Raw genomic sequence first — 57671 nt, 5'->3', positions numbered from 1 at the left:
ACCTCTTTCTGCTGAAGCTCAAAAAGAGATCGAAGCGAAAGCGGCAAAAGTATTGAACAAAAAAATCGTTCTTACTTATCAACAAGATCCGAAGCTTTTGGGCGGCGCTGTCGCACAAATTGGCGGCTGGACATTCGATGACAGCATCGAAACTCATCTTAAAAAATTAAATGAAGAATTAAACAGGAGAGCCAACTAAAAATGGAAACGACAATCCGTGCTGACGAAATCAGTCGCGTTCTCAAAGAGCAAATCAATCAATACAATAAAAAGATTGAAGTAAGTGAAACAGGTAGCGTTCTTTCAGTAGGTGACGGCGTAGCCCGTATCTATGGTCTTGAAAACGCAATGGCTGGTGAACTTGTTGAGTTCCCAGGTGAAGTATACGGAATGGTTTTGAACCTTGAAGAAGGTCACGTTGGTACCGTTCTATTCGGTGAAGATCGCCAAATCAAAGAAGGCGACACTGTTAAAAGAACTAAAAAAATCGTTTCTGTACCAGTAGGTGAAGCACTTCTTGGTCGTGTTGTAGACGCTCTTGGTAACCCAATTGATGGTCGCGGCCCAATCAATACTCCTCACTCTCGTATCGTTGAAACTAAAGCTCCTGGTATCGTTTACCGTCATCCAGTTGAAGAGCCTCTTCAAACTGGTATCAAAGCTATCGACGCCTTGGTACCAATCGGTCGTGGTCAACGTGAGTTGATCATCGGTGACCGTCAAACTGGTAAAACGACTATCGCGGTTGACACTATCATCAACCAAAAAGGTCAAAACGTTCAGTGCTTCTACGTAGCTATCGGTCAAAAACAATCGACTGTTGCTCTAGTAGTTGAAAAATTGCGTGCAGCTGGTGCTCTTGAGTACACAACTGTTATCGCTGCCAATGCATCTGACCCAGCACCACTTCAATACCTTGCTGCTTACTCTGGTACAGCAATGGCTGAATACTTCCGTGATACTGGCAGACATGCTTTGATCGTTTACGATGACTTGACGAAACAAGCTCAAGCTTACCGTCAATTGTCTCTTCTTCTTCGTCGTCCTCCAGGACGTGAAGCGTACCCAGGCGACGTGTTCTATTGCCATAGCCGTCTTCTTGAGCGTGCTTCTAAATTGTCTGCAGATAAAGGCGGCGGTTCATTGACTGCATTGCCAATCATCGAGACACAAGCGGGTGACATCTCTGCTTACATCCCAACAAACGTTATCTCTATCACTGACGGCCAGATCTTCCTTGAATCAGACTTGTTCTATAAAGGTATCCGTCCAGCGATCTCTGTAGGTAAATCAGTATCGCGCGTTGGTGGTGCGGCTCAAATCAAAGCGATGAAACAAGTTGCGGGTTCTATGAAACTTGAACTTGCTCAGTTCCGTGCGATGGAAGCATTCGCGGCGTTCGCTTCTGACTTGGATAAAGCGACTCAACAACAGTTGGCTCGTGGTCGTCGTCTTGTGGAAGTTTTGAAACAACCACAATACCAACCAGTAAAAGTTGAAGAACAAATCGTTATGATCTTCGCAGCTTCAAACGCGTTCATCGATATCTACCCAGAGACAGATGCAAAACGCTACGAAGTTGAGATGATTGAGTTCTTGAAAAACAAGCACTCTGACATCATCAAAACGATTTCTGAGAAGAAAGCGATCAGCGACGATACTAAAAAAGCGTTGTTGTCAGCTCTTGAAGAGTTCAAAGCTATCTTCCAACCTTCTAACAAATAGTTTGGTGCTTAAATGGCAAGCTTGAAGGATATCCGGGCTCGAATTGAGTCCACTAAAAACACCCAGCAGATCACGAAAGCTATGAAGCTCGTGTCTGCTGCGAAGTTGAGAAAGGCGCAGAATAACATCGTTAATATGCGTCCTTATGCTCTGACTTTGCGTAAGGTGATTGCGGATATCGCTGTGACTAACAAAGTTTCGCATCCGTTGATGGAGAAGAAAGAACAAGTAAAGAACGTTTTGCTTGTGGTTATTACTTCTGATCGCGGTCTTTGCGGCGCTTTCAACAGCAATATCAACAAATTTACTGAGAACTACTATAACGAGAACAAGAACTCTGTTGAAAAAATTGATTTCTTGTTCATCGGTCGTCGTGGTCACGATTACTTCCAAAGAAGAGGCATCAAGCCGGTTGATTACATCACGAAGCTTGATAAAGACATCTCTTACGAGTTGGCTTCTAAAGTGGCGAATCGCGTGATGACTGATTATCTTGAGGGCGCTTACGACGAAGTTCGTATCGTTCACAATGAATTCAAATCTGCAATTTCTCAAGTTGTAGTGTGCGAAACTATTTTGCCTATCGATATGGGTAAAACAACTTTCAACACTGAAGCTGAAACTGCGGGTGGATTTGCAGTAGATATGATTTTCGAACCAGCTCCTGAGCAAATCATCAAAGAATTGCTAGAGAAGCATTTCGATCTTCAAGTTTACAGATGTATGTCGGAGTCTGTTGCCGGTGAACATGGTGCTCGTATGAGCGCGATGGAAAACGCGACAAACAACGCAAAAGAGATGATCAACAAGCTCACTCTTACATACAACAAATTGAGACAAGAAAAAATTACTACAGAATTGACTGAAATCGTATCGGGCGCGGAAGCGCTTAAATAGGGAGCTGAATAATGGCATTCGGTAAAGTAAAACAGGTATTGGGTCCCGTAGTGGACGTTGAATTCGAAGGCGGTGAATTGCCAGCGATCAACTCTGCACTTCGCGTAACAAATAAATTTATCTCTGAAGCAGAATACAATCTAGTTCTTGAAGTTGCTCAGCACTTGGGTGACGGCGTTGTAAGAACTATCTCTATGGACCAAACTGAAGGTTTAGTTCGTGGCGAAAAAGTTAAAGTATTGGGCACTCAAATCACAGCTCCAGTTGGCCGTGAATCTTTGGGTCGTATCATCAACGTAGTTGGTGAACCAATCGACGAACAAGGTCCAGTAAACGCAAAAGAACACTGGGGTATCCACAGAACTGCTCCTAAATTCGAAGACCAAGCAACTGCTGCAGCAATGTTGATGACTGGTATCAAAGTCGTAGACTTGCTGGCTCCATACGCTAAGGGTGGTAAAATCGGTTTGTTCGGTGGTGCCGGTGTAGGTAAGACAGTTCTTATCCAAGAACTTATCCGTAACATCGCTACTGAGCACGGTGGTTTCTCTGTATTCGCGGGCGTTGGTGAACGTACTCGTGAAGGTAATGACTTGTGGCAAGAGATGAAACAATCTGGCGTATTGGCTAAGACTTCTCTAGTTTTCGGTCAAATGAATGAACCACCTGGAGCACGTGCACGCGTTGCTTTGACTGGTTTGACAGTTGCTGAATACTTCCGTGACGTTGAAAACCAAGACGTTCTTTTCTTCGTTGATAACATCTTCCGCTTTACTCAAGCGGGTGCCGAAGTTTCTGCGTTGTTGGGTCGTATCCCTTCAGCGGTAGGTTACCAACCAACATTGGCGACTGAGATGGGTGCTCTTCAAGAGCGTATCACATCAACTAAAAAAGGTTCGATCACGTCAGTTCAAGCGGTATACGTACCAGCCGATGACTACACGGATCCAGCTCCAGCTACTACATTTACTCACTTGGATGCGACTACAAATCTTGACCGTGATATCGCAGCTATGGCCATCTTCCCAGCGGTTCACCCATTGACGTCTACTTCACGTCTTTTGGATCCAACTGTTATCGGTGAAGAGCACTACAAATGCGCTCGTGACGTTCAAGCATTGTTGCAACGTTACCGTGAACTTCAAGATATCATCGCTATCTTGGGTATGGACGAATTGTCTGAAGCGGATAAATTGGTTGTATCACGTTCTCGTAAGATCCAACGTTTCTTGTCTCAGCCGTTCTTCGTTGCTGAGCAGTTCACTGGTCTTTCTGGTAAATACGTTGATATCAAAGACACTGTTAAAGGTTTCCGTGAGATCCTTGACGGTAAACACGATGCTCTTCCTGAACAAGCGTTCTACCTTGTTGGTACTATCGAAGACGTTATCGAAAAAGCTAAGAAGTTGCAGGCGTAGTTCTTACGAACTACGTTTTCATGAAGCGGCTTAACGGCCGCTTTGGAAAAGGTGATTTATGTTTAAACTGACTATCGTGACTCCAGAGCGTCGTCTTCTTATCGACCAAGAGGTTGAAGAAGTGACTGTTCCTGGTTTTAAAGGGGAACTTAATATTCTTCCTGGTCACGCGCCTCTTATCACTACACTAGGTATTGGTGTGATGAAATGGAGACTTAAAGGTCAAGAAAAGCAAAACCAAGCTGTTATCAGCTGGGGATATTGCCAAGTAAGTCCTGAAGGCGTGAATGTTCTAGCTAATATTGCTGATCTGCCGGAAGAAATCGATCTTGTTGCGACGAAAGAGTACCTAGACAAATCTGAGAAACACGTTCTTAACGAAGTGATCACAGATGCTGACTGGACTGAGTTCCAAAAAGAATGGACTCGTGCAAGAGCGAAAATCGAAGTTGCTGAGAGCCTTCCAAAAAAATAATTTTGGAACCAATCAAATGATTTCTAAGAAAAGCTCAAGTTTAACGACTTGGGCTTTTTTATTTTCTGAAGTCGCTTAAAACCCGCTCTGGCAGCGGTTTTCCCGATGTTTTGTTTAGGTCCAGCGCAGCGCTCGTTTTGATTTTTCCCGACGGGAATTAGGCAAATATGCGATACTGCTTTTAATGAGTCGCGAATTTCGCAAAGACATCCGAGGCCGAGGCGCTAGCAGTAATATTCCCAATCGATTCGATTCTCTCAAGTACGAAGCCGAGCCACAGGATTTCGATAATTATTTAGAAGAAGAAAAGCCGCGCCTTCAAACGCAAATTTTGAAGGACACGTCTCGTTCTGTTTTAACGAAGAACGATTCGCCGGATATTGGTTTTACGTACTCGGTGAATCCATATCGTGGGTGCGAGCATGGTTGCATTTATTGTTATGCGCGTCCCACGCATGAGTATCTTGGATTTTCCGCAGGTCTTGATTTTGAATCAAAAATTTTCGTGAAAGAAGAAGCGCCGAAGTTGCTTGAAGAAGCATTGATGAAAAAGTCATGGCAGCCGGAAACTATTGTCATGAGTGGCATCACGGATTGCTATCAGCCACTTGAGCGCAAGATGGAACTGACACGTGGCTGTTTGCAGGTGCTTGCGAAATTTAAAAATCCTGGTGCGATTATTACTAAAAACTTTCTTGTTACGCGTGATCTTGATGTTTTGAAAGAGATGGCGGCTTACAATGGCATTCGCGTATTCATCTCTATAACAAGTTTGGATGACGACCTCATTCAGGTATTAGAGCCGCGCACTTCGCGTCCCGCAGCTCGTTTAAAAGCGATTGAGATGCTAGCCAATGCGGGTGTGCCAGTGGGTGTGAATGTTGCGCCGGTGATTTTGGGTTTAACGGATCATGAAATGCCTGCGATTTTGAAGGCGGCTCGTGACGCCGGTGCGTATTCAGCTGGTTACACTCCGTTGCGATTGCCGTTGGCGGTGGCGCCATTATTTGAAGAATGGTTGGAAGTGCATCGTCCGCTGCGTAAAGATAAAGTCGTGAACGCGGTTAAAGATATTCGTGGCGGCAAGATGAACGACGCTAATTTTGGTTCGCGCATGCGTGGACAAGGGCCGCGTGCGGATCAGTTGGCACAGGTCTTTGATGTCTACACTCGTAAATATGGATTAAATGAAAAGAAATTCACTCTTAGCGCTGAGCATTTTCAGCGACCGGGTGACCAATTGAGTTTTAAGATCGACGAATAGATGGCAAAGAAAACCGCAACCAGAAAAGTTCACCTTGATATTCGTCAGTTTGCGCTGCCATGTCCGCGCGTGGGTTCGATCGAAGCAAATTCTGGTTATGGTCAGTTACCGCAATTGGGTGTCGAGATTCATCAAAACATTCAACGTAAACGCATTCGTGAAGTTCCGGGTTACACAGCGGAAAAGCCGTTGAAGATGGAATTCACACGTGAGCAATACATCTTTGTGGTTTCAGGTCGCGCCGATGGTGTGGTCGAAGGCCATTCTTGTCAGATCGAAGAAATCAAATCAGCATTCGATATTGAATCATTAGAACGCAAGCTTGCGACAGATGAAAATCATCCTTACGTGTGGCAGCTGCGCACTTACGGTTACATTTATTATAAACAAACCGGGGAAATTCCGGATTTGAAAATGCTTTTGGTGTCGTCGCGCAACTTCAAGATGTCAGAGATGTATTTTGATCTTGATATCGAAGAGTACGAAGCATGGATGGCGTTACGTTTAGCGGAACTTGTTGAAGAAACAAAGATGCGCGAAAAGCTCTTCAAAAAACGCGTTGAGATCTCTGGCGACCTACAATTTCCATTTTCATCGCCGCGCCCTGGGCAGACAGAACTCATCGCTGCTATTGAAGAAGGTTTTACTTCTGAAAAGCGGATGTTAATTCAAGCGCCGACGGGATTAGGAAAAACAATTGGCGTGCTTTATCCTTCGTTGAAAGAGTCTTTGGCGCGTGGACAGAAGGTGATTTATGTCACGCCTAAGAATTCCCAACATCAAGTGGCGGAAGAAGCGGTTGAACGCTTGCAGGAATTGGGTGCGAATGTTCGTCCTTTAACAATTACCGCAAAAAGTAAGATGTGTTTTAAGAATGAACCTTTGTGTAATCCGCAGTACTGCGAATTTGCGAAGGATTATTATAAGAAGGTTGCGGAAAATGACCTTGTTAATAAGGTTTCTAAACTTCGCTCTTTAAGTCAGAAAAAATTACGGGAGCTGGGTGAGGAATATCAAGTTTGTCCCTTCGAACTTTCTGTTGAAGCTATCGAGCGTGCCGATGTTGTGATTGCCGACTATAACTATGTGTTTTCTACGCGAAGCCTAGTGGGTCGGTTGAGTGAGCCTTTATTGGAACCTTCGGAAAAAGCCAATCTTGTGATTGATGAAGCCCATAACTTGCCTTCACGTGCGCAGGATTATTTTTCACCGTCCTTATCGACGCGTGAATTGCGTAATTTAGAAGATTCGTTGAAAAAGGTGGCACCACAGTTTTACAAGCGTGCGCTTGAGTTTTGCAAAGAAGCACAAACCTTGATTGAAGAATATCGTGGTGAATCGCGTATTGTGGAAATTGATTTTGATCCGATCTTTGATTTAGAAAAGCGTCTGCGTGATTTTTTATCTGAATATCTTGAAGCGGATGTTGAGATACAAAATCAAGATGGCATTTTGCGTTTGGTAAACACTTGGTCAGACTTTGCCTTAGCGCTTGAGCTGCGTGGGGAAGAGTTCTTTCAAACCTATCAGCGCGGTCGCATGTTCGGTGAAGAGAACGAAACACTGAAGGTGACTTGTTGTGATGCTTCAGCACACTTGCATGAAGTCTATAAGTCTTTTAAGAATGTCGTGGCTTTTTCTGCGACACTGAAGCCTTTCGAGTTTTCTTCGAAGTTGCTGGGTTTGCCAGAGGAAGAAACGCAGTGTTTAGAGTTTGTATCGCCGTTTCCGCGTGAGCATCGCAAAATCATTTTAATTCCGCAGATCTCTACAAAATATCGTGAACGTGCTTCTAGTGCGCCGAAGATTGCGCAGGCTATGGAAAAGATCATGGCGGTGAAGCCGGGTAACTATATTGCCCTCTTTCCTAGTTTTGAATTTATGAAGGATGTAGAAAAGCATCTACGTGAAAGTTTCTATCAGCGCTTAGTGCAACAACGGGATATGAAAGCGCAGCGAGTGGAAGACTTTTTATCGTTCATGAAGAACAACGATCTACCAACGTTGTTGTTAGCGGTGCAGGGCGGAGTTTTCTCTGAGGGTGTGGATTTCCCTGGGGATATGTTGATTGGCGCATTTGTTATTGGGCCGGCTTTGCCGACTTTCGATTTCGAACGTGAGAAAATTCGCGAATACTTTGAAAAGAAGAACGAAAAAAATGTGGCCTTCAATTACACGTATGTTTATCCAGCAATGGCAAAAACGATTCAGTCAGCAGGGCGTGTGATTCGCTCTGAAAATGATAAGGGTCTGATTGTTTTGATGGATTCTCGCTTCCTGGAAAGCACTTATTCAGAGACGATGCCGCAGGGTTGGTTTGAAACGTCTCCGCAAGAATTAGTCTCGCAAAAAATTATTTCTGATGTTACTGATTTCTGGAAAAGCATCGAGGCCATGAAGCCCGCTAAGGAGGAAGTAATCAATGAAGCTTAATGAACTTCCTTTATTCTTTCTTGATCTTCAGACAACGGGCGCTAAGCCTGAAAGTGGCGCGCATATCTTAGAGATGGCGTGGTCGACTTTGGACAGCGAGATTGAAAGTTCAATCGTGGCTTTGCCTGAAGGCGAAAAAGTTCCTTACCGCATTCAGATGATCACTGGGATCTTCACTGAAGATCTTGATACGGCTCTTTCCGCCGAACATTTATTTGGGAACATCGAAGAAAAATATAAAGACCATCACTGTGTGATTCACTTTGCGCAATTTGAAAAACCATTTTTGGCTGATGCTTATGAAAAGCTTCAACGAGAAATGCCTTTTCCGATTTTGTGTACTCACGAAATTGCGAAACGCTTGCTACCGAATCTTCCGACCCGTGGAATTAAAGGCTTGGCTGGATATTTTGGATTACCGTCTGGTGATTTAAAACGTTCCGCACATCAAGTGGAGGCGACGCGTGTGATTTGGAAAGGGCTTGTCGGTGCCCTGGCTGAAAAGGGCATTCATACTTTTGATGATCTATCGGTGTGGATGCAGGATACTCCGAAAGCGAAGCGCACAAAGTACGAATATCCTTTACCCAAAGAAAAGCGTTTAGAATTACCTGATCAACCAGGCGTGTATCGTATGGTTAGTAAATGGAATGAAATTCTGTACGTCGGCAAAGCGACTTCTCTGAAGTCTCGCGTGAATAGTTATTTCCGTGGACAGAAAAATCGTGATCCGCGCAAACTTGAAATGCTCACGCAAGTTTATGATTTGCAAGTTACAGTGTGCGGTAGCCCTCTTGAGGCGGCATTGTTAGAGACGGACGAAATCAAACGTCTTGATCCGCGCTACAACATCAGTTTAAAAGTTGGCGCGCGTGGAATTGTGTTTTTCAATCGCGATTTCAGCAATCTGAGTTTTGAACAAGACGAAGAATTCTGCGTGGGACCATTTTCAAGCGCGATGGTGTTCGATTCGGTTCGTAATCTTGCGGATTGTTTGGCATCAGCAGAATTCCACGACAACATCTTCTTTGAACCGATTGATGCAGACTTAGTGAAAGAAGGCTTTGCCTTATTCTGCGAACGTCATGGCTTGGAGCCATACACATTTACGTCGGTTCGTTCAATCCTGGCTTTAGGCATCTGGTGGGATCGCCAAGAAAAGTTTGTTGAAGAAGAATTGGAAGAAGAGATTGAATCCGAAGAGACTTCTTCGGATAAATTGGTACTGTTGGCGGAATTTGAAGACGCGAACTCTTCGAGTGAAGAAGAGGAAGAGGACATCATTCTTACGGCAGAAGATATTGCTGATAAGTTTGAACGTCACTTTGTTCGCGCGGGACGAGCTTATTTGAGAGCGAAAGAACTAACTAAAATTCTAAATTCCAATATCGATTTCAAAATTGATGAAGAAGATCCACAGACGCACTACCAACTTAAAATTCGCAAAGGTTTTGTGACCCACGAAGCAACTGCGGAACGAGTGAAGAAAGTTCAGTTGTGGAAAGGATTGGATATCGACACCTATGATCGCATGAGCGTCTTACTTTCGGAGTTGATGAAAATTCAGTCTCACGATGGTGTCGTTACGATTCAACCTCTTTAATAAGTGGCCAGCACTGATCTTGATGGCGGTATTTAATTTGTAAAATCAAATAGATATTTTTGTATCGATTAAAACGTAGCGATATTGTTGTTGTTCGAACGAACCACTTGAGCGGAATGATTATTAAGAATCTCGTTCAAGTGTTCAGCGACCTTTTTTCCAGAGTCCTTGTGATTAAAATACAATTGAATAACTTTGCGATATGGTCTTTCGCGCGGAATGAGTCCTGGTGATGATAGATTTACCACGATCATTTTGCCTTTTATATCCTTAGGCAAAGAGCGTAGAAGCTTCGCCGTTTTAGCACCCGTGATGGCCATGACCATAACTGGGCAGCGGCCTTCTGACCATTGCATGATCTCTGTTGAATCGGAATCGTTGGCTATGCGATAGCTTAAGACTTTTAAAGCTGTTGCCGACTTAAAACTTTGCAGAAAATCTTGTGATGGCGACATCACACACGCACGTTGAACCGAAGCGGGTAGGCGAGGTTTCGCTTTGGCTGCGGACTTTGTTGGTAACACCTTGGGAATAAGACTTGTCTTAATATTCGAACTTAGGATTTCTTCATCAAGCTCTGCATATTTTTTTGAACTTAAACTTCCGGCATTTACCACTAGAGGCTGCGAAGGATCTTTTTTATAAACATTCGCAAAAGCTTTCACTGTCAGAATGCGGTGAAGTTTTGCATTCAGCTCTGCTTCGGAAACTTCTCCGGTATGTACAGACTGACGAACAAGGCGAATTGCTTTTTCTTGATCAGCGAAAGACCAAGTTAACATCACGATATCGGCACCAGCTTTAATCGCTTTTAATGCCGCGATTTCGGGGCGAAGCAATTGCTTTGAACCTTTCATCTGCAAATCATCAGTGACCACAAGGCCTTTGTATTTCAAATCTTCGCGCAACAGCTCTGTGGATATCTTCGGGGAAAAGCTTGCAGGTTCTTTGGATTTATCTAATGCGGGATAAATAGAATGGGAAAGCATCACTGCGATGTTCGAACCCAATGAAGAATATCCTTCGAAGGGGACAAGATCTTTTTTCTTTAATTCAGAAATGCTAGCGGTATTGCGCACGATTGTAGAGTGCGGATCGGCGCGCAGATTACCCGTGCCGGGAAAGTGTTTTGCTGTCGGGATCACACGTGAACGCATGAGGCCTTTTGAGTAAGCGACACCGATGTCTTTAACTAGCGTCGGATCTGAACCGAAAGATCTTACTCCAATAAAGCTTAATGAAAATGGATCAGCAACATCTAGCACCGGCGCAAGATTCATGTTGAAACCCACTTCGCGTAAGAATAAGCCAGTTTGATAACCCATCTCTTCCGCAAGAAGTGGCGACTGAGTTTGTCCAATAGCAAGAGCATTGGGTTGCGCCGGCTGAATTGGTAAACGCGAAACGGCTCCGCCTTCTTGATCGATTGCAATCAGTGGTGGAAGCTTCGTGCTTTTGTAAACCGCTTGATAGAGTTCAGCATTCAACGCTTTAATTTGCGCTAGGTTTTGAACGTTGCGTTTGAATAAAAGGAATGAACCAGGTTTGTATTTCGTGATGAAATCGGAAAGTTCGGGCTCCATCTTCGTTTGTGGAAAACCGACGATGAAGAGCTGGCCGACTTTTTCTTCCAAGGTCATTTTTTGGATTTTACCGTCGATGATTTGATCGAGCGATTTAGCTTGGGCTAGAACAAGGGCGGGAAAAATACAAATCAGTGTACTAATGCTAAAAATCCGAGAAATTTCCCTGATATACTTGTTCATATAAAATTTAGATTATCATCGGGCGTAAAGCAAAACAGGCAAGATTTGAGCAACTAAAATGAAATTGCACCAAAGTCTGAACATTCTCTTCACATTGCTTATCACATTCGTATGTGGATCTTTCTCTATCGCCGCAACAAATGAAGACCAGTCTCTTGTCGAGGTCAGAATTGCACAAGATGTTCTGGCTCCTTATCGTGAACGCCGCGGGACTCATGGATTCATGTTTGGCGTAGACTACGAGGGTTTGGTTTTAAAAAACTTTTTTTCAGCGATTGATGGAGCGACTTATTCAGATTCATATGGCTCTGATGCCATTCCATTTATTCATCTGAGCTTGGACTATAAATATAATTTCTCTTTAGGTTCATTCGCGTTGGGTGCTGATTTCGGAAGTGGCTCGATTAAAGGAAATGCGGATCACTCGTTAGATGTTACGAAATACGGTGCGGGCTTAAAATTTATTGCTGATGCGATTTTGCCAGAGCCTTATGTGGCGCCCTACATCGGTATCAACGCTTGGCAAATGGCCACAAAAGATTCCAACGGCACAGATTCAAAAAGCGAGACAACAGGCATCGGCTATAACTACACGGTTGGTTTGTTATTGCAGCTTGATTGGATCGACTACGAAACCGCAAAACAAGCGACGTTCAATTACGGTTTACAAAACACATACATCGACGTCTACGCCACTCAATACGCAAAGACCGGTGACGAAGCCGACGTAAATACCGAAACCGATTTCTTATTCGGCGCCGGCATCAAATTCGAATTCTAATCCACCGCAAATCCGTGAAACGGAATAACGCACCATGGGCCCAAAAAAGTGCCAGGCACTTTTGCGGAAAGAATGGCAGGCACCCCTAGATGAGTCTTAGGAGTTGTTCTAGTTCTTCGTAGACTGCTGACCAGCTTATTGTGCTGAGTTTGATGTTCAGGCGGTTGTCTGGAGTTAGAGAGTATTTTTTGGATTCTCTGACTGCGAGTTGGATCACCACTTCTGGTTTTAGTTTTGTTTTTTCTGTGAAGATCAATGACACGGATTTGACTCCGGCGCTGACGTCACGCACGCCAAGCTCTTTACATTGACGACGGATCAGCATCAGACCCATCAAGTTCACTGTTTGATCTGGGATTGGACCGAACTGATCGCGCAGTTCTTCTTCAATCCGATCTAGATCGTCTTGCGAGCTGATCTCTGCCAAGGCTTTGTAGTAACCTAAACGAATACGAATATCTTTGATGTAAGCATCCGGAATCAAAGCAGGGATTTTCAAATTGATTTCTGGATCAAGCTCCATGTCTTCAACAGATTCACCTTTTGCTTCGGCCAAAGCTTCATTCAAAAGATCCATGTACAGTTCATAACCGACAGTGTTGACGTGACCGGATTGCTCTTCACCTAAAATATTTCCAGAGCCACGCAATTCTAAATCGTACTGCGCGATTTTAATACCGCTGCCCAGTGCTGTGTTTTCTTGAATGATCTTCAAACGTTCTTGTTGTTCTTTATCCAACTTACGATCACGCGGCATCATCAAGTAACAATACGCACGCGTCTTACTGCGACCCACACGGCCGCGCAATTGATAGAGCTGTGATAAACCAAACATGTGCGCTGAATCGATGAACATCGTATTTGCGCGTGGCACGTCCATGCCCGATTCAACGATCGCCGTACAAATTAGAACGTCAATTTCATGATGAAAGAAGGCAAGCATCGCTTTTTCAAGTTCGTGTTCTTCCATTTGTCCATGGGCTACACGAATACGTGCTTCAGGAACGATTTGTCTGATTTCATCTGCTAAGCCGTAAATAGATTCGATACGGTTATGAATGAAATAAACCTGACCGCCGCGCGAAATTTCTGCACTGATGGCCTTGCGAATTGTTTCTTGATCAAATTTCGTCACGAACGTACGAGTCGGCAAACGATCGACGGGTGCGGTATTGATTAAACTTAAATCGCGAATCCCAACCAATGCCATATTTAATGTGCGTGGAATCGGTGTCGCTGACAATGTCAGCGTGTCGACACTGGTGCGGATCTTTTTAATTTTCTCTTTATGAGTGACGCCGAATTTTTGTTCTTCGTCGATAATCAAAAGACCTAAGTCTTTATAGGCAATTGATGAACCCAAAAGCTTATGAGTGCCCACCACAAGATCGACTTTTCCATCTTTCAAATCTTGAATAGTCTTTTTAGTTTCTGCCGGCGTAACGAAACGATTCAAAACTCGAATATCAACGGGCCATCCTTCAAAACGTTTTTTAAATGTTTCAAAGTGCTGGAATGTTAATACGGTCGTCGGCGCAAGCACGGCCACTTGTTTACGTGCTTGAATCGCAAAGAACGCCGCACGCATTGCCACTTCGGTTTTACCAAAGCCCACGTCACCACACACCAAACGATCCATCGGTTTGGTCGAAGTTAAATCGCGAGAGATATCACCGATGGCGCGTAACTGATCGTCGGTTTCCTCATAAGGAAAACCATTTTCAAATAAAGCGATTTCTTCTTCTTTGAAATGGAATGGCGGGCGATGCATTTCTGCGCGTTTTGCGTAAAGGGCCAACAAGTCGGCAGCGATATCACGAACGTGTGATTTAACTTTGGCTTTCGTTTTTTCCCAAGCCGTGCCACCCAGTTTATCTAAAACTGAAGTTGCACCTGCGCCCGAGAATTTCTGCAACTGACCGACACGATAGACGGGCAGATATAATTTATCTTTATCTTTGTAGCCGACCTGAATGTATTCAGAGTCAACTCCGCCGATGTTCATGATCTTAAGGCCTTCGTAAACACCGATACCGTGTTTCACGTGCACAACCAGATCGCCAGGTTTTAAATCACCGAATGCAAGACGCTTCGCTTGTTTTTGGAAATCCTGTGCACCCGAAGATTCACGCGAGCGAGTCTTCTTGCCATAGAAATCTTCATCACGAAGGAAAATAACCATTTCTTCGTCAAGGCGAAGACTGTCAGCAAGATAGCGTGGAATAATATGGACGAGGTGTTTGTCGCCATCTTGCTCTTGCAACCACGAATCCCATTTGTATTCGTCATCGCGAGTGCGCACAGCTTTCAGTTCAAGTTTTTCGAAAATCAAGGCAAGACGATCAATGTGCGACTGATTTTTAGTCCCAACAAAGATGCGATAACCTTCGTCGCGCCAACGATGAAGCTTATTAGTAGCGGCACGCAACCACTCTTCAGAGCCAACTGCATTAGATCTACTTAAATTCGTGAAGTCTGTGGTTAAAGCCGTTTTGTATTCTACATTCGCGTCGGCAGATTCTTCGCCCTCGAGATATTCTAAAGACGAGAAATACAATTGGCGCGAACCTTGAGGATAGTCAATTTTATCAAAGCCCACATATAACTCGTCCATGAGCGGACGAATGACATGGGCTTCGCTGGTTGCGAAGTCTGCTTTAAGATCAGCCATGAATTCATCAGCACAACGTGCGATTTCAATCGGATCTAAGAAAAACACATTTAAAGCAGACGGGAAGTGCGCAAGTGGTGAAACCAACTCGCCATAAAAATACGGAATAAGAAATTCAATTCCAGGAAAAGCATTTTTTAAAACTAAAGAGCGTAGTGTTTCTTCAGCTTCGGCTTTTTCAACAGGACGCGAATCAATATTTGCGCGCACTCGCTGCAAAAGTTTTTCGTGAACTTCATCGCGGAATAAAACTTCGCGCGCAGGACATAAAGTGAAGGACTGAATTTCGTCGGCACTTCTTTGATCTTCAACACTGAAGTGGCGAATCGTTTCGACCTGATCGCCGAACAAATCCAAACGCACTGGCATTTTTTCGGTTGGTGGAAAGATATCAACGATACCACCACGCAAAGCATATTGGCCTTTGTCTTCAACCATCGGTGCCGAGACGTAACCCAGCGAGTTCAAATAACCCGCGATATCTTCCGGAAGCTCATCGCCCGACTTCAAAACGCGAGTAAATTCTTTCAAAATTTTCGGCGGCAAAGTTTTTTGCATCAACGCGTCAGAAGAAGATATGAAGATTTCTCCGGCTTTCGCGTTCTGCGCTTTCGCCAAAAAATTTAAACGATCCGAAACACTTTGCGAGTTTGGATAAAGTCCGGAGTAAGCCGAAACGTCGAAAGCAGACAGAATTGTGCTCTGACGAAGTGGGTCAAAGAACTCAATGAGCTGCTGAAGTTCAAGTGCTTCTTCGTGACTGCCGACTACAACTAAGTGCGGCAAGCTGTTGATTTTTTTAGAGTAAGTCTGAGACAAAAAGAAAGCGAGCGCGAGCGGTGACGAGGCTCCCGTGACTTGAATTTTTCCGCGTGATGTTTCGAAGGCTCTTTCGAGAATCGACTCGAGCCTTGTATGAGTCATTTCTGCTTTCATTTTGTGGGCTTATCTTGCCATGCTTATCGCCTTGTTTCTATTCTAATTTCTTGGTTTTCACAGACGACACATATATAACTAATTGAAATCCAAATAATAACGACAACTTTGGAGGGTTACGTGCCACTCGGTGGAGTCATTTTCATCGTCATTTTTATTGCGCTTTTTGGAAGCTTTCTTGTCTGGTTATCGATCAAAACCGGTGGAAAAGTACACTATCATCCGATCAAGTATGAACCGTATGAGTGCGGTATTCCAGCGCTCGACAAAAAGGATACGAAAGTTTCAGTTAAGTTCTATCTAACTGCGATCCTTTTCATCCTCTTCGATATCGAGATCATTTTCATGTATCCATGGGCAACTTCATTCCGTGAGTTCATCGCTTCCGGTCAAGGTGCTGTGGTATTTGGATCAATGATCTTCTTCTTGGCCGTATTCATCTTCGGCTTGTTCTGGGAAGTAAAATCAAAAGCATTGGAATGGGATTAATCAATGAACATGGGTAGAGACGCATTCGAAATTATTGTTAACGGGCTGAAGCTCGTTATTATCTTTTTGATGATCGTACAACTCGTGCCAATCCTTGTATGGGTTGAGCGTCGTGGTTCTGCTTTCATCCAAAATCGTTTGGGACCGAATCGTGTTGGACCTTTGGGTTTAATGCAGTTGTTGGCCGATGCGGTGAAATTCTTGACGAAGGAAGCTTTCGTTCCAGATACAGCAAAACCATTGTTGTACTACGCAGCTCCGATCTTCGCTTTGATTCCTGGTGCCGTGGCATTCGCAGCGATTCCAATGTCGACTCCGTTCACAGTTGGAACGTTTGAATTGTTCGGTCAAACTTGGGGTCCTTACACTTTCCTAGTTCAAGGTTACGACATCGGTATCGGTATCGTGTTCATCTTGGGTGTTTCTTCACTTGCTGCTTACACATTGTTGATGGCGGGTTGGGGTTCAGGAAATAAGTACTCTTTGATGGGTGCCCTTCGTGCTTCGGCGCAAACGATTTCTTACGAATTGGCTTTGGGCCTTTCAATCGTTGGCGTGATCATGATGTACGGAACTTTCAATTTGTCTGAAATGATCGGCATGCAACAAGGTGGCTTGCACTTTAACTTCATGGGTTATTCAGTGGCGGCGAACTGGCTTCCAAACTGGGGTATCTTCTTCCAGCCTCTTGGAGCATTGTTGTTCTTCACTTCAACATTCGCGGAATCAAACCGTTTGCCATTCGACTTGGCAGAGGGTGAAGCAGAGCTAGTTGCCGGTTTCCATACTGAGTACGGCGGCTTCAAATTCAACATGTTCTTCATCGGTGAGTACGGTCACATGATGGTGTCTGCGGGCTTGATGATCATCTTCTTCTTCGGTGGTTACAGCATCCCTTACATCTCTCCTGAACAAGTTCACCAATGGGCAATGACGGTAACGTCGACTCCGAACTGGGCAAGTGCATTGACTGCTTTGATCCACTTCTTGGTGTTCAACGTGAAGTTCTTTGCGTTCTTGTGGATTTTCATTTGGGTACGTTGGACTCTTCCTCGCTTCCGTTACGATCAGTTGATGGATTTGGGTTGGAAGACGATGTTGCCATGGGCTTTGGGTAACACGATCGTAACAGCTTTCGTGATTTACATCGCGTCATTGTAAGGAGACGAACGTGACAGCAGATTCTTTTCTATTTTGGTTTTTAGCAGTCGTAACTCTGGTTTCAGGCCTGAGTGTGATCTTGTTGAGCAATCCGATTTATTCGGCTTTGTGCTTGGCGATGACGATGGTTGGTATCTCGGCTTTGTTCGTAACGTTGAACGCTTACTTTATTGCGGGTGTTCAGTTGATCGTTTACGCCGGCGCCGTGATGGTTCTATTCACGATGGTTATCATGTTGTTCGACTTGAAACATGACGTTCAGGCTTTCACTCGCGGCAAATTAAGCGGCGTTTTGAAAATCGGTTCTGTTGGTTTACTAGCAGGTTTGATCGTTGGTGCGATCGCAATGTCTGTTGGTTTGTTGACTGAAAAAACAACTGACAATCCAGTGATGGTTGGAACAGGCATGGAGACGACAAAAGCTCTAGGTCAAATCCTCTTCACAAAATATCTTTTCGGTTTTGAAGCTCTTGGCGTTTTACTTCTAGTAATCGCAGTGGGCGCGGTAGCTCTTTCTCGCAGTAAAGGCGGAACTCATGAACACTAATTTCATCAACGAAATCGGCCTTACACACTACTTGGTTTTGGCAGCGATTCTTTTCGTGATCGGCATGGCGGGCGTACTTGTTCGTCGTAACGTGATCGTTCTATTGATGTCGATTGAGCTTATGTTGAACTCTGTGAACCTTACATTCGTGGCTTTCAGTAAATATCTTGGCCATCTTGAAGGTCACATCATGGTGTTCTTTGTAATGACAATCGCTGCAGCAGAAGCGGCTGTGGGTCTTGCCCTTGCAGTTTCTATCTTTAAACGTTTCAACGAAGTGAATATTCGCTTCTTCGAACATTTGAAAGGGTAAGGATCAATGAATCATTCAATCTTGATGGCCATTGTTATTCTGAGCCCGCTTGTTGGTTTCCTAATCAACGGCGCTAGATACAAAAAACACTCCGGCAATGTTGCTGGTACAATCGCGACTTTGGCTGTTGCGATCTCTTTCATCTCTTCAATCCTTTTGGTTGTAGATCTTATCGGAATGCCTGAAGACGCTCGTCGTATAGCGGTGAGCTTCTTTGAGTGGATGGCGGTTGATAAATTTAAAATCAACGCCGGTTTCGTAGTCGATCAAATCAGCGCGATCATGATTCTTATCATCACGGGCGTTGGTACTTTGATCCACTTGTTCTCGATCGGATACATGCACCATGATAAAGGTGTTGCGAAATACTTCGCGTACTTGAATCTGTTCATCTTCAACATGTTGTTGCTAGTTCTTGGTGATAGCTTGCTTGTGATGTTCGTAGGTTGGGAAGGCGTTGGTCTTTGCTCTTACTTGCTAATCGGTTTCTGGTTCACGGATTCAGAAAAAGCCGCAGCAGGCATGAAAGCATTCATCACGAATCGTGTTGGTGACGCCGCTTTCTTGCTTGGTATGTTCATCCTATTCATGACATTCGGCACTTTGAACTTCCACGAGTTGAACGCTTTGGCGCCAACGACTGCAGAAGCTTCTTGGTTGGGTGCTGTGACTTTGGGAACAATGTTCTTGTTCATCGGTGCCACTGGTAAATCTGCACAGATTCCATTGTACGTTTGGCTTCCAGATGCGATGGCCGGTCCAACTCCAGTATCAGCGTTGATCCATGCGGCGACGATGGTTACTGCGGGTGTGTACATGATCGTTCGTTTGAATCCGTTGTTCATCATGGCTCCTAATACAATGATGGTTATCGCGATCATCGGTGCAGCAACTGCGGTTCTTGCAGCGACTATCGGTATGACTCAATGGGATATCAAAAAAGTTTTGGCTTACTCGACGGTATCACAACTTGGTTACATGTTCCTTGCTTGCGGTGTGGGTGCATTTGGCGCAGCGATGTTCCACTTGATGACTCACGCATTCTTCAAAGCCTTGATGTTCTTGGGTTCTGGTTCTGTGATCCATGCGATGCACGAAGAACAAGATATTCGTAAGATGGGTGCTTTGAAAAAATATATGCCGATCACGCACATCACTTTCTTTTTGGGTTGGTTGGCGATCATCGGTATGCCGCCATTCGCAGGCTTCTTCTCTAAGGACGAAATCTTGGCGATGGCTTTCCACTCACCATTGGGTTCTCCATGGTTGTGGGCAGCGGGTGCATTGGGCGCGACTTTGACAGCGTTCTATATGACTCGTTTGATGGCTCTTACTTTCTGGGGTAAATCACGCGTTCCTTCAGATGTTCATCCTCATGAATCTCCAGCATTGATGACGATCCCGTTGATCGTGCTTGCGATCTTGTCGGTGATTGGCGGTTGGATTGGTATTCCTCACGTGATCGGTGAACACCTTGGTGAAATCCCGAACGTTTGGGAACACTGGTTGCACCCGTTGATTAAAGAAGTTCCGAACATGCACCACATGGAAGCTTCAACTGAATGGGCTTTGATGGGTACTTCAGTTGGTTTGGCTTTGATCTCTGCTTTTGTTGCTTACACTTTCTATGTGAAGAAACCAGAAGCTCCGAAGAAATTCGCAGAAAGCATCAAGCCTGTTTACAACTTGGTTTATAACAAATATTTCGTGGACGAAGCTTACTTCGGCGGAATCATTAATCCTTTAGTAAACGGCAGTAAGAATCTTTGGTACTACGTTGATGTTAACTTCATCGACAAGTGCACTTACTGGGCGGGTGATTTGGTGAAGGGAATGGGTTCTTTGGCTCGCTCTCTTCAAACTGGAAATTTACAGCAATATGCGATGTACATCGGTATCGGTGTAGTTGTCGTACTTTCCTTTGTGATCATGAGGTAACGGTATGATCCTGAGTTCAATTGTTTTTCTACCTCTTTTGTTCGCACTGATCGTAGCTGTGTGGCCGAATGCTAAAACGCTTCGCCACCTGGCTCTTGGTTTGTCAGTGATTGAATTCCTTCTTTCGCTAGTTGTTTTGCAGCAGTTCGATTCAAGTTCTGCAAGCTTGCAAATGGTAGAGAAGTTTATGTGGATCGAACGCTTCGGCATTCAATACTTCATGGGGATCGACGGTATCTCTTTGTGGTTGGTGATGTTAACGACGTTCCTTACTCCGATCATTATCCTAGCTAGCTGGACATCGATCTCTGAAAAAGTAAAAGGCTTCCACGTTTGCATGTTCATCTTGCAAACTGCGATGCTTGGAACTTTCTTGGCGATGGACGCTGTATTCTTCTATGTGTTCTGGGAACTTGCACTTGTTCCGATGTACTTCATGGTAGGTATCTGGGGTGGCGCACGCAGAATTTATGCAACTGTTAAGTTGTTCATCTTCACGTTCGCGGGCTCTGTGATGATGCTTGTTGCGATCATCTATATGATGTACCTAACTCAAGAAGCTACTGGTCACATGTCAGCAAACTTGCTTGATTTCTATAAATTGAAGATCCCATTTGTTGGCGGAACTTTCTTCAGCCTTCAAACATTGTTGTTCTTCGCGTTCTCTTTAGCATTCGCGATCAAAGTTCCGGCATTCCCGGTTCATACTTGGTTGCCTGACGCCCACGTTGAAGCACCAACTCCTGGTTCAGTTATTCTTGCCGGTGTTATGTTGAAGATGGGTACTTACGGTTTCATGCGCTGGGTGATCCCATTGTTCCCTGAAGCTTCTGAGTACTGGGCATGGTTGTTCATGTTGATCGGTACTGTAGGTATCATCTACGGAGCGTTGGTAGCGATGGTTCAACCGGATGTGAAAAAACTTGTGGCGTACTCTTCAGTGTCGCACATGGGTTACATCTTGGTTGGTTTGTTCGCGTTCAATGCTTACGGCATGACGGGTGGTTTGTACCAAATGTTGAATCACGGTATCTCTACAGGTGCTCTGTTCATCTTGATCGGTATGATCTACGAAAGAACTCATTCTCGTGAAATTTCTAAATACGGTGGCTTGGCTGGCGTACTTCCGATCTTCACGATCTTCTTCTTTATCGTAACTCTTTCTTCGATCGCGGTTCCAATGACGAACGGTTTCGTAGGTGAGTTCATGATCTTGCTTGGTACTTTCAAAGCGCAACCTGCATTCGCTTACTTCGCTGTCACTGGCGTTGTTCTTGGTGCGGTTTACATGCTTTGGATGTTCAAACGTGTATTCTTCGGTCCACAAGGGGAGCTTGTTAAAGACGAGCACCATCCTCTTCATGACTTGAATGCGCGCGAGATCGTAGTTCTTGTTCCGATGGTTATCATGGTGTTCTGGATGGGTCTTTTCCCGAACAATTTCTTGAACTATTCAAAAGCAAGTATCGACTTCCTTGTGAATAACAAGAACAACTATAACCTGACTATTGCAACACCTGGTTCTGCTGAAACGACAACGACTCAAGCAGCACAAGGGGGTAACTAATGAATATGACAATTGGACTAAGTGATATCCTTCTTGTTTCGCCAATGATCGCATTGTTCTTGGCAAGCTTGATCCCACTAACAGTAAAAGTTCTTCGTGGTAACCGCGAGCAAAACCCGATCGTCACTTTGACTCAAGGTTTGCTTGGTATCGTGATCGCGATCGCACTTCTTGCTGTGTTTGGTGGCGCTGGTAAAACAGCTTTCAACAACGGTTTGATCTTTGACGGCGTTACTCAATGGATCAGCGTGATCGCTTTGCTTGCAGCGGGCGCTTCAATGATCATGATGTACGAAAATCCAGCGACAACAGGCAAACAATTCTCTGAATTGATTTTCTTGGCGATGTCTTCGGCAGTAGGGATGTTGATCCTTGTTGCAGCAGTAGACTTGTTGATGGTGTTCATCGGTCTAGAGATGATGTCTTTGGCATTGTATCTAATGATCGCGATGTCACACGAAGAAAAGCTTTCTAAAGAAGCTGCTTTGAAATACTTCGTACTAGGTTCATTCGCTTCAGCAGTGTTCTTGTACGGTGTTGCTTTCATCTTTGGTTCAACTGGTGGCACAAACATCTTGAGCTTCATGGAAAATGCGGCAGAGCTTGTGCAAACTTCTCGTTTGTTCTTGTTCGGTATCGCGTTCGTGATCTTGGGCTTCTGCTTCAAGGTTTCAATCGCTCCATTCCATGCTTGGACTCCTGATGTTTACCAAGGTTCGCCAACTCCGCACTCTGCCTTCATGGCGACTGCGGTTAAGGCTGTTTCGTTCGCAGCGTTCTTGCGTATCATTGCAACGAAATCTTTGGTTGGTTCAGATCACTTGTTCGACATCCTTCAATGGTTGGCTGTTATTACAATGATCGTTGGTAACACAGCTGCGATTTTGCAAAACAACTTGAAACGTATGATCGCTTACTCTTCAGTTGCTCACTCTGGTTACTTGTTGATCGGTGTGATCACTGCGGGTGTCAGTGAAAACGGTGCGTTCGGTGCTTCTGGTGTGATCTTCTATCTTCTAAGCTACGCATTGATGACTTTAGGTGCGTTTGCGATTGCTGGTATGATGGAAAAATCTGAAAGCCATATCGTTAACATCGACGATCTTGCGGGTTTCGCGAAAAATAGACCAATGCTTGCTTTGTGCATGACTGTGTTCTTGTTGTCGCTTGCGGGTATCCCACCAACTTTAGGTTTCTTCGGTAAGTTCTACATGTTCAATGCAGCTATCGGTGAAGGTCTTTTGTGGTTGGCTATCTGGGGTATGATCAGCTCTGTGATCGGTCTTTACTACTACCTACGCCCAATCGTCGTTATGTACATGAAAGAAGGCGAAGCAGAAATCGCTCCTCGTTCATTGAACGCAACAACAGTTGCAGTTGTCGTGATGGCAGTAGCAATCGTGTTGATGGGCTTCGTATCTGGCCCACTATTCACAGCAGTAGAAAAAAGCCTCCTATAATTAATTTCGAAAATTCGAACTTAAAGAAAAACCCTGGGCAACCCCCGGGGTTTTTTCGTTCAGGGGTGTCTGGCGTTTTTTTGGGTCCATGCTGCGTTAATTGCTGCAGTGTAGACCCAAAAAAGTGACAGACACCTTTTAGAGGTCGTGTTGGCGGAGGACGTTGATTCCGGATTTGAAGCCGATGCGCACGATGCGAGCTAGGATTTCTGGGTTCAAACTGAAATGGTCGACGAAGAACATTTCGTAGTTTTGTGGGCGTGGGGCGATGTAGATGTAATCCACTTCTGGGCGGTGGTTTACTTTTTCGCGGATGATTTGAAGCAACTTTTCGCGTTGTTCATCCGGAGCGCCAGTTTGTTTTAAGTAACCGTCGACAGCGTTGTAGATACCTTTGATGTCGTTTTGATTTTGAATATGCTTCGCGATCTTTTGTTGAACGACTTGATACAAAGCTTGGTTCAAGATCAAAGGGATGCCGTACTTATGCAATGAACCCATCTCTTCCGTAAAGTGATAAGGCTGAATTGAATAAGATGAAATAACTAGATCAGCACCGCTATCAACCGCTACGTGGGTTGAAAGGGTGTCGCGGATCTCGCCATCATAATAGAAGATCTCTTTGCCATCAGGGCGTTTGATTCCGTAAGGAGCAAACACCGGGGGCAATGACGTTGAAGCGGCAACGGCATCAGAAATCGTCGAATAATTGATGTATTTCGTAGTCGCAGTTTTAAAAGACTCGGGGAAATTCCCGAAGATAGCTTTCCTTGAGTGGTTCAGTTGTGTGCCCACGATGAACAACTCCACGCCTAATCGGGCAAAGTCGTTATCAAGCAGAACCTCTTTGCGTAGATAGCCTTCGATCCCACGGGTAGAAAACAAGCCGTTGAGTTTCAAACCGTTTTTCAATAACGATTCAAAGCCACCACTCACCAAAGTTTTATCAAGCAAAGTGCGCGGCAGGAATTTCAAAAGACCCGAAGAGTTGAGGTTGAAGATATCGCGATAAGAAATCGGTTTTAAATAACGAAGATCCGATTTATCGAAAGTGGGCGTTGTGCCCGAACCGATTTGAAAGGCATTAATCAAAGACTCGATTGGATAACCAGCACCCAAAATAGCGGCGACGAAGGCTCCAGCACTGGACCCCACGTAACAGCGAATCGTTTTCGGATCATCCTCGCGAGAATTCTGACGCACCATCTCTTTGGTGCCGCCCGCAAATTTGAATCCTTTTTCTTGAAGGGCTAGGCAAACACCGATGTGGAATGCGGCAGCTTTAATGCCTCCACCACTGAGTACCAAGGCCACTTTCTTTTTGTCTTTAATACGCATATCAATAACTTAAGTATTTGGTTTTTTTAGGGTTCGAGCAAAGAGTTCTTCGTTTGACCACGCAAAACAACACAGAAACCTTGCCTATTCAGACGTTGGTCTAGTGACTAGGCGATGAATAACCAGATCAAGGTCCTGTTTTTCCTTGAATTTGAATAACTATTCACACTAAATTTGACAGACTGAAGTCCTGTGATAGGGTTGATTACGCAGGCTGAGTAGGTGACCACCTCACCAAAAAGCTAAGCCTATCGCACTTCAGCTCGTAATTGAGGTGGGTATAGGGGATTTGATGAACGTTGAGACTTACGGTTCTTGGTTACCGCTAACGGACTACTCCACTAAACATAAGATTAGTGTGAGCACGCTCCGCCGAAGAATCAAAGCCAACGACATCAAGTTCCGATTTGAAGACGGCAAGTACTTCATCATGGACGAACCGGTGAGTACCCATCAAAGAGTATATCGCCCCTCCCAAGAAAGCGACCTCGCTTTGGTGGGTGCTCATCAAGGAATGATGAAAGAAGGTAGTGACATGGCCACTTCAAAAGACGAAATGAAGGCTCAGGACCTGGTTGATAAGACCGTTAAGGTGAACAAGGATGAGCCGATTCTCACTGCCGCGAACAAACTTTTGAACGAGTTGAAGAAGGCTTACACTTTAATCCTTCAGGAAAAAGAGGAGCAAATCCTTCAACTCAAAGACGAAGTTGCGGATCTAAAAACTCTGGTTAGAGTTCTTGAATCTGAAAACGATCGCTTAAAAGGTTTCAAACAATAATTTAAAAGACCCTTCCCGTACTTGAAGAGCTCTTTCCGATTCTTTACTGAATGCAGGCAAGGGCTCTTTTTGCATTTAAGTTCGTAGCAAAAATAGTTCGCGCCCTCGAGACGGTATTCTTTGTCATGTTACTGCTGGTCGCAGCACCGGCTTGATTCTTGAGCGGCAAAGTCGCCTTCAATTCTAAATAAATAGAGTTCACGCAAAATCCATTCGGATCGCTAAAAGTATCAGGCAGGAAGTTCGCGGGATCGACACGCACACCTTTTTTTGTACCTAAATACTTCGCCACGAAAGAAGAGACATTGAATTCTGCCGGACGGTTCTGCAAAAGCACCGTTGTTTTATTTGTCAGAGGTTCAATCTTAATAAGGCTCAGATCAGTCTTTCGCAGACATATGAAGACGGTCGACGAAGCATACGCCTCACTACCCGTAATAAAAACCGAACTGGTCAGTTGGGTAGGTGAAGCCTTTGCATTCTTTGGCATTTTCAAAAACACACTGGCGTAATTGTAAGTAAGCTGGTTGCCGTTAGCGTCGGTTTTGGCTTGATCGTCATAAGGATCCGTAGCGGAATTTAAATTCATTTTCACAGAGCCAACTTCATAACGACGAATGTATCTGCGATCCGCATCGACGATCGTAATTTCGGTAGGTGCTTTATTCGCTTGAAACAAAGATTGATCGGTCCCGTCGGCAGTCACACGAAGTTCATTTGCGGATGCAGATTTTCCAGAATCGTTTGTTTCTGACCAAGAACGCAACAGACGTTCCGAGCGAGTGTTGCGATCAAGTGCTGTGTAACGGAAAACAGAATGGGTCGCATCAGCCAAACACTCTGCTGGGGCATTATCTGGCGTGATAGAGCTTAAACCGAAATAAAGTCCATCATTATTAGCCAACAAATCTTCGGTCGGATCAAAGCGAACGACGTTACGTAAATCATTTTCAATATTCTTAATCGAAAAAGACATGTCGATTTGGGTCGAACTCCAATCGTCTAAGTTCTTTTTTTCGGAAAAGAAGAAATAGATGACCTGAATAGTTCCACCGATAACGAGAGTCGCAAGACCCGCCGCCAACAAAAGCTCAATCATGGTGTAACCGTTTTTACGTTTCTTCATCGCTTAAAGATCACAATCTGGCTGTTAACAATCGTTTTACCTTCGCCATCACTCCAACCCCATACTTGCATCGTCACTTTGCGAAGGGTGTCCGAATATTTTGGAAGCTTCAAAGAGCTGGAGCTGAAACTGGCATCGATATCCGAAGCGGGTTGCATACCCCAACCGATATAAATCATATTTTGAGTTAAATCGGGTTGCGGGCACGCGCCACTGTTAAGATCCACAGTCGTTTCAGACACAAAAGTTTTATCCGCTTTATAAGTGCGCATGAAACACTTACCGATCGGCGCAAGATCTGCGATCTGCAAGCCTTTGAGTTCAATCACATTGTCCGTCAAAACTTCTTTCAAAATGATAGAGCGATCGACGTGGGAAACGTGTTTGCGCGAAGAAAGAACAAAGAAAAGAAAAATTGAAACGCCAACGACTGAAATTCCAATCGCCAAAAGCACTTCAATAAGAGTCATACCGCGTTTATTCAAAATCACTTCGTATTCCTTGTCTCGATCACAGGTTGATCAACGCCGACGATGGAACCGATGTTGCGATAACTTGAATCAGGTGATGTTTGTACGAATACGTAACGACCATTATTCACAGATGGATTTACCGCGTAAGGTGCCGTCGTTTCTGAAGCACTTGCTGGCACAATGTATTCAGCGTTCGCTTGAATACACGGCGTGAAAGCGGGTTTAGGTTTATAGTAAACGCCGCGGTCGTAAGTGAAATGCTTATGTGAAATATCGAAGAACGCAGGGTTTTGATATCTTGATTCTGCGGCGGCATGCAGTGGCGTCGTTAAATCACGTTTCCCTGGAATGACTGTCGCATCGAAGTTTACATAGATACGAATTCCTGTAAGGAGCAAATCCGATTCTTGTCGTTCGGGGCCTAGCACACTCATTTGTTTCCAGAATACATTCGGATAAAAACGAAGAGGAAGTTCACTGCCGTTGTAGTATTTAGAGCCAGCTGCGGGAAGCGGCGATGTTCCGCCTCTATATCCAGCTTGCGCGTAGTCAGTCACGCTACTTGGAGCAACTGCAGTCACGGGTTGGCCAGATGTCGAAACCATACAACCGTTGGCAATAAATTGTTCGGCACCCGAATCGGGCCCTGACCATAAACCTTGCATCACAAACGGCGCACTGACATTCGTTTTTGCGGTCGTAATTAGACTGATATTATTTAAATAGAAACGACGATAGCCATATTTAAAGCCATCTTCTTCATAGCGAGGATCAGTAAGATTATGAATAATCGGTTTAATCTTACCACCAGATGAAGGCCAGCGCTGATTCATATAAGTCTGATCCATCGGAACATAGAACGGACTTAACAGATGAACCTGTTCTGGTGATAACAACACCATTGAAATGCCTGGTTTGTTCGCGCCAGTAGAATCTTTATTAAAAACCACTTCGCGCAGGCGGCCCGGATCAGTATCAAGTGGTGATGTCGTATCGGCCTGTGCACCACGCAAAGAAATCGTGTCTTCCCCAACAATCCACAATGCAAACTTCTGGCGGGCAGCATTGTTTGAAAGCGCACTGACCATTAAGCCGGCGTTGTTGGATTGTTTAATTTCTGTTGGAACTTTCGTGTAAACAACTCGACGTAAAAGACGATCACTTAGCGACGCATCAGTTAGTTGCGATGGATTGAAGTTGTTTAAAGATAAACTTTCCATATCCAAACGCGAAATCTTCGCACACGCAGTTGAAGAATTTCCGGCATAACTTTGCAAGAAGTTGTTATCCCAAATTGCGCAGTCTTCGTATGCGGAAACAGGGGTACTGATAACTTGCCCACAGAGTTTAGCATCGTCTTCGAGAGCCTCAAGATTGTCCCAGTTCATCGAAGGTGAAGGAACAACTTCTGAATCCGAAGTGTAAAGATATCCATCAAGTCCTGCGTCTTTACGCCATTGCTTGAAACCTTTGGGAAAATGTTCTGAATGAGAACAATATTTTTTTGCATCGAATGCATCGGGTTTCGACATGCAAGTGGCATTAATGCGAATTCCGAAATTATTAGCACCAGCATAGTTATAATAGAATATGGAATATCTATCGACGTCGTTAAAATAGTTTCCACTGTCAGACGCATTCCATGATTCAAGGGGAGGATTTCCCCCAAATAAAGCAACTGGATAGACCTGATTTTTTAATGACGCTTTGGTGTTTGGAGTGCCAGAACCATTAATAACTTGATCACGCAAAGTTTCCGCGACGGATGAGTCCTTCGTGATCACCATTGAACCTCCACCAAAGGAAGACAGGGTCTTCTGTGGAGTGCCCCAAGCGTTGGAATAAGGTGATAACAAACCTAAGAGTGTTGCATTTGATGGATTGGGTTGCGGAACCGCATAAGAACGATAGTAAAGACCACCACCGAACTGCATGCGATCGCCTTGAATGATCGTTCCCCATTCGCCAGGGAAGACTGAGGTTGAACCACTCCAGTCGGTGTTGGGATTTGCACGTGGAACCATTCCATATGCTTGCAATGGACCTTGTGTATAAATCCTGCGGTCTTTGGCAATCAAAGCAGCCGGAGTTGTCGGATCATAATTTCGACCCAAAACAACCTCGTCATCACTACCGGAAAACAACAGATAATCCGACACATCCAAAACCTTCACACGCTTTTTAAACGTCGAAGTTAAACGACGATATTTTCCCGTCGCCGTCATTTCAAAATTTTTAGTGGTGAAATTGAAAGTCGTATCAACTTTCCAAGTGATGCCGTTAGGAAGACTACCATCAACACTAAATGTTTCAGCTTTTAAACAATTGCTATCGGGAGGTGGTTCCCACAAGCGACGAGATAATGCTGATTCCATCACGGCGAATGAAGAGCTTGTCGCTTCATCTAACAAAACCTGATCGAAATCGATGGATTTATAATTGTAGTCTTTCGTGAATACGTCGAGTGAGGTCATCAATACAATGACTCCCACTACACACAATACCGATACAATCAGTAGTGTACCTTGCCCCCGACGTCCCAGATGAAATCTACCCATAAGAAAATGATAAACAAATTTTTGGGAGAGAGTAGTGTTTATGGGAACACTGTTTCGAATCTGGACTGAGTAGTTAGTTAGGGCATATACACTTTATCAGTTTGGCACTTGCGATAACTTGGATGGCGATAACAATACGGGCTTACTAAATCTTTATCGGCCCAAATTCCTAAACGCTTTGCTTTCGCAGCAGAAACTGCAGCAATGTAACGGCCGTGAGAATATTTTGTCGAATCCCAAGCCCAGCCATTATCCACGATCATTTGGTTAATGTTCTTTTCGTCTAGGAAAACTGTGCAAGTAAGACGGTCATAGGAGTTACCGTTGCACTCAAGATTCACATTGCGGCCTTTGATTAAACCTTCTGTGTAGTCACGTGCGTCCTTACCATTTCTTTGTGATAACTCAGGACAGTCGATACCGGCGAAACGAACTTTTAAAACTTTGTTTGAGCTTGTGATGACTCGGCAAGTGTCACCATCATGACAGCGTTCAACGACGCCAGAATATTTGAAGATTGTTGTCGCTTTCTTTTTTCGCGCGAAAGCAGAGTTGGCAGAAAGAGCAATCAAAGCTGAAATCAACAAAGCAGAAAATCTTTTCATCGCAGAATCCTTTTCAAAAGATTTTACGTGAAACACAGATTGTAGCAAGACTAGTTCAAAATATTTTTGTAGATGAAAATAAAAAAGGACTGATTGCTCAGTCCTTTTTTGCATCGTTTGGGAGGGGCGATGTACCTTAGCGACGTAGCGAACTACGCAGCTAGGGATTTTGTTTTCTTTTCTGTTTTCTTAGTACCAGTCTTTTTAGCCTGGCCAGCAGCATCTTTATCGAACGCTACTGCGAACACTTCATCCAAGTTTTCCGCGAAAATGAAGTTGATGTTGTCTCTGAAAACTTTCGGAATATCCGCTAAGTCCTTTTTACAAGCCATTGGAATAATGATGTTCGTAATTCCAAGGTTCAAAGCTGCCAAACATTTCTCACGGATACCGCCGACTGGAAGGACGCGACCTTGAAGAGTCACTTCACCTGTCATCGCGATATCGTGACGAACAGGAGTACCAGTCATCAAACTTACAAGCGCAGTTGTAAGAGTGATACCTGCAGAAGGACCATCTTTAGGGATAGCGCCTGCTGGCAAGTGGATATGGATGTCGTACTTCTCGAAGAAATCCTCTGGAATATTTAGTTCTTCCATGTGGGCTTTCGCGTATGACATTGCTGCGTGAGCAGACTCTTTCATCACATCGCCAAGTTGGCCAGTGAGTGCAAGATGTCCTTTACCTTTCATTTTCAAAGCTTCAACAGTCAACACTTCGCCACCAGCTTGTGTCCATGCAAGACCTTGCACAACACCAACTTGAGAGTCAGCGATTTTGTCGTCGCGTTGGAAGCGTGGAGGACCAAGAAGCTCTGGAACTGTCGTAGGATTTACTTCTACGAAATTCTTTTCACCCATGACCACCATCTTAGCAACTTTACGGCAAACTGAACCTACTTCACGCTCTAGGTTACGAAGACCTGCTTCGCGAGTGTAACCTGCGATCAAGTACTTGATACCTTCATCAGTGAAAGAGATGTTCTCTTCAGTGATACCGTTTGCTTCGATTTGTCTTCTGATCAAATGTTTTTTAGTGATCAAAAGTTTATCGTTCTCTGTGTAACCAGGGATGTTCAAGATTTCCATACGGTCACGCAATGCTGGTGGGATATTCTCCAACACGTTCGCAGTTGCGATGAACAACACGTTTGAAAGATCGAAATCCACGTTCAAATAGTTATCACGGAACGTTGAATTTTGTTCTGGATCCAAAACCTCAAGCATTGCTGCTGAAGGGTCACCGCGGAAATCAGAACCCAATTTATCTACTTCATCGAGTACGATAACTGGATTGTTTGTTTTCGCTTGGCGAAGAGCTTGGATAATTTTACCTGGCATCGCACCTACATATGTACGGCGGTGACCACGGATTTCCGCTTCATCTTTCACGCCGCCCAAAGCGATACGGAAGTATTCACGGCCCATCGCACGAGCGATAGATTTACCCAAAGAAGTTTTACCAACGCCTGGAGGACCACCGAAGCACAAGATTGGACCTTTAAGATTTGGCTTAAGTTTACGTACAGCCAAGAACTCCATGATACGGTCTTTTGCTTTTTCCAACTCATAGTGATCTTCGTCCAAAATTTCTTTCGCACGTTTAAGATCGATATGGTCTTCAGATTTTTTACTCCATGGAAGGTCAGCCATCCAGTCGAGGTAAGTTCTAACCATTGTAGCTTCAGAAGCATCTGGATGCATACGCTCCAAACGACCCAATTGTTTCAAAGCTTCCGCTTCAACATGAGGAGGCATACCTGCGTTAACTAGTTTGTCACGCAATTCGTCCATCTCTTCTGATTTCGAATCTTGTTCACCAAGTTCGTTTTTGATTGCCTTCATTTGTTCACGCAAGAAGTACTCGCGTTGATTTTTAGACATATCATCTTTAGCACCGCCACGAGTTTTGCCTTGTGCTTGCATCACTTCAAGTTCAGCAGCCAAGATCTCGTTAACGATTTTAAGTCTTTCTGTAGCGTCGTGAGTTTCAAGAACTTTTTGAGCGTCTTGAACTTTGATACCTAGATTTGAAGCGATCAAATCAGCGATACGACCTGGATCAGAAACATCATCCAACACCAACAAGATGTCTGGAGAAAGAGGGCGACCTAAAGCGATGATACGCTCGATGTGCTCTTTTGCTGTTCTGATAAGAGCTTCATTTTCTACTACTGTTTTTTGAGTTGGGATCTCTTCGATCTTCTCTACAGCAACTTCAAATGAAGGAGATGTCTTAGAATAATTTTTTACGCGGCCTTTAGCCACACCTTGAATAAGGATTTTTACACGACCATCAGACAATTTTCTCATTCGCATGATCATTGCGATAGTACCAACTGTGTAGATTGAATCTGGAGTTGGGTTTTCTTCAGAAATGTCTTTCTGAGAAGCTAAGAAGATAAGGCGATTTTTTGCTAGTGCCTCTTCAACCGAGCGGATAGATGAATCACGTCCTACAAATAATGGAATGATCATATAAGGGAAAACAACGATGTCTCTCACAGGTAACATTGGAAGTGTCTGTGGGATTTCTAGTACTTTATCGTCAAAACTCATACCGCTCCTCCGCGCTGATGCGGGAATTATGTTTTCTGGTATGAGACTTCTCGGTGTGAGACAGCGATAGCTTGAATAAAAACTAAAAAATTGGACTGACATCCATGTCAGCGGACCTCATCCAATGAGTGCTAACAAAGATTATTGATAAATATTCGAGTGGCTTTCTTGTTCTTCCATGCACTCAATACAAAGGGCTGTGAAAGGTCTAGCCTGAAGTCTGCGTGCGCCGATAATTTCGCCGCATGATTCGCACTGGCCGTAGGTACCTTCAGCAATTTTACCCAATGCACGTTCAATAGAGTAAAGCGCAACGCGATCTCTTTCATGCAAGTGAATAGAAATATTATTGCTGGCATCTTGAGAAGCGATTTCTGCTTCGTCGCCATGAGCAGTAACAGATGATTGTTCTGCTTTGAATTCGTGTGACTTGTTTAAGATCGATGCCTTTTGGAAAAGCAAAGACTCTTTCAAGTTATCTAGTTCTACTGTTGTAAGTTCGGTTGCGTTCATCTCACCCCCCGATATGATGTTCGCTGGCGCTCGCCAGAAGCGAGCCATGCCGAAAATTTCAGTCACTTATTACGGGGGATGGCTTTTGTGTCACCAAAAAAGCAGTGCGTGACGGATTAGTAAGCACGCGTCGCGCTAGCGTTTCTAGCGTGCAAATCTGCGACTTACAGCTTCACGAAGCTCTGCGCCTTCAATGCTTAGACGAGTCCAAGGAATCGCAAGAAGTCTTTCTGTTTCGATTGGTTCTTCCGTCTCTTCACAGATACCAAATGTTCCAGTCTCAATTCTGCCTAGGGCCATCTCGACTTCGAGTAGTTGGTTTCTCATGCGCTCTTGTGAAACTAAAAAAGAATGTTCCGCGATATGTGCAACTGATTGATCGGCTTCGTCGCCAGATTTTTCTGTCGCGACGTATTCGCGTTGGGCCGTTCTGAATCGATTCATGATTTCTTGTTTTTGGAAAAGAAGCTTTTTACGGCACTCCATCAAGATTGTTTCAGTGATACCCATCGATTTCATAACGAACCCCCTTCTGTAGATTAGTCCAGCACCTCGTCGCTGGTGTTCCTTAGACGAGGGGGGCCAAAAAGAGGGTTAATATTTTGCCATTAAATATTTTTATGGCTGTTATTTGCGGATTTTCAAAGGAGCGATCTCGCCCTTTTCCACTGTCAGAGCGGTTACTGGGCGCTCGATTTCCCTGTCGGGACTCATACTTAGAGGCCCCAAGGCACCAGGGAACTTATTCAGTTCTGTGAGCTTTTTAACAAGATCCTGGCGCGAATCAGCACCCGATGCGATCAATTGACGCAAAATTAAACCGGCATCGTAAGCCTGAATTTCGATAAGCGAAGGAGTCTCGTTATACAAAGATTTATATTCGTTCACGAAACGCGATTGCTCTGAAACCGTTGGTGCAAGCGAGTCTACGAAGATTAAGTTATTAGCAAAGTTACCAGCACGTTTTGCAATGCCAGCCGTATTCCACAAGTTTGTGCCCAACAATTTTACGCCACGCACATCATTGAATGCCAACATCGCAGCGATCTGACCCAAGGCTTTGGCGCTGTCAGGAATAAAGATCGCATCAAAATCTGTGATCGGTGGAAGAACCGTTTCAACATTGTCTTTGCGTGCAGATCTTTTTTTATCTGACTTTTGCATTTCTTTAACACGCATATTGAATTCATCTTGGCGAGCTTCGCCATAGTAGTTTCCAACAAGGCGTTGAATGACCAATCTGAAATCTGTCTCTTTAGTCGAGTAAGTTTGTACAGCAGTGACTTGACCACCGCGCGCCAAAACTTCATCCCAGAAGATATTTGTGAATTCGATACCGTATTGATCGTTCGGGTAAAGCACGGCGAATTTCTTCATGCCGAAATCTTCCATCGCGGTACGCACCAAGTAACGAACTTGCATTTCCGATGTTAAAGAGTTTCTGAAAACAGTCGGACCGATCTCTGTCAAACCAGAGCGTTGCGAAAGTGCGATGGAAGGCACGCCAAGCTCATCCGATTTCGCTGCGACGGCTGGTGCAGTTTTACTTAACAAGCTGCCAACGACTGCGATGACATTATCTTCTTTCACCAAACGCTCAACCCCACGGCGAGCAGAATCGGGATTGCCTTCAGAGTCCATGACCGCCAATTTAAAGCTCGATCCAGGAAGATGAAGGCCCAAGCCCATTTCAAGTCCACGAAGCGCACGTTGGCCCACTGGCGCGTTTTTACCGCTAAGCGGAAGAACCACTCCCACTGTTTTAGATTCAACGTTTTTACTAGCTTGCAGTTGCGACAAGATATCTTGCGCGCGAGCGGCCAAGTCGCTGCCCGGTAAGTAATCCATCACACCAGAGAAATATTTTTTCGCCTTCGCCTGATCGCGATCTTGCAAAGCTTTTTCACCAAGACGGTACATGGCATTGCCGCGCACATAACCGTAATCAGAATTATCAGCGACTTCTTCAAGTTGTTTTTCATTCAACTTGTTATCAACGATATCAACAGCACGTTGGCGATAAGCCTCTTGCTCTTGTTTTGTTGGAGCTGTGATTGATTCCATCACCAAATTTTTAAGCACAGCCATTTGATCCGCTTGAACAGCGACCGGCGCACTTGTCACAGGCGCTACTTCAGGCGGCTTACTTGGAGTCATACCACCAACATGTTTCCCTTTCTTGGCAGAAGATGTTGTAGCTGCAGTTGCTGTCGTTTGACGAAGCTCGGGACGTTTAGTCGCGACTGTCGTGCAAGATACTAGCAAGCAAGCTGCCGTTACTAGGGAGTAGTGGTGTTTGCGAATCATTTTCTGTTCCTCATAAGCTGTGTCACCTTCTCTTGAAATGCTTTCACCATTGGAGTCGGTTCTGCTGATTTCGCTAATTCTTCCATCAATTCTTTTTGTTTCGATGAAAGTGTGTGTGGAGTATCGACTAAAATTCTAACCAACATATCGCCTGAACCAAAGCCGCCGATTTTCGGGAAGCCTTTGCCTTTCAGACGGAAAATCTGGCCAGAGTGTGTGCCAGGCGGAATGCGAATCATCGCTTTTCCAGTTAAAGTTGGCACTTCGATGTTAGTACCAAGGATCGCATCCACATAAGAAACGGGAAGGTCCAAAGTCACATCATTTTCATTGCGTTTAAATAGTGCATGTTCTTGCACGCTGATAATCACGTATAAATCACCCGCAGGACCTGACGATCCTGAATCACCTTCGCCAGCAAGTTTTAAACGCTGACCTTCTTTCACGCCCGCAGGAACGTTGACAGAAAGTTTTGCTGACTCTTCTTTACCGCCGCGTTGGCGCATGAAGCTGATGACTTTTTCAGTACCTAAAGCAGATTCCTCAAAGCTGACATTCAAAGTGTAACGAAGATCCGTGCCCTTTGTTTGACGACGAGTGCGAGGGCCCGCACCAGCATGACCACGACCGGCACCACCGAAGATGTCACTAAAGACATCACCGAAAATATCTTGGAAGGGATCGCCACCGTTAGCAGATCCACCGCCAAAGCCGCCACCACCTGGGCCGCCAGCTCCACCAAATCCTCCGAAGCCACCGGCACCACCGAAGGGGCCAGAACCCGCGCCACCAAAGCCTTGCGCGCCCGCATGACCGAATTGATCATACATATCGCGTTTCTTTTGATCGCTCAGAACTTCGTAGGCTTCGCTCAGCTCTTTGAATTTTTCTTCAGCCTTTTTATCGCCCGGATTTTTATCAGGGTGATACTGCATCGCTAATTTGCGATAGGCTTTCTTGATCTCATCAGCCGATGCAGATCGAGAAACATTCAAAATGGAGTAGAAGTCTTTTTTAGACAATCAATGCCTCGTTAATTAATTATTCTGGTTTCTTTGCAACAACAACTTGTCCAGTGCGGATCACTTTGTCGTGCATTTTGTATGGCTTCTTGAAAACGCGAGCCACGTGTCCAGCTGCAACTTTATCTGTTGCTTCACTGCTAAGTGCTTCATGAATATTTGGATCGAACGCAACACCTTCAGAAGGAATCTCTGTGATGTTATGACGAGTAAGAAGATTTTTTAATTCAGTCGCAGTCATCTCGACACCTTGTTTGTATGTGCCAAGATTTTCTGGAGTGACAGTGACGGCCAACGCGCGATCGAAATTATCTACGATCTCTAGAAGTTCACGGACGAATCTTTCGCCGCCGTATTTAATTAAATCAGAACGCTCTTTGATCGCATTACGTTTGTAATTTTCAAACTCTGCGCGCAAGTACAGATAGTCATTTTTAAACTTATCTGCTTGTTCTTGAAGTTTCTGAATTTCAGAAGAGCCTGCAGCGGCGTCCGCGTTTCCTGGATTTGAATTTTGAGAGTTATTTTCTTCTGACATGATGGATCCTTTCGCAATAATTAACATTGTGTATTCATTGGAGAATGTCAATGTCAGTCAGTGCAGAAAGGAGGGTCTAACTAGACCTCAATATCTTCTTTGAGGAACGTCAATTCTTGGAAGACTTTGTTGCTGATAACAACACCGTCACGAGTCAATGACCATGCGCTGCCATCGCTTTGCACCCAGCCGCGCTCTGTCAGCTTATTCATGATGCCAGAGACCTGATGGAAGACAGCGGCAGGAAACTTTTCTTGCAATGCGCGTTCGTTAAGGCCCTGCATAAGACGCATCGAAGTATGACAAAAGTCTGTAAGTGCTTGATGCATTTCAAGCTGTTCAAATTGTTCAGATGGCAAATGTAAAGCAGGCGAAGAGTATTCTTTGCCTTGATGTTCTAAGATTTGTTTTTTGTATTCGCCAATAGAGTTGATGTTCCAATAGCGCGTACCGAAAGCTGATTCTTTCGAATAAGAATGCGAACTTAAACCAAGGCCCCAGTAGGGCTCATCAATCCAGTACAACATGTTGTGACGTGATTCATAACCTGGAATTGCAAAGTTTGAAATTTCGTACTGTTTAAAACCATGGCCGGTTAATTGTTCCGCAATGAAATCAAACATATCGACTTGTTCATCATCAATCGCGCGACCCTTCGAAAGTGGATGGCCATCAGGAACTGTCAGACAATAAGGGCTGATATGTTTTGCACCTTGTTCGACAGCAATGCGCACGTCGTTCTTCAAGCCTTCTAAAGTTTGTGACGGCAGTGCGAACAAAATATCGAAGCTGAAATTCAAATTATGCTTACGCAAAAGGTCCAGCGTTTCCAATGTTTGTTTCGCGGAATGTTCACGATGAACCATTTTCAACAAGCGATCATCGAATGTTTGCGCACCGACGCTGAAGCGGTTTACTCCAGCGTCCAAATAGATTTTTAATTTTTCTTCACTGACAGTTGCCGGATTGATCTCGATCGTGATCTCGGTGTCAGGTCTAGTTGTAAAGCCAAATCTACCCAGCTCTTTGATAACCGCTACAATAAGATGAGCAGGGATCAGACTGGGAGTTCCACCACCAAAATAGAGGGTGTCCAGAGTTTGAGGTTTGTAGTAGCGATGCTTTTGGCGAATCTCTTCAAACAAAAGATCCACGTACTGATCCGGCGGCAAAATTTTCGTTTGCTCGTAAGTAGCGAAGTCACAATAAGTGCATCGCTGAATACAGTAAGGGATATGAACATAAACGCCAAAAGCCATGGGAGTTATGTAGAGTATGTCTAAAAAATTTCAACTAAAAAACGGTCTAAAGGTCCTTTTGTTACCAAGCCACAAATCTCCTGTGGTCTCTGTACAAATGTGGGTGAAAACGGGATCTGCCGATGAAAAGCGCGGAGAAGAGGGTATTTCTCACTTTATCGAGCACTTGGTCTTCAAGGGCACGCGTAAATACGGCGTCGGCGAGATCGCATCAACAGTTGAAGGCTCTGGCGGGGAGTTGAATGCCTATACTTCTTTCGACCAAACGGTGTTCTACGTAACTATTTCAAAACAATTCTCTGACGTCGCGATGGATGTCATCAGCGAAATGATGGGTTTCCCAACATTCGATAAGCAAGAAATCGATAACGAACGCGAAGTGGTTATTGAAGAGATCAAACGTGGTCAAGACAGCCCCGGTCGTCGCGCTAGTCAGTTGTTGTTCACAAATACCTTCCGTAAACATGAATACGGCCGCCCCGTGATTGGTTTTGATAAAGTGGTGCGTGGTGTTTCGGTTAAGAAAATTCGTGAATACTATCAAAGCCGTTACGTGCCTTCGAATATGTTCTTGGTTATTGCCGGTGACTTCGATGTCAAAGACATGAAGAAAAAAGTCGAAACAATGTTCGGCGGTTTTGCTGCCTTTAAACTTCGCAAAGTGAAACGCACGAAAGAACCTGTACAAGCCGGTATTCGTGTTAAAGTTGAAGAAGCAAAATTTGAATCGACGACTGGTTATCTGACTTGGCGTATTCCAAACGTAAAACACAAAGACATCGCGGCCCTTGAAGTGATGTCAGCAATTTTCGGTCAAGGTGATTCATCACGTTTAATGAAAGCGTTGCGTATCAACGAGCCTCTGACAAACTCTGTCGGCTCATTCAGCTATTCAATGCAAGATGACGGCCTGTTTTCGATCTCTTTCAATCTAGAAAAAGAAAATTTGCAGGCAGCACTAACGAAAATGATTCCAGAAATCGTGCGCATCATTGAAGAGCCGCCAACACCGGGAGAGATGCAGAAGGCGATTACGAATTTCGCCAGCCACGAAGTTTATTCGATGGAAACAGTGGATAACATCGCTCGCAAAGCGGGTGGTGATGAGTTCTATTACGGTGATCACGATCACTATCGCAAATACATGAAGGACGTTTATTCGCTAAAACCCGAAGACATTCAGAAAGTCGCGAAAAAATACTTCAAGTCAGACGCTTTTGGTCTGTCGCTTTTGACGAACATGGAAAAGAAAGAAGCCGAAAAGATCTTAAAGACTTTTGCTAAAGATCTGAAGAAAGCTTTGACGACTTCAAAAGCTAAAAAAATAGCGAAGCCTGTTAAATTCACGGCGAAGAAATTCAACATCAATGTGGGCGCGGTTGAGCACACGCCAAAAACTGAAAAGATTCAGTTGAAGTCGGGCGCGACACTTTTAATCCGTGAACAAAAAGACACTCCGTATGTCGCGATGAAAGCGGCCTTCTTAGGTGGTGTGCGTGTAGAAGATAACAATCAAGAAGGTTTGACTGAAATCTTCTCGCGCAACTGGTTGTCTGGCTCAAAAAACTTCACTGAAGACGAAATCAATCTGCGTGTTGATGAACTTGCCGCGGGTATTAGCGCATTTGGCGGTAGAAACTCTGTCGGTCTTTCAATGGATTACCTATCGCCATTTGAAGACAAGATGTTTGAAATCTACAAAGATGCATTGTTGTATCCGCAATTCCCATCAACGATCTTAGAGCGCGAAAAGGTTGTACAAAAAAACCAAATCAAAGCGCGTCAAGATAATCCAGCGCAGTTATGTGTGATGGCATTCATGAAGGAAATCTTCAAAGGTCATCCGTATTCACGCGACTTACTGGGCACGATGGATTCGATTGCAGGTGTGACGCCGGAAAAATTGCACGCGTATTATCAGAAAATTGCCCACGCTAACAACCTGACATTCTGTGTGGTTGGCGATGTTAAAACTGATAAATGGGTGAAAGAGCTTGAAGAGCTGACAGCCGCTTTGCCAAAAGGTGCCAGAATTAAGAATTCATTCCCAGCGCCGGTGTTGAAAGAATCGAAACACTTATTCCAAGAGCTTAAAAAAGAACAAAGCCACATTATCGTTGGCTATCAAGGTTTGACGTTGGATAGTCCAGACCGTTATGCGCTTGAGATCATTCAGTCGATCTTAAGTGGTCAAGGTGGTCGCTTGTTCCTAGAGCTTCGTGATAAGAATTCGCTCGCGTATTCCGTATCACCGATGCACATGGAAGGTATTGAATGTGGATATTTCGGTGGATATATCGGTTGTTCGCCAGAGAAATCAAATAAAGCAATTTCAATGTTGAAAGAAGAGTTTAATAAGCTTGTGACGACGAAAGTGGGCGAAGATGAATTAACTCGCGCACAAAGATACTTAATCGGTCGTCATGACATTGAATTGCAACGTAAAGGTACGATCTGCAATGCGATTCTATTCGATGATATCTATGGCTTGGATTATAAAGACAGCCTTGATGTTGCAGATAAGTATTTTGCGGTGACACCTGAAGATGTTCAGCGTGTGGCTGAAAAGATTTTCTCGCAACCAAGTATCGTTAGCCTTGTGGGGCCCAACGACATCAAATAAAAAAAGGCCGGGACGACCGGCCTTTTTCTTTTTCAGCGATTAGCGAGCTCTTGCAACCACAGTGACAGCGCAAGTTCTTGTGTACATTGATAGCGGAGCTGCTGAAGCGACCGCACGACATTCGTGGTATTCTTCTTTAGGACCCGCAATGTAGAAGCGGCGACGAGTATATGTATCGTGGCTAGTAACCTGACCACGCGAAGTTACTTCGCAAAGTGTGTGGTATTTTGAACTGCAATCGTTCACAGCGTCGCGTTCCGCTTCAGAAGCAGAAGAATCACGGCATGTTGCTTCAGTCGTTTTACGTTCATCATAGTGACCAGAGCCAGAAACCGGAGAGATATAATTTGGTGACTTGCTAACATAGCGCGAAGCTATGTGACAGGAAACAATGCCTTCAGTTTGGGAATTACAGTCGCGAATGGCAGTCTCAAGTTCACGATCAGCAGCGATGTTTACTTGGCGAAGACAATCGTAATCATCAACTCCCACCGCAGTGATTTCACGAGTAGATTCTGCACGAAGTGCACGTTCGCGACGTTCAAGTTCTTTGCGACGAGCCTCATCGTCTTGTTGTTGATCGAATTGCCCTGGGCGAGATTCATTCGCCGCATGAGCCGATGTTGCATGAACCGATAAGATAACTAGACAAAACAAAAGCAAACTTTTCATAAATCCCCCCGTTGTATTTTTCGCGACAGCATCGCGATCCCCGCAAGGACCAAATACAAAAGTCGGACCATAGGAAAAAGGATTAAAACGCGAAGATTCGGGAGACTTTTGACACCAAAACGGGAGCAAAGCTCCCGCGGTTTGAATTGCGCTCAGGCAGATTTTACAAGATCAGGACAAAGTGCGCCTTAGCGGCCGATCTCTGCATTCATGTTCAAAGAGACATCGTTGCGGCTAAGTTTTGATTTTGATGGGCGAGACTCTTTAGCTAGCAAGTTCTTAAGGACTGCTTTCGCTGAATCGTTGACCATCAATTTAAAGCCTGAAGGAATCGAAGCGTTCTTTTCAACGGCGTTTTTCAAGTCAGGGTTGAACATGATGAAGTCATCATTGCTCAAGCCACTGACGCGCAACAATTCTTTCGCAGAAATGGTGCGTGCAAGTTTCACTGAATGAACTTCCAAAGATTTTTCTTTGTTCAAGTCTTTAAAGATGTCCTGTTGGTAGCGTTCAGCATAAAGAGCTGCCAAGAACTCTGAATAGAAGTTCGAAGACGCGAAGTCGAAATTTTTAGTTCTATAGTCAGCGACGATATCGCCTAGGTTTTTAGAACCCACCTCTTTGATCGCTTTACGAATGCCCGGAGGACCATGATTCCACGCCGTTACAGCCAGTGGCCATGATTTATAAAGGATCATGTGGTTTTCTTTTAATAGTTTCGCTGCAGCCTCTGTCGCTTTAAATGGCGAGTGGCGTTCATCAATATGATGATTCACAGTCATGAAGCTACGGCCTGTATTGCCCATGAATTGCCAGATACCCGATGCACCGACCTTGCTGACTGCGTGTTTGTTAAAGCTCGACTCCACGAATGGAATACGTGTTAACTCAACCGGTACGCCAAGATCTTTAAAGATCTCTTCCATACCTGAAAGATAAAGTGGACTTACTTCTAAACCTTCTTCAAAGAAATTCTTCTGGCCAGTTTGCACACGAAGATTTTTTAAAGCTTCCGCTGCATTCTCCTGAGGCTTGCCAGGCAAGGCGTTCAGGGCCTTTGCAACCAACGTTTCGTATTCGTCTAAGTTATCTAAGTTTTTACGTTTAGAAAGAGACTTCATAGCGTCGCGGATTTTCGCGACTTCATCTTTAACGAACTCATCAGCCTTTACGTTACGCAACCAACGATGTTTCGGAAGTTCGGCATTGATGATAGGCGAGACATCTACAACTTTATACACAATCCACGGATACATCGAGTTATGGATCACGCGGTTGTTATTGTCATAACGAGTATAGATATCAAACCAGAAGCCCACGCGATCACGCATGTCTGCTGGGATTTTAAAATCTTCAGATACTTTATTGCTGTAATCGCTAAGGATTTCTTCGCGGTTGTAAACGATGTTTGGATCTTTCTCCAATTTCATCGCGCTAAGAACAATCTTGGTGATCTTCTTAACTTCGATTGGGAAGCTCGCAGAATTGAAAACCGCAACAGCCATAGTCGCCGTCATGATTGTCAGGACAATCCCGTGAGTGCTTCGTTTTGAGACTAATTTGCCAACCTTATTAAGTACTTGCATACCATGATAAAGAGCAATGGGGGTGCCACGCGGGGGTGCTGTTAAAACGCCTGCACAGCCAAAACCTGTATAAAAAATAGTCGATAGATCACAAATTCGGCTGAAAGAGGGCTCACCTATGGCCCAGATTTCTTTAAACAACTAACCATTTTGAGCCGATAAGTTGTTATCCTAATAAGAGGAGAAATAGGTATTTCTCACTCTGGGATACACTCGAGGAGCTGTCAGCGAATGAGGGAAAAGCCATCGTCGACAACAGTAGAGCTCTTACTGAGTCCGAATGGATTCTTCCAAGAGCTCGTTCAGAAAGGCCTTTCACAAAGGAAGATACAAACTTTTCCTTTGGTAGAAAGCTATCTTGTAAATCTGCTTAATCATTATCTTGATGCGCGAAATCTTTTTGATTCTGCATATGCGAATGAAGCAGGTCAGAAAAATCCGCAAACCTTGGCAGAGATGTTCTTAACTGCACAGAATGCAGAAGCCTCTGCGAAAATCGAAATGCTGCGTAAGCTTGGTGATAAAGCTTTATATATCAGTGGCTTCTTCGGCGATTCACTTCATCGCAAAGTCGTCGATGTGGATTATTATGCGGATATCGGTGGAGCGGCCTATGCGTCGCTAGCACACGTCACGCGCGAAGATACGATGGCAAAGGTTTATAGTACATTTTCGCACCGATTCTTGGACTTTGTAGATGTACTCACTTACATCTCTCATCACTCATTTGTGAAGAGCGACCAAAGCATTCTGCGCCTCTATGATCGCTATATGCGAACTGGCTCGGAATTGGCTCGTGAAAAGCTTGAGGAGATGGGCGTTGTGCCTTTGCCCCATGACCAGGTAAAGCTTGGCAAACAGGGCTGATTCCACTATTCTGCGGCCATGTTTGGCTTAAGTATTTTCGAGATTATTTTCCTGGCTGGTTTGGCGTTGATCGTGATCGGCCCGAAAGAGCTTCCACAAGTGGCTCGCACGCTAGGTCGTTTTCTAAATGAACTTAAACGCAGCACTTCGGGTTTCACAGAAGAGTTGAAACAACAAGCGCGCATCGATCGCATTGATCTATATGAGGCTCCGAAAAAAGCTCCTACGCAAAATCCAAACAATCCGCACTCAAATACAGAACCTGTGGCAGAGAAAAACACAAGCGACGTGGATCCTGCGCAAATGGAACTGACAGAGCAAAAACCTTCCTCTAGCGAAAATAAAAATTCATGAGCAGCACTGAAGAACTAGATTCAAAGGGACAGTCGATCTTCGAGCATCTTGCGGAGCTTCGCATTCGCTTGGTTTACAGCGCTTACATTTTGATCGTAGCGACAGGTATCTGCTACGGCTTCAGTGAACACATCTTCAATTTTATCAGAGCACCGATTCAGCCGTACCTTCCTGGTGGCGGTTTGATCTATACAGGCCCGCTGGATAAGTTCTTGGCGCATATTAAAATCGCATTCGTGTGCGGGATCATCATCTCGTGCCCATTGTGGTTGTACCAAGTATGGAAGTTCGTAGCGCCGGGTCTTTATCAGCGCGAAAAGAAATATACGTTTGGCTTTATCATCTCTGGAACTTTGTTGTTCTTGTTGGGTGCAGCGTTTTCGTATTGGGTTGTGTTGCCGATGGCCTTCCACTTCTTGATGAACTTCGGTGGGAACATCGATAAACCAATGATCTCTATTGATCAGTATCTTGGTTTCTTCACGCAGATGTGTTTGATGTTCGGTGTCTCTTTCGAATTGCCTTTGATCATCTCGATTTTGGGTATGATGGGTATCGTAAGCCAAAAGTTTCTTAAGGAAAAACGTCGTTACGCTATCATGGGTTTGGCCGTTGCTTCTGCGATCATCACTCCACCGGATTTGATGAGTATGTTGATGATGTTAGTGCCAATGATCGCGCTTTACGAAATCGGTGTTTTCGTCGTCGGTATCTTCGAAAGAGGTCGTGCCGCCGAAGCCCGTGTGAATGAACGTGAATAGAGTTTAGACAGTTTTCCATCCCAGGAACGACCAGTCTGTCGTCGTTCCTGAAATTTCTTCCCGCACTTAAATTCTGATAATTTTGAAACTAGGTACTTTGTAAGTTCATCGAGTATTCTGCGTCGCACTTGAATAACTCGAAAAAAGGTTCTTACTTATGAAATTACTTATCTTCTCTTTAGTTTCTATTTTTGCTTCTGCTTCATTTGCTCAAGGTCATATCGTTTGCAAAAACGAAGGCTTCACTAAACTTGCGATCGACTTCCAAGTTCAGGGTCAAAGCTTGAAGGCAACAGTTCTTGCTGCGAACTCTGATGGTGATGAATACATGCCGAAAGTAGGCGACAAAGCCGTTTTAAATCTTGATAAAGAAGCTTCAAAGGCTGACTGGGCGATCTTCAGAACGACTGATGGTATCGACAGCCGTGGTTACTCTTTGAATGTTAAGAAAGCTGATCTTGCAGCAGGCGGAACTTTCCGCGGTGTTGTTGGCACTTCAACTGAATATAGCGATTTGACTTGGGCAAGCTACGAAATGTCTTGCACAGTTCGCTAGTTCAATAAAAGCACACTACTGAAATATTAAGGGAGCAAGTAAGCTCCCTTTTTTTATTTGTCCTCACCTGTGGCGCAGGACCGCAATCTGATCCATGCGTTTCCATCGAATTTGACTTTCAACACTCATTCTTCTGTAATTTAAGAGTCCAAAACAAAATACAGGGGAGTTATCTGTGAACAAAATGTTTCTTCTAGGAGCATTGTTCTGCTGTGGTTGCGCTACTTACAACTACGCGAGCAATGTAAAAATGATTTCTTTCGATGACAACGTTCAAAAAGGTCAATCAGTTGGCCAAGTACGCGGTGAAGACTGCACTTGGAACGTACTAGGTTACCAATTGGGTGGTTTGCCAACGATCGATCGCGCATTCACAAATGCTCGTTTCGGCGCCGGTGGTTTGGAAGCTGCTGGTTTCCAACAAACTAAGCGTGTAGATGGTCTTCGTTACGTGAACAACGTAACTACTAAGAACGAAGGTTTCAACGCTGGCGTTGTTGCTAAGAACTGCATCGTAGTAACAGGAATGGGTTATAAATAATGAAAAACGTAAAACTAGTTCTAGCTGTTGCTTTTTTGGGTTCCCTTTCAGCATGTGCGATGAAAACAAAAGTTCTTGATGCTGGTGCAGTATCAATGACTCGCACAAGCCTAGCTCCGGATCAAAAACTTCAAGAAGTGGGTCCTGTGACGGGTCAATTCTGCTCTAGCACTTTTGGTGACAAGGGTGTTGTTGGTTTGATCGATGAAGCGGTTAAAAACGCGCAGGAAACTAATAAAGTGGACATGATTACTGCAGCTTCTTTCTATACAACTGGTAACGGTTGCATGACTGTAGAAGGCACTGGCCAAAGAATCGTTCCAGGTCACGCGACTGCGACGAACACAGGTTCAGGCATGATCAAAGGTAAAAAGAGATAATCTTTTTGCTGGCGATAAGCAGAAATAAAAAAGGGAAGCTTCATCAGCTTCCCTTTTTGTTTTTTAAATGTACGATCGAACTATGGCTCTTCGAATTTAATCAAGACAGCGCCTGATTCAACAGAGTCACCTTGTTTGACTTTGATCTCTTTGATCTTCACATCACGAGTTGCGCGCATCTCGTTTTCCATTTTCATCGCTTCCATGATTAGAAGCGGCTTATTGGCTTTAACGATATCGCCTTCTTTCGCGAAGATCTCGATGATCTTACCTGGCATACCTGATTTCAATTCCATGTCGCCACCGAAGCCGCCGCCTTTTTTCAATGATTCATGCAAAAGCATTTCGTCATTGAAGATTTTGATCGAACGGAACGAGTTACGCGTGAACACTGTGTATTCAGTGTCCGAGCCAACAACGTCAATTAGGTACGATTTACCTTGGAACAAGAAGCTGATGTATTCTTCGGCCTCTTTAAAGTCATTTTTAGAAATGTCATAGTGAACCCAAGGTTGTCCTTCAGCTTGCAAAGAAACTTTCCAAGTGTTGCGACCTTCAGATACATCGACTTTATATTTTTTATCTCTAAGTTCTGCTTCGAAATACATGTTACGTCCTCAACTGCATTTTGCGGCCTAAGCGTCTCCATGTAGAGCTCACGTTAAGCTGACGGATATCCTTCGATTTACGATCGTTGTAGGCTTCAATAGCCGCCGCGATCAAGAACACTGGATCTTCAACTTGTTTGAACATCTCTGGCTCGATAACTTCGAAGTTTTTCTCGATAAATTGTGTCGTGTAAGAACCATCACGGAAAGTCGGGTGATCCAAAATCGTTTTATGAAGAACGATGTTTGTTTTGATTCCCGTCAATACGAACTCAGACAATGCACGTTGCATTCTGTTGATCGCTTCTTCACGTGTTTCACCCCAAGTGATCAATTTAGCGATCATTGGATCGTAGTAAATTGGCACGTTGTAACCAGGGTAGGCGTATGAATCCACACGCATGAACGGACCTTGTGGGTGACGGCATGCGCGGATGACACCTGGATTTGGTTTGTAAGTAACAGGATCTTCCGCACAGATACGTGCTTCAATCGCGTGACCTTTTTGTTTGATATCTTCTTGTTTGAAGCTCAATGGTTTACCAGCGGCAACCATGATCTGCTCACGAACCAAGTCAAAACCCGTCACGATTTCAGTGATGGGATGTTCTACTTGCAGACGAGTGTTCATCTCCATGAAGTAGAATTCTTTAGTTGTGTTGTCGAAGATGTATTCGATTGTACCAGCACCTACGTAGTTGATCTGTTTTGCTGCGCGAACAGATGCTTCACCCATGCGAAGACGAACTTCGTGTGGAACAGAAGGTGACGGAGACTCTTCGATGATCTTTTGGTTACGACGTTGCACAGAACATTCACGCTCAAACAAATGAACATGGTTGCCGTGTTTATCGCCGAACACTTGGATCTCGATATGTTTCGGATCGTTGATGAACTTTTCGATGTATACAGTTGGATCTGCGAAATAGTTCTGACCTTCAGAGCGGCAAGCGCGGAAGGCACTTTCAAACTCGTCCATCTTGCGAACCACACGCATACCTTTACCACCACCACCTGCAGAGGCTTTGATGATAACTGGCAGACCGATTTTTTCTGCGATCTTAATTGCTTCTTCAACAGTTTCAACACCGCCATCAGAACCAGGAACCGTTGGGACACCCGATTTTTTCATCAATGTTTTGGCAGAGATTTTGTCGCCCATTGATTTGATGTTCGCAACTGTTGGACCGATGAACGTGATGCCTGCTTTTTCACAGGCTTCAGCGAAGTTTGTATTTTCAGACAAGAAGCCGTATCCAGGATGGATCGCATCTACGCCTGCTTGTTTGGCAACTTCGATGATTTTTGCATAATTCAAATAGCTCTCTTTAGATGGAGAAGGCCCAATATGATAAGCCTCATCCGCCAAGAAAACGTGTAAGCTGTCGCGATCCGCGTCCGAGAATACTGCAACTGATGCGATACCAAGCTCACGGCAAGCGCGAGTGATACGAATTGCAATTTCCCCACGGTTAGCGATCAGGATTTTTTTAAACACAGCCATTTTCGCTCCCTGTCCTACAAAGGAATGTTGCCGTGTTTTTTCGCCGGCGGAATTTCACGTTTATTTTTCAACATTTCCAAAGAATCGATGATGCGCTTACGAGTCAACGCTGGCTCGATCACTTCATCAGTGTAGCCAAGCTCTGCTGATACGTAAGGATTGCTGAACTTCGCTTCGTATTCTGCTGTCAGGCGAGCTCTTTCAGCTGCTGGATCTTTTGCTTTCGCGATTTCTTCACGGCTGATGATGCTAACCGCGCCATCTGCACCCATAACTGCGATTTCAGCAGAAGGGTAAGCCAAGTTTACGTCTGAACGAAGAAGTTTAGAACCCATCACGATGTAGGCACCACCGTAAGCTTTACGAGTGATGATAGTGATTTTAGGAACGCTTGCTTCAGCATAAGCGTACAACAATTTCGCACCGTGAGTGATGATGCCATTCCATTCTTGGTCTTTACCAGGCAAGAAGCCAGGAACGTCAACGAACGAAACAACTGGAATATTGAAAGAGTCACAGAAACGAATGAAGCGTGCACCTTTACGTGATGCTTCGATGTTCAAGCAACCAGCCAAAACTTGCGGTTGATTCGCAACGATACCAACAGGACGACCGTTGAAGCGTGCGAAACCGACGATGATGTTTTGAGCGTAGTGTTTATGAACTTCCAAGAAATAACCTTCATCCACGCACTCTGTGATTACAGCATTCATGTCGTAAGGTTTCTTAGGGTTGTCTGGAATGATAGTAGTGATGGCTTCAGTCAAACGATCCGGACGATCTGTGTTCGGAAGAACAGGAACGTCATCCAAGTTGTTTGAAGGAAGGAAGTTCATCATTTCACGGATCAACAACAAGCAGTGCTTGTCATCTTCAGCAGCGAAGTGCGCCACACCTGATTTCGCAGAGTGAGTTGTTGCGCCACCAAGATCTTCTTTCGTTACTTCTTCATGAGTCACAGTCTTGATAACATCAGGACCAGTTACAAACATGTAGCTTGAGTTTTTAACCATGAAGACGAAGTCAGTGATTGATGGAGAGTAAACCGCACCACCAGCGCATGGACCCATGATTGCTGTGATTTGTGGAATCAAACCAGAAGCCATTGTGTTGCGAGTGAAGATATCTGCGTAACCACCCAGTGATTCGATACCTTCTTGAATACGTGCACCACCAGAGTCATTCAATGAAATGAATGGAGCTCCGTTTTTCATCGCAAGGTCCATCACTTTGCAGATCTTGTTCGCTTGTGTGCGAGACATAGAACCACCGATAACAGTGAAATCTTGAGAAGCCACGTATACTAGTTTGCCATTGATACGACCGTAACCAGTGATAACGCCATCACCTGGTACAACGTTTTTATCCATTCCGAAGTTTGTGTTGCGATGAACGACAAAACGATCCATCTCTACGAAGCTGCCTGGATCAAGAAGTACATCCAAACGCTCACGAGCACTTAGGCGACCACCTTGTTTGTGTTTTGCAACACGAGCAGCTCCGCCACCAGCCATTGCAGCTTCATTTCTTTTTTCAAGGTCAGCAAGCTTCGCTTGAATCCCTGTCGACACTTCACTCATAAAAATCCTTTTCTTAAGCCTGCCGACAAAAAGTCAGCAGCCCCATATTTCTAGAACTGAAAGGAAATATTTTTACCTGTGAGTGGTAAGGGAAGCATCTTAAAACGACAGACGCAGAGCATACTATTTGGCTCTGCGTCTAAAGATCTATCTTATTGATATCAGTAATTTTTAAGGAACTAGCGTATTGAGTACTTGCAAGGCTTTTTGAACATTTATTCTACCTCGAGTACTTACTTTAAATTCGTGTCCAGAAGTGACGTCAACAGACTGTAAAAGCGCTGATTTAATTTGTACCGCTGTCGCGTTTGGTTTTGCACTCCACAACAAGGCCGCGGCACCACTGACGAACGGAGTCGCCATACTTGTACCATCCATGTACGCCGTTCTGTTGCCAGGAATCGTACTTAAGATTTGTTCACCCGGAGCCGCCACATGTACAAGGCTGAAACCACTGTTTGACCATGAAGTCATGAAATCACTGCGCGAAGAAGCCGCGACCGTGATTTGATTTGAAAGATTAAACGAAGCAGGGAATTCAGGATCGACATCGATATCACGACCATCGTTGCCAGCAGCAACCACAATCAAAATACCTTTGGCTTCAAGTTGTTGAAAAGCGTTTCTTAACGAAGCCACACACGGAGCCCCACCCCAACTTGCATTAATGATCTTCGCACCACGAGCTGCCGCGTATTGCAGAGCTAGTACGGCATCACCCAATGAACCACCACCATCATTAGCGATGAATTGCGCTGGAATAATTTGCGCACGGGGAGCTGTGCCGTAAACACTTCCTGAAGAAGGATCGGCCGCGATAATACCTGCCACGTGAGTGCCGTGGGGACTTACGGTCGACGCAGTACCAGGATTAGAAACAAAACTTGCGCCGTAATAGTCATCAACATATCCATTGCCATCGTCGTCCTTTCCATTGTTTGGAACTTCGCCAGTGTTAATCGCAATACGTGGAGCAATCTGTGGATGAGTCACATCAACATATGCATCGACCACTGCGACTTTAATATTTTGTCCGTAAATACCTTGCGACCACAAAGCATCAGCATGAATCATCGTCTGACCCCATGGGTCTGCAGCGGCTGTTGTTGTGACCGTTGAAGATGTCGAGCGATCCAATTGAATCAAACGATCGTATTCAACTTGTTTGATATTACTAAGATTTGGTTTGATGAATTTTTCTTTGAATTCATCCGCGTCTTTCGCAGACTCGACAGTGAATTTTCCATCTTCCCATTGAACGATGAATTTATTTTTTACTGCTTGTCCCATGCATGCGCTGGAATCAAGAGCACTGTTCTCTGAAAAAACTGAATCGGCAGATTTAGCGCCACAAGCTGATAATACAAAGATGCAGGCAGCCGCCGAGAGAAACTTTTGAACATCCATGTTCACTCCCTGTGCGGGCCCATACTGGTCCCATTTTGAAGACGCGTCTCCAAGCCCACACCGGTTAGCTCTTCGGAAATAATATGTCTTATTTTGAGGCTAGATTTCTAGAGGCACGCTAAGGATGACGTGAAAACCAGTGCTTAGCAGAGTCGTGTGAAAGGATTTCACGCCAAGTTTTCAAGAAGCATGGATAACCGGAGCTAGAAGTAAGTCTAGCTCCGGACTAGTTGTGCCTAAACGAATAGGACTTTTAAATTTTTATAGGAATTAGATGTTCGTGATGAACTCTTTAAGGAATGAAGTGAACTGCATCTCTACGCGTTTCGCAGTTTCAGTCACTTCATCATGAGAAAGCTTTTGCGCAGAAATACCCGCAGCCAAATTCGTAATGCAGCTTAAAGCCGCAACACGAAGACCCAAGTGATTCGCAGCAATAGTTTCTGGCACAGTACTCATACCAACAGCTTTACCACCAATAAGTTTCAAGTAACGAACTTCTGATGGAGTTTCGTAAGTAGGACCACTCACGCCACAGTAAACGCCTTTATGGTAACGAGTTCCTTGCTTTTGCAGAACTTGCTCCATGATTTGGATAAGGCGTTTATCGTAAGCTTCTGTCATATCAGGGAAGCGAGGTCCCAGTTCCTTAATGTTCGGACCCATCAAAGGATTCGTGCCCATCAAGTTGATATGATCTTCAATAATCATGAAATCGCCGGCGTTCATGTTTTCACCGAAGCCACCAGCAGAGTTTGTAAGGATCAAGTTTTCAACGCCCAACAAAGCCAAGGTACGAGTCGGGTGCACAACACTTTCCATGCTGTGACCTTCGTAATAATGATTGCGACCTTGAAGAATCACAATCGCTTGACCGCCCACTTTACCGAAAATCAAATTTCCAGAGTGGCCTTCAACTGTTGGTGGAGAAAAATGCGGAATATCTTTGTACGGGATCGTTGTTTCAACTTCCACGTCTTTTACAAATGAACCCAAGCCAGAACCCAATACGACACCGATCTTCGGTTTAGCCGAAGTTTTTGTGCGAATGAAGCTTACTGATTCTTGAAGTTTATTTAGTACCAAAATCTATTCCTTTGTTGTCCTCGAGTATTAACTCAAAACTTTGAGTATCAAACTAGGCTTTGCAATTTTTGGCAAGGAAATATTAATCGCTGATTTCAGAAGAGGCACTGCTGATTGCAGAAGATCTTTGTCATCACCGAATAAAGTAAACACTGTATCACCAGCTTTTACTTCATCGCCAACCTTAGCATGGAACTCAATTCCCGCTGTAGGAGCGATTATATCCGTCGTCTGCGCTCTACCAGCCTTAATCAAGATGCCCGCAACGCCAATACTTTCGGTATTGAATCCGTGTACAAACCCTTGCTTATCAGCTGTCACAACGACGCTGTGCTTCGGCGTCGGCACAGCGGATAAATTTCCGCCGTGAATAGAACAAAGTTCTTCAAATTTTGCCATCGCTTTTCCAGAAACCAAAATGTCTGTCGCGATTTTGTAAGACTCTTCTTCATTTTTACCAACACCCGCAAGAAGCAACATGTGAGCAGAAAGGCGAAGACTTAATTCGCGTGTATCTTCATACATATCGTACCCGTGAACACCGATATGTTTTTCATTTTTCATGATGGCAACACACTCATCAACTTCCAAAGAGTTACCCGCAAAGCGGCCCAAGGGTTGATCCATATTCGTCAATAGCGCAGTTACTTTTTTGCCGTAACCCTTTGCGATGGCCATCAAGTTGATCGCAAGTTCTTCAGCCAATGCTGGAGTTTTCATGAATGCTCCAGAACCATACTTCACATCTAGAACAAGGCCGTCGATACCTTCAGCCAATTTTTTCGACATGATCGAAGCGCAGATCAACGGCAAACTTTCAACAGTCGCCGTCACGTCGCGAAGAGCATAGATTTTTTTATCAGCAGGGCAGATCTCTTTTGTTTGACCGATAAAGCAGATCGCGTGTTTGCGAACTAGCTCTACAAATTCAGTCAAAGATTTCTGCGTGTTGAATCCAGGAATAGATTCCAATTTATCAAGTGTGCCACCGGTATGACCCAAGCCACGACCAGAAATCATTGGCACTGGCACACCAGCCGCGGCGACGATAGGACCCAAGATCAAACTTGTTTTATCGCCCACGCCACCAGTTGAATGTTTATCTACTTTGAAACCTTTGACAGACGAGAAATCGACAACTTCGCCAGAAAACAACATCGATTTTGTCAGAGAAAGAGTTTCTTCTTTCGTCATGCCTTTAAAAAACGTCGCCATCAACAACGCAGCCATTTGATAATCAGGGATTGAGCCGCGAGCGTAACCCAAAATGAATTCGTTGATTTCGTCGAAGCTTAATTCGCCGCCATTGCGTTTTGTTTTAATAATCTCTGCTGGAAGAAATGCCATTAGTAACCGCCTTGAACCGTTTGACCTTGAACCAAAGCAACACCAGAGCTCGTGCCTAAACGAGTTGCGCCTGCTTCGATCATTGCTTTTGCTGTGTTAATATCTTTGATGCCGCCGGAAGCTTTCACTTCCATTTGCGAACCAACAACAGACTTCATTAATTTAACGTCTTCAACGGTTGCACCACCGCCACCGAAACCCGTCGATGTTTTTACGAAGTGCGCACCTGCTTGAAGAGCTGCTTTGCATGCTAGAATTTTATCTTCTTCATTAAGCAAAGAAGTTTCGATGATAACTTTCACCGTGTGACCTTTTGCTGCATCAACAACAGCTTTGATGTCGTCACGAACGTAATCCAAACGACGATCTTTCAAAGCGCCAATCTGAATAACCATGTCGATTTCCTGCGCGCCATTAGCGATCGCAGTAGAAGTTTCAAATGCTTTAGAAGCAGTGTCCATGGCGCCCAAAGGAAAACCAACGACACAGCAAACTTTCACGTCAGAGCCTTTTAAAAGTTCTGCGCAAGTCTTAACAAAAGACGTGTTTACACAAACACTGAAAAAACTGTTCTCACGGGCTTCCGCGCACAGCTTTTCGATCTGCGCCGTTTGGGCCTCTGCTTTTAGTAATGTATGGTCAATATAACGACTTAATTGCACGTCAGATACCTTTGTTGGGTGTAAAGGATAAAAGTAGCCCAGAAGGAGACATCTGTCACTAGGGCATTGTTAGTTTCGCTAAGGGAAAAAAGTGAATAAGGTCGAGTTTACTTTCGGACGTGAACTTGTTTAGAATATCAATATGAACAGAAGCAAAATGATTTCCAGTACAATGGTTCTTTTAGCAGTTCTTGTCTCTAGCTCCGCCATGGCGGCTGATGTCTGCGTCAGTAATGCGAGCGAATTTTCAGCTCAAAGTGCGAATCTTCCACAAGTTGTGCAAAAGCTTCCGGCTATGCTTGTCACAGACGGCTTTTTAGTAACTGCGGGTTTAAAGATTCGTACGGCCGGCGATAAATTAAAACTTGAAGGCTACGTGTGGAAACCGGGCGAGATCATCGTGGACGATGCTTACGTCAGTAAAGCCTGTTTTGACGGAAAAAATTTTGAAGTCACTTTAGAAAGTGGCAAGTCGTATTCCGTTAAAGTGAAAGGCGACAAGAGCGTTAGCATTCAAGGCGTGACCTTCGATAAATCCAGCGAAGCGAAATTTGCAAGCATCGTTGAAAAAATTAAAGCTGAACAAACGAAACGAACTGGTGTCTCTAGTTCCGGAGTTCAATAATGAAATTTCTAACCACTGCAATTTTAGCTCTTACATTTTCATTCACGGCATCGGCGAAAGTTAAATTTTCTCCGTTGCCAGTGCGTTCGACGGAAACGATTGAATTCACTTCAAAGAATGACCAAAAGTTTTTGGACTTCGCAAAAAATGATGAATTCCTAGGAGTCATCACTCGCTCGGGGGAGAAGGGCAGTCTGCGCATCGTGGATCTGTATTCCTTCCCAGATCAAAAAGCGGTTCCGATGGAAAAAGCATTGTGCGAAACGCTTGTGGGAAAAATCTTTGGATCGTTGGATAAGATTTCCTTGAAGGCAAAAATTGATATTTATGAATCGCACACTGGCAGAACGTGCGAAGCGCAATTGATGGATCCTGATAAGGAAGCCAAAGTTCCAGAGCGTCGTGTGATTGTTGGATTTATTAATGCAAAAGCGAAAGCGATTGTTTTTAGATTTACAAAGAAATCAACGAGCAGTGAACAAGAGAGCGTCCGCAAATTCTGGGACACTCTCCGCTAAGCTGGTCTACACCGTCTTCGACGGAGTAGGCTAACCGACTTTTTTCGGAATACCACCAGCGCCACCCATTGCACTTGTTGCAACAGTATCGCCACCACCAGCTTGACCCAAGAAAGTCTTTGCATCAGATGCAGAGACTTTTCCTTTTTTAACAAGATCCTCAATGTATTTTTCAAATAGAATCATACCTTGGCTTGAACCTGTTTGCATTGCTGATGCGATTTGATGGACTTTACCTTCACGAATCAAATTGGCAATCGCTTTAGAGTTTCTCATGATCTCGTAAGCGGCAACACGGCCTTGACCGTCCGCGCGCGAGAACAGCGTTTGCGCCACAACTCCACGCAAGCTTTCTGCAAGCATTGTACGGATTTGTGCTTGTTGACCCGCAGGGAAAACGTCGATGATACGATCGATTGTTTTCGAAGCGGAATTCGTATGTAGAGTACCGAATACGATATGACCTGTCTCTGCAGCTGTTAATGCCAAAGAGATTGTTTCTAAGTCACGCAACTCACCCACAAGCAAGATATCTGGGTCTTCACGCAGAGCTGCTTTCAGGGCGTTACCGAAACTTTTTGTATGGCTACCAACTTCACGTTGATTCACCAAAGAACGAATATTTGGATGCACGAACTCGATCGGATCTTCAACAGTGATGATATGTGCTTCGCGAGTCGCGTTGATTTGATGGATCATCGCCGCAAGCGTTGTTGATTTACCGGAACCTGTTGGGCCTGTCACAAGAATCAAACCACGATCACAATCGATCATGTCCATGATTGCTGGAGGCAAACCAAGTTCTTGAGCTGTTTTAATTTTCTCTGGGATAATACGGAACACAGCGCCTAAGCCTTTGCGTTGCATGAAGATGTTGCAACGGAAACGACCAATGCCTGCAAGTGTGTAGGCGAAATCGAGTTCCCATTTTTCCACGAATGCTTTCTTTTGCTTTTCAGAAAGAATTTCGAAGATCAGACCTTGTACGTCTTGATTTGTGAGTTCGCGATAGTTCAGTGGAACCATGTTACCATGGAGGCGCAAATACGGTGCGGCACCGCTTGTCACGTGCAAGTCGGAAGCTCCTTGCTCAACCATGAGTTTGAACAGTTCGTCTATTGTTGCCATCATTCACTCCATAAAGATGCTAATTCAGTGATCTTTTCGGCAAGTTGTGTTTCAATATTGAATATTATTTGCTAGAAGTCTTGTTTCTGGACCATCGGAGGTTATCGTGTCGGCTGAAATTCTCATCAATGTAAGACCTCAAGAAACGCGAGTCGCTTATGTGGACACTGGTGTTTTATCAGATTTGAAAATTGAACGTAAAACTTCACCCACTTTGGTCGGGTCCATTCATCGTGGCACGGTGATCCGTGTTCTTCCGGGAATGCAAGCAGCGTTCGTAGACATTGGTCTAGAGAAAGCGGCGTTCCTGTACGTGGGCGACATCCGCGAAGACGTTGACGATA

Annotated in this window: 51 protein-coding genes (2 of these 51 cut by a window edge); 27 read left to right on the top strand and 24 right to left on the bottom strand. The window is 44.5% G+C overall.

The window, feature by feature from the left end; genetic code table 11:
* From atpH to DOE51_RS18980, 8 genes are all read left to right on the top strand, one after another.
* Positions 1-199, top strand: partial view of an ATP synthase F1 subunit delta gene (gene atpH / locus DOE51_RS19015; protein WP_142698097.1) — the end only. 350 nt of this gene lie to the left of the window's left edge; the window shows 199 of its 549 coding nt (coding positions 351-549); the start codon falls outside the window, past its left edge; it ends in the stop codon at positions 197-199.
* A 2-nt stretch (positions 200-201) separates the two neighbouring features.
* Positions 202-1725: a F0F1 ATP synthase subunit alpha gene (gene atpA / locus DOE51_RS19010; protein WP_142698096.1), complete on the top strand. Its 1524-nt coding sequence runs from the start codon at positions 202-204 to the stop codon at positions 1723-1725.
* Positions 1726-1737: 12 nt separating this feature from the next.
* On the top strand, positions 1738-2622 hold the full coding sequence (atpG, locus tag DOE51_RS19005) for an ATP synthase F1 subunit gamma (protein WP_142698095.1): 885 nt from the start codon (positions 1738-1740) through the stop codon (positions 2620-2622).
* An 11-nt stretch (positions 2623-2633) separates the two neighbouring features.
* The gene (gene atpD / locus DOE51_RS19000) at positions 2634-4040 is read left to right on the top strand and encodes a F0F1 ATP synthase subunit beta (protein WP_142698094.1); all 1407 of its coding nucleotides are present in this window, start codon (positions 2634-2636) and stop codon (positions 4038-4040) included.
* Positions 4041-4098: 58 nt separating this feature from the next.
* Complete coding sequence (atpC, locus tag DOE51_RS18995) at positions 4099-4515, top strand: ATP synthase F1 subunit epsilon (RefSeq protein WP_142698093.1); 417 nt, start codon at positions 4099-4101, stop codon at positions 4513-4515.
* A gap of 184 nt (positions 4516-4699) precedes the next feature.
* Positions 4700-5779, top strand: coding sequence for a PA0069 family radical SAM protein (locus DOE51_RS18990; RefSeq protein WP_142698092.1), 1080 nt, complete (start codon positions 4700-4702; stop codon positions 5777-5779).
* Positions 5780-8212 (top strand): ATP-dependent DNA helicase, encoded by a 2433-nt coding sequence (locus DOE51_RS18985; protein WP_142698091.1) that lies wholly within the window; start codon positions 5780-5782, stop codon positions 8210-8212.
* On the top strand, positions 8202-9815 hold the full coding sequence (locus tag DOE51_RS18980; protein WP_142698090.1) for an exonuclease domain-containing protein: 1614 nt from the start codon (positions 8202-8204) through the stop codon (positions 9813-9815). Before DOE51_RS18985 ends, DOE51_RS18980 begins: the two co-directional genes overlap by 11 nt.
* A 68-nt stretch (positions 9816-9883) precedes the next feature.
* On the opposite strand, the gene DOE51_RS18975 is transcribed toward DOE51_RS18980, so the two are convergent.
* On the bottom strand, positions 9884-11581 hold the full coding sequence (locus DOE51_RS18975) for a glycoside hydrolase family 3 protein (RefSeq protein ID WP_142698089.1): 1698 nt from the start codon (positions 11579-11581) through the stop codon (positions 9884-9886).
* A gap of 58 nt (positions 11582-11639) precedes the next feature.
* Here DOE51_RS18975 and DOE51_RS18970 point away from each other — a divergent pair, with 58 nt between their 5' ends.
* The gene (locus DOE51_RS18970; RefSeq protein WP_142698088.1) at positions 11640-12362 is read left to right on the top strand and encodes a hypothetical protein; all 723 of its coding nucleotides are present in this window, start codon (positions 11640-11642) and stop codon (positions 12360-12362) included.
* 85 nt (positions 12363-12447) lie between these two features.
* On the opposite strand, the gene mfd is transcribed toward DOE51_RS18970, so the two are convergent.
* On the bottom strand, positions 12448-15969 hold the full coding sequence (gene mfd, locus DOE51_RS18965) for a transcription-repair coupling factor (RefSeq protein ID WP_142698087.1): 3522 nt from the start codon (positions 15967-15969) through the stop codon (positions 12448-12450).
* Positions 15970-16089: 120 nt separating this feature from the next.
* Between mfd and DOE51_RS18960 the strand changes: the two genes are divergently transcribed.
* Genes DOE51_RS18960 through DOE51_RS18930 form a run of 7 tightly spaced genes read left to right on the top strand, consistent with a single transcriptional unit; the run spans position 16090 to position 23444 of the window.
* The gene (locus DOE51_RS18960; protein ID WP_210415548.1) at positions 16090-16458 is read left to right on the top strand and encodes an NADH-quinone oxidoreductase subunit A; all 369 of its coding nucleotides are present in this window, start codon (positions 16090-16092) and stop codon (positions 16456-16458) included.
* A 9-nt stretch (positions 16459-16467) separates the two neighbouring features.
* Positions 16468-17619, top strand: a complete 1152-nt coding sequence (locus DOE51_RS18955; protein WP_246845195.1) for a complex I subunit 1 family protein — start codon at positions 16468-16470, stop codon at positions 17617-17619.
* Positions 17620-17629: 10 nt separating this feature from the next.
* Positions 17630-18166 carry an NADH-quinone oxidoreductase subunit J gene (locus tag DOE51_RS18950; protein WP_142698084.1) on the top strand — a complete coding sequence of 179 codons (537 nt, stop codon included), beginning with the start codon at positions 17630-17632 and terminating at the stop codon, positions 18164-18166.
* Entirely contained in the window at positions 18156-18479 is a 324-nt protein-coding gene (gene nuoK / locus DOE51_RS18945; protein ID WP_142698083.1) for an NADH-quinone oxidoreductase subunit NuoK, read from the top strand. The genes DOE51_RS18950 and nuoK overlap by 11 nt, the downstream gene beginning before the upstream one ends.
* Positions 18480-18485: 6 nt before the next feature.
* Positions 18486-20417, top strand: a complete 1932-nt coding sequence (nuoL, locus tag DOE51_RS18940; protein ID WP_142698082.1) for an NADH-quinone oxidoreductase subunit L — start codon at positions 18486-18488, stop codon at positions 20415-20417.
* A 4-nt stretch (positions 20418-20421) separates the two neighbouring features.
* The gene (locus DOE51_RS18935) at positions 20422-21984 is read left to right on the top strand and encodes a NuoM family protein (RefSeq protein ID WP_142698081.1); all 1563 of its coding nucleotides are present in this window, start codon (positions 20422-20424) and stop codon (positions 21982-21984) included.
* Entirely contained in the window at positions 21984-23444 is a 1461-nt protein-coding gene (locus DOE51_RS18930) for an NADH-quinone oxidoreductase subunit N (protein WP_142698080.1), read from the top strand. Before DOE51_RS18935 ends, DOE51_RS18930 begins: the two co-directional genes overlap by 1 nt.
* A 138-nt stretch (positions 23445-23582) precedes the next feature.
* On the opposite strand, the gene DOE51_RS18925 is transcribed toward DOE51_RS18930, so the two are convergent.
* Complete coding sequence (locus DOE51_RS18925; protein WP_142698079.1) at positions 23583-24782, bottom strand: patatin-like phospholipase family protein; 1200 nt, start codon at positions 24780-24782, stop codon at positions 23583-23585.
* A gap of 358 nt (positions 24783-25140) precedes the next feature.
* Here DOE51_RS18925 and DOE51_RS18920 point away from each other — a divergent pair, with 358 nt between their 5' ends.
* Complete coding sequence (locus DOE51_RS18920; RefSeq protein ID WP_246845194.1) at positions 25141-25563, top strand: hypothetical protein; 423 nt, start codon at positions 25141-25143, stop codon at positions 25561-25563.
* A 43-nt stretch (positions 25564-25606) separates the two neighbouring features.
* Here DOE51_RS18920 and DOE51_RS18915 read toward each other — a convergent pair whose 3' ends face one another.
* The 11 genes from DOE51_RS18915 to hemW form a co-directional block, all read right to left on the bottom strand.
* Positions 25607-26689 carry a hypothetical protein gene (locus DOE51_RS18915; protein WP_142698077.1) on the bottom strand — a complete coding sequence of 361 codons (1083 nt, stop codon included), beginning with the start codon at positions 26687-26689 and terminating at the stop codon, positions 25607-25609.
* Entirely contained in the window at positions 26686-27180 is a 495-nt protein-coding gene (locus DOE51_RS18910; RefSeq protein WP_246845193.1) for a type II secretion system protein, read from the bottom strand. Before DOE51_RS18910 ends, DOE51_RS18915 begins: the two co-directional genes overlap by 4 nt.
* Entirely contained in the window at positions 27177-29720 is a 2544-nt protein-coding gene (locus DOE51_RS18905; protein WP_142698076.1) for a hypothetical protein, read from the bottom strand. The genes DOE51_RS18910 and DOE51_RS18905 overlap by 4 nt, the downstream gene beginning before the upstream one ends.
* Before the next feature lie 77 nt (positions 29721-29797).
* The gene (locus DOE51_RS18900) at positions 29798-30325 is read right to left on the bottom strand and encodes a thermonuclease family protein (RefSeq protein ID WP_168196497.1); all 528 of its coding nucleotides are present in this window, start codon (positions 30323-30325) and stop codon (positions 29798-29800) included.
* A 152-nt stretch (positions 30326-30477) separates the two neighbouring features.
* Positions 30478-32883 carry an endopeptidase La gene (lon, locus tag DOE51_RS18895; protein ID WP_142698074.1) on the bottom strand — a complete coding sequence of 802 codons (2406 nt, stop codon included), beginning with the start codon at positions 32881-32883 and terminating at the stop codon, positions 30478-30480.
* A 141-nt stretch (positions 32884-33024) separates the two neighbouring features.
* The gene (locus DOE51_RS18890; protein WP_142698073.1) at positions 33025-33396 is read right to left on the bottom strand and encodes a TraR/DksA family transcriptional regulator; all 372 of its coding nucleotides are present in this window, start codon (positions 33394-33396) and stop codon (positions 33025-33027) included.
* Between the two features lie 144 nt (positions 33397-33540).
* Entirely contained in the window at positions 33541-33915 is a 375-nt protein-coding gene (locus DOE51_RS18885; RefSeq protein ID WP_246845192.1) for a TraR/DksA C4-type zinc finger protein, read from the bottom strand.
* A 108-nt stretch (positions 33916-34023) separates the two neighbouring features.
* Entirely contained in the window at positions 34024-35703 is a 1680-nt protein-coding gene (locus DOE51_RS18880; protein WP_142698072.1) for a penicillin-binding protein activator, read from the bottom strand.
* Positions 35700-36725: a DnaJ C-terminal domain-containing protein gene (locus tag DOE51_RS18875; RefSeq protein WP_142698071.1), complete on the bottom strand. Its 1026-nt coding sequence runs from the start codon at positions 36723-36725 to the stop codon at positions 35700-35702. Before DOE51_RS18875 ends, DOE51_RS18880 begins: the two co-directional genes overlap by 4 nt.
* 19 nt (positions 36726-36744) lie before the next feature.
* Positions 36745-37263, bottom strand: a complete 519-nt coding sequence (locus DOE51_RS18870) for a nucleotide exchange factor GrpE (RefSeq protein ID WP_142698070.1) — start codon at positions 37261-37263, stop codon at positions 36745-36747.
* 80 nt (positions 37264-37343) lie between these two features.
* The gene (gene hemW / locus DOE51_RS18865; protein WP_142698069.1) at positions 37344-38522 is read right to left on the bottom strand and encodes a radical SAM family heme chaperone HemW; all 1179 of its coding nucleotides are present in this window, start codon (positions 38520-38522) and stop codon (positions 37344-37346) included.
* A gap of 16 nt (positions 38523-38538) precedes the next feature.
* Between hemW and DOE51_RS18860 the strand changes: the two genes are divergently transcribed.
* Positions 38539-41145, top strand: coding sequence for a pitrilysin family protein (locus tag DOE51_RS18860; protein ID WP_142698068.1), 2607 nt, complete (start codon positions 38539-38541; stop codon positions 41143-41145).
* A 39-nt stretch (positions 41146-41184) separates the two neighbouring features.
* Here DOE51_RS18860 and DOE51_RS18855 read toward each other — a convergent pair whose 3' ends face one another.
* Together DOE51_RS18855 and DOE51_RS18850 are read right to left on the bottom strand one after the other, a co-directional pair.
* Positions 41185-41817 (bottom strand): hypothetical protein, encoded by a 633-nt coding sequence (locus tag DOE51_RS18855; RefSeq protein WP_142698067.1) that lies wholly within the window; start codon positions 41815-41817, stop codon positions 41185-41187.
* A 188-nt stretch (positions 41818-42005) separates the two neighbouring features.
* A complete protein-coding gene (locus DOE51_RS18850) occupies positions 42006-43403 on the bottom strand; it encodes a lytic transglycosylase domain-containing protein (protein ID WP_142698066.1) in 1398 nt (465 codons plus the stop codon).
* A gap of 342 nt (positions 43404-43745) precedes the next feature.
* Between DOE51_RS18850 and DOE51_RS18845 the strand changes: the two genes are divergently transcribed.
* From DOE51_RS18845 to DOE51_RS18820, 6 genes are all read left to right on the top strand, one after another.
* Entirely contained in the window at positions 43746-44270 is a 525-nt protein-coding gene (locus DOE51_RS18845; RefSeq protein WP_246845191.1) for a hypothetical protein, read from the top strand.
* Between the two features lie 18 nt (positions 44271-44288).
* Complete coding sequence (locus tag DOE51_RS18840; RefSeq protein ID WP_142698064.1) at positions 44289-44624, top strand: twin-arginine translocase TatA/TatE family subunit; 336 nt, start codon at positions 44289-44291, stop codon at positions 44622-44624.
* Positions 44621-45385, top strand: a complete 765-nt coding sequence (gene tatC, locus DOE51_RS18835) for a twin-arginine translocase subunit TatC (RefSeq protein WP_142698063.1) — start codon at positions 44621-44623, stop codon at positions 45383-45385. The genes DOE51_RS18840 and tatC overlap by 4 nt, the downstream gene beginning before the upstream one ends.
* A 157-nt stretch (positions 45386-45542) precedes the next feature.
* Positions 45543-45941 carry a hypothetical protein gene (locus DOE51_RS18830; RefSeq protein WP_142698062.1) on the top strand — a complete coding sequence of 133 codons (399 nt, stop codon included), beginning with the start codon at positions 45543-45545 and terminating at the stop codon, positions 45939-45941.
* 175 nt (positions 45942-46116) lie between these two features.
* Positions 46117-46482, top strand: coding sequence for a hypothetical protein (locus DOE51_RS18825; RefSeq protein WP_142698061.1), 366 nt, complete (start codon positions 46117-46119; stop codon positions 46480-46482).
* Positions 46482-46862: a hypothetical protein gene (locus DOE51_RS18820; RefSeq protein WP_142698060.1), complete on the top strand. Its 381-nt coding sequence runs from the start codon at positions 46482-46484 to the stop codon at positions 46860-46862. Before DOE51_RS18825 ends, DOE51_RS18820 begins: the two co-directional genes overlap by 1 nt.
* An 80-nt stretch (positions 46863-46942) precedes the next feature.
* Here DOE51_RS18820 and DOE51_RS18815 read toward each other — a convergent pair whose 3' ends face one another.
* From DOE51_RS18815 to deoC, 7 genes are all read right to left on the bottom strand, one after another.
* Positions 46943-47470 (bottom strand): acetyl-CoA carboxylase biotin carboxyl carrier protein subunit, encoded by a 528-nt coding sequence (locus tag DOE51_RS18815; RefSeq protein ID WP_142698059.1) that lies wholly within the window; start codon positions 47468-47470, stop codon positions 46943-46945.
* Position 47471: 1 nt separating this feature from the next.
* On the bottom strand, positions 47472-48974 hold the full coding sequence (accC, locus tag DOE51_RS18810; protein WP_142698058.1) for an acetyl-CoA carboxylase biotin carboxylase subunit: 1503 nt from the start codon (positions 48972-48974) through the stop codon (positions 47472-47474).
* A 14-nt stretch (positions 48975-48988) separates the two neighbouring features.
* Entirely contained in the window at positions 48989-50554 is a 1566-nt protein-coding gene (locus DOE51_RS18805) for an acyl-CoA carboxylase subunit beta (RefSeq protein ID WP_142698057.1), read from the bottom strand.
* Between the two features lie 171 nt (positions 50555-50725).
* Positions 50726-51961 (bottom strand): S8 family peptidase, encoded by a 1236-nt coding sequence (locus tag DOE51_RS18800; RefSeq protein WP_142698056.1) that lies wholly within the window; start codon positions 51959-51961, stop codon positions 50726-50728.
* 270 nt (positions 51962-52231) lie between these two features.
* Positions 52232-53047 (bottom strand): purine-nucleoside phosphorylase, encoded by an 816-nt coding sequence (locus DOE51_RS18795; protein WP_142698055.1) that lies wholly within the window; start codon positions 53045-53047, stop codon positions 52232-52234.
* Positions 53048-53074: 27 nt separating this feature from the next.
* The gene (locus tag DOE51_RS18790; RefSeq protein ID WP_142698054.1) at positions 53075-54394 is read right to left on the bottom strand and encodes a thymidine phosphorylase; all 1320 of its coding nucleotides are present in this window, start codon (positions 54392-54394) and stop codon (positions 53075-53077) included.
* Entirely contained in the window at positions 54394-55056 is a 663-nt protein-coding gene (deoC, locus tag DOE51_RS18785; protein ID WP_142698053.1) for a deoxyribose-phosphate aldolase, read from the bottom strand. Before deoC ends, DOE51_RS18790 begins: the two co-directional genes overlap by 1 nt.
* A gap of 142 nt (positions 55057-55198) precedes the next feature.
* On the opposite strand from deoC, the gene DOE51_RS18780 reads away from it, so the two are divergent.
* Together DOE51_RS18780 and DOE51_RS18775 are read left to right on the top strand one after the other, a co-directional pair.
* Positions 55199-55681 (top strand): hypothetical protein, encoded by a 483-nt coding sequence (locus DOE51_RS18780; protein WP_142698052.1) that lies wholly within the window; start codon positions 55199-55201, stop codon positions 55679-55681.
* On the top strand, positions 55681-56199 hold the full coding sequence (locus DOE51_RS18775) for a hypothetical protein (protein WP_142698051.1): 519 nt from the start codon (positions 55681-55683) through the stop codon (positions 56197-56199). The genes DOE51_RS18780 and DOE51_RS18775 overlap by 1 nt, the downstream gene beginning before the upstream one ends.
* 30 nt (positions 56200-56229) lie before the next feature.
* Here DOE51_RS18775 and DOE51_RS18770 read toward each other — a convergent pair whose 3' ends face one another.
* A complete protein-coding gene (locus DOE51_RS18770) occupies positions 56230-57327 on the bottom strand; it encodes a type IV pilus twitching motility protein PilT (protein ID WP_142698050.1) in 1098 nt (365 codons plus the stop codon).
* A 106-nt stretch (positions 57328-57433) separates the two neighbouring features.
* Here DOE51_RS18770 and DOE51_RS18765 point away from each other — a divergent pair, with 106 nt between their 5' ends.
* Positions 57434-57671: the beginning of an Rne/Rng family ribonuclease gene (locus DOE51_RS18765; RefSeq protein ID WP_142698049.1), read on the top strand. Its footprint extends 1283 nt past the window's final position; 238 of the gene's 1521 nt are visible here — the first part of the coding sequence; it begins with the start codon at positions 57434-57436; its stop codon lies off the right edge, out of view.

This window comes from Bdellovibrio sp. NC01, assembly GCF_006874625.1.
Lineage (GTDB): Bacteria > Bdellovibrionota > Bdellovibrionia > Bdellovibrionales > Bdellovibrionaceae > Bdellovibrio.
This window is presented reverse-complemented; position numbering and strand designations above follow the sequence as displayed.

Bases quoted from the DNA above. Each gene is read 5' to 3' on its own strand.
- atpD (WP_142698094.1), top strand. From the start codon at position 2,634: ATGGCATTCGGTAAAGTAAAACAGGTATTGGGTCCCGTAGTGGACGTT.
- DOE51_RS18775 (WP_142698051.1), top strand. From the start codon at position 55,681: ATGAAATTTCTAACCACTGCAATTTTAGCTCTTACATTTTCATTCACG.
- DOE51_RS18905 (WP_142698076.1), bottom strand. From the start codon at position 29,720: ATGGGTAGATTTCATCTGGGACGTCGGGGGCAAGGTACACTACTGATT.
- DOE51_RS18935 (WP_142698081.1), top strand. From the start codon at position 20,422: ATGATCCTGAGTTCAATTGTTTTTCTACCTCTTTTGTTCGCACTGATC.
- DOE51_RS18985 (WP_142698091.1), top strand. From the start codon at position 5,780: ATGGCAAAGAAAACCGCAACCAGAAAAGTTCACCTTGATATTCGTCAG.
- accC (WP_142698058.1), bottom strand. From the start codon at position 48,974: ATGGCTGTGTTTAAAAAAATCCTGATCGCTAACCGTGGGGAAATTGCA.
- DOE51_RS18850 (WP_142698066.1), bottom strand. From the start codon at position 43,403: ATGCAAGTACTTAATAAGGTTGGCAAATTAGTCTCAAAACGAAGCACT.
- DOE51_RS18990 (WP_142698092.1), top strand. From the start codon at position 4,700: ATGAGTCGCGAATTTCGCAAAGACATCCGAGGCCGAGGCGCTAGCAGT.
- DOE51_RS18975 (WP_142698089.1), bottom strand. From the start codon at position 11,581: ATGAACAAGTATATCAGGGAAATTTCTCGGATTTTTAGCATTAGTACA.
- DOE51_RS18780 (WP_142698052.1), top strand. From the start codon at position 55,199: ATGAACAGAAGCAAAATGATTTCCAGTACAATGGTTCTTTTAGCAGTT.
- DOE51_RS18980 (WP_142698090.1), top strand. From the start codon at position 8,202: ATGAAGCTTAATGAACTTCCTTTATTCTTTCTTGATCTTCAGACAACG.
- mfd (WP_142698087.1), bottom strand. From the start codon at position 15,969: ATGAAAGCAGAAATGACTCATACAAGGCTCGAGTCGATTCTCGAAAGA.
- DOE51_RS18830 (WP_142698062.1), top strand. From the start codon at position 45,543: ATGAAATTACTTATCTTCTCTTTAGTTTCTATTTTTGCTTCTGCTTCA.
- DOE51_RS18925 (WP_142698079.1), bottom strand. From the start codon at position 24,782: ATGCGTATTAAAGACAAAAAGAAAGTGGCCTTGGTACTCAGTGGTGGA.
- DOE51_RS18955 (WP_246845195.1), top strand. From the start codon at position 16,468: ATGGGTAGAGACGCATTCGAAATTATTGTTAACGGGCTGAAGCTCGTT.
- DOE51_RS18915 (WP_142698077.1), bottom strand. From the start codon at position 26,689: ATGAAGAAACGTAAAAACGGTTACACCATGATTGAGCTTTTGTTGGCG.
- lon (WP_142698074.1), bottom strand. From the start codon at position 32,883: ATGAGTTTTGACGATAAAGTACTAGAAATCCCACAGACACTTCCAATG.
- DOE51_RS18930 (WP_142698080.1), top strand. From the start codon at position 21,984: ATGAATATGACAATTGGACTAAGTGATATCCTTCTTGTTTCGCCAATG.
- DOE51_RS18900 (WP_168196497.1), bottom strand. From the start codon at position 30,325: ATGAAAAGATTTTCTGCTTTGTTGATTTCAGCTTTGATTGCTCTTTCT.
- DOE51_RS18970 (WP_142698088.1), top strand. From the start codon at position 11,640: ATGAAATTGCACCAAAGTCTGAACATTCTCTTCACATTGCTTATCACA.
- DOE51_RS18840 (WP_142698064.1), top strand. From the start codon at position 44,289: ATGTTTGGCTTAAGTATTTTCGAGATTATTTTCCTGGCTGGTTTGGCG.
- tatC (WP_142698063.1), top strand. From the start codon at position 44,621: ATGAGCAGCACTGAAGAACTAGATTCAAAGGGACAGTCGATCTTCGAG.
- atpG (WP_142698095.1), top strand. From the start codon at position 1,738: ATGGCAAGCTTGAAGGATATCCGGGCTCGAATTGAGTCCACTAAAAAC.
- DOE51_RS18770 (WP_142698050.1), bottom strand. From the start codon at position 57,327: ATGGCAACAATAGACGAACTGTTCAAACTCATGGTTGAGCAAGGAGCT.
- atpC (WP_142698093.1), top strand. From the start codon at position 4,099: ATGTTTAAACTGACTATCGTGACTCCAGAGCGTCGTCTTCTTATCGAC.
- DOE51_RS18860 (WP_142698068.1), top strand. From the start codon at position 38,539: ATGTCTAAAAAATTTCAACTAAAAAACGGTCTAAAGGTCCTTTTGTTA.
- atpA (WP_142698096.1), top strand. From the start codon at position 202: ATGGAAACGACAATCCGTGCTGACGAAATCAGTCGCGTTCTCAAAGAG.
- DOE51_RS18815 (WP_142698059.1), bottom strand. From the start codon at position 47,470: ATGTATTTCGAAGCAGAACTTAGAGATAAAAAATATAAAGTCGATGTA.
- DOE51_RS18820 (WP_142698060.1), top strand. From the start codon at position 46,482: ATGAAAAACGTAAAACTAGTTCTAGCTGTTGCTTTTTTGGGTTCCCTT.
- DOE51_RS18880 (WP_142698072.1), bottom strand. From the start codon at position 35,703: ATGATTCGCAAACACCACTACTCCCTAGTAACGGCAGCTTGCTTGCTA.
- DOE51_RS18885 (WP_246845192.1), bottom strand. From the start codon at position 33,915: ATGAAATCGATGGGTATCACTGAAACAATCTTGATGGAGTGCCGTAAA.
- nuoL (WP_142698082.1), top strand. From the start codon at position 18,486: ATGAATCATTCAATCTTGATGGCCATTGTTATTCTGAGCCCGCTTGTT.
- DOE51_RS18890 (WP_142698073.1), bottom strand. From the start codon at position 33,396: ATGAACGCAACCGAACTTACAACAGTAGAACTAGATAACTTGAAAGAG.
- nuoK (WP_142698083.1), top strand. From the start codon at position 18,156: ATGAACACTAATTTCATCAACGAAATCGGCCTTACACACTACTTGGTT.
- DOE51_RS18855 (WP_142698067.1), bottom strand. From the start codon at position 41,817: ATGAAAAGTTTGCTTTTGTTTTGTCTAGTTATCTTATCGGTTCATGCA.
- DOE51_RS18790 (WP_142698054.1), bottom strand. From the start codon at position 54,394: ATGGCATTTCTTCCAGCAGAGATTATTAAAACAAAACGCAATGGCGGC.
- hemW (WP_142698069.1), bottom strand. From the start codon at position 38,522: ATGGCTTTTGGCGTTTATGTTCATATCCCTTACTGTATTCAGCGATGC.
- DOE51_RS18800 (WP_142698056.1), bottom strand. From the start codon at position 51,961: ATGGATGTTCAAAAGTTTCTCTCGGCGGCTGCCTGCATCTTTGTATTA.
- DOE51_RS18805 (WP_142698057.1), bottom strand. From the start codon at position 50,554: ATGAGTGAAGTGTCGACAGGGATTCAAGCGAAGCTTGCTGACCTTGAA.
- DOE51_RS18870 (WP_142698070.1), bottom strand. From the start codon at position 37,263: ATGTCAGAAGAAAATAACTCTCAAAATTCAAATCCAGGAAACGCGGAC.